The sequence below is a fragment of the Sphingomonas sp. IBVSS2 genome (assembly GCF_002127225.1).
In the GTDB taxonomy this organism is placed as follows: Bacteria; Pseudomonadota; Alphaproteobacteria; order Sphingomonadales; family Sphingomonadaceae; genus Sphingomonas.
Window position 1 is genome coordinate 948,315 of sequence record NZ_NFUR01000001.1, and the last position, 54,950, is coordinate 1,003,264.

General features: G+C 68.5%; 55 protein-coding genes (2 of these 55 cut by a window edge). 18 read left to right on the plus strand and 37 right to left on the minus strand.

Annotated features, from left to right (window positions below; translation table 11 throughout):
- Window positions 1–66 carry the 3' portion of a P-loop NTPase gene (locus tag CAP40_RS04620; RefSeq protein ID WP_086128131.1) on the plus strand. 891 nt of this gene lie to the left of the window's left edge, so 66 of the gene's 957 nt are visible here — the last part of the coding sequence; the start codon falls outside the window, past its left edge; its stop codon occupies window positions 64–66.
- Window positions 67–70: 4 nt separating this feature from the next.
- Complete coding sequence (locus CAP40_RS04625) at window positions 71–499, plus strand: CoA-binding protein (RefSeq protein ID WP_086128132.1); 429 nt, start codon at window positions 71–73, stop codon at window positions 497–499.
- Here CAP40_RS04625 and CAP40_RS04630 read toward each other — a convergent pair.
- Window positions 484–2,070, minus strand: coding sequence for a winged helix-turn-helix domain-containing protein (locus tag CAP40_RS04630; protein ID WP_086128133.1), 1,587 nt, complete (start codon window positions 2,068–2,070; stop codon window positions 484–486). The two genes, CAP40_RS04625 and CAP40_RS04630, sit on opposite strands and share 16 nt — an antisense overlap.
- Window positions 2,071–2,235: 165 nt before the next feature.
- On the opposite strand from CAP40_RS04630, the gene CAP40_RS04635 reads away from it, so the two are divergent.
- Entirely contained in the window at window positions 2,236–2,535 is a 300-nt protein-coding gene (locus tag CAP40_RS04635) for a UrcA family protein (protein WP_086128134.1), read from the plus strand.
- A 50-nt stretch (window positions 2,536–2,585) separates the two neighbouring features.
- Here CAP40_RS04635 and CAP40_RS04640 read toward each other — a convergent pair whose 3' ends face one another.
- Together CAP40_RS04640 and CAP40_RS04645 are read right to left on the minus strand one after the other, a co-directional pair.
- Entirely contained in the window at window positions 2,586–3,698 is a 1,113-nt protein-coding gene (locus tag CAP40_RS04640; protein WP_086128135.1) for a class V aminotransferase, read from the minus strand.
- On the minus strand, window positions 3,695–4,459 hold the full coding sequence (locus CAP40_RS04645; protein WP_086128464.1) for a tryptophan 2,3-dioxygenase: 765 nt from the start codon (window positions 4,457–4,459) through the stop codon (window positions 3,695–3,697). The genes CAP40_RS04640 and CAP40_RS04645 overlap by 4 nt, the downstream gene beginning before the upstream one ends.
- A gap of 125 nt (window positions 4,460–4,584) precedes the next feature.
- Here CAP40_RS04645 and CAP40_RS04650 point away from each other — a divergent pair, with 125 nt between their 5' ends.
- The gene (locus tag CAP40_RS04650) at window positions 4,585–5,547 is read left to right on the plus strand and encodes a hypothetical protein (protein ID WP_086128136.1); all 963 of its coding nucleotides are present in this window, start codon (window positions 4,585–4,587) and stop codon (window positions 5,545–5,547) included.
- Between the two features lie 3 nt (window positions 5,548–5,550).
- Here the strand turns inward: CAP40_RS04650 and dapD are convergent, their stop codons facing one another.
- Window positions 5,551–6,369 (minus strand): 2,3,4,5-tetrahydropyridine-2,6-dicarboxylate N-succinyltransferase, encoded by an 819-nt coding sequence (gene dapD, locus CAP40_RS04655; RefSeq protein WP_086128137.1) that lies wholly within the window; start codon window positions 6,367–6,369, stop codon window positions 5,551–5,553.
- The gene (locus CAP40_RS04660) at window positions 6,366–7,034 is read right to left on the minus strand and encodes a pyrimidine 5'-nucleotidase (protein ID WP_086128138.1); all 669 of its coding nucleotides are present in this window, start codon (window positions 7,032–7,034) and stop codon (window positions 6,366–6,368) included. The genes dapD and CAP40_RS04660 overlap by 4 nt, the downstream gene beginning before the upstream one ends.
- Window positions 7,035–7,182: 148 nt before the next feature.
- Between CAP40_RS04660 and CAP40_RS04665 the strand changes: the two genes are divergently transcribed.
- Window positions 7,183–8,172 carry an LLM class flavin-dependent oxidoreductase gene (locus tag CAP40_RS04665; RefSeq protein WP_086128139.1) on the plus strand — a complete coding sequence of 330 codons (990 nt, stop codon included), beginning with the start codon at window positions 7,183–7,185 and terminating at the stop codon, window positions 8,170–8,172.
- Between the two features lie 78 nt (window positions 8,173–8,250).
- On the opposite strand, the gene CAP40_RS04670 is transcribed toward CAP40_RS04665, so the two are convergent.
- The 4 genes from CAP40_RS04670 to CAP40_RS04685 form a co-directional block, all read right to left on the minus strand.
- The gene (locus CAP40_RS04670) at window positions 8,251–8,739 is read right to left on the minus strand and encodes a hypothetical protein (protein WP_144034222.1); all 489 of its coding nucleotides are present in this window, start codon (window positions 8,737–8,739) and stop codon (window positions 8,251–8,253) included.
- 221 nt (window positions 8,740–8,960) lie between these two features.
- Entirely contained in the window at window positions 8,961–10,298 is a 1,338-nt protein-coding gene (locus tag CAP40_RS04675) for a HAMP domain-containing sensor histidine kinase (RefSeq protein ID WP_256924041.1), read from the minus strand.
- 112 nt (window positions 10,299–10,410) lie between these two features.
- The gene (locus CAP40_RS04680) at window positions 10,411–11,079 is read right to left on the minus strand and encodes a response regulator transcription factor (protein WP_086128141.1); all 669 of its coding nucleotides are present in this window, start codon (window positions 11,077–11,079) and stop codon (window positions 10,411–10,413) included.
- 20 nt (window positions 11,080–11,099) lie between these two features.
- Complete coding sequence (locus tag CAP40_RS04685; protein WP_086128142.1) at window positions 11,100–11,411, minus strand: hypothetical protein; 312 nt, start codon at window positions 11,409–11,411, stop codon at window positions 11,100–11,102.
- A gap of 200 nt (window positions 11,412–11,611) precedes the next feature.
- Here CAP40_RS04685 and CAP40_RS04690 point away from each other — a divergent pair, with 200 nt between their 5' ends.
- Complete coding sequence (locus tag CAP40_RS04690) at window positions 11,612–13,402, plus strand: ABC-F family ATP-binding cassette domain-containing protein (protein ID WP_086128466.1); 1,791 nt, start codon at window positions 11,612–11,614, stop codon at window positions 13,400–13,402.
- Between the two features lie 26 nt (window positions 13,403–13,428).
- Here the strand turns inward: CAP40_RS04690 and CAP40_RS04695 are convergent, their stop codons facing one another.
- The 6 genes from CAP40_RS04695 to CAP40_RS04720 form a co-directional block, all read right to left on the minus strand.
- A complete protein-coding gene (locus CAP40_RS04695) occupies window positions 13,429–14,445 on the minus strand; it encodes a sensor histidine kinase (RefSeq protein ID WP_086128143.1) in 1,017 nt (338 codons plus the stop codon).
- 72 nt (window positions 14,446–14,517) lie between these two features.
- On the minus strand, window positions 14,518–15,330 hold the full coding sequence (locus CAP40_RS04700; protein WP_086128144.1) for a DUF815 domain-containing protein: 813 nt from the start codon (window positions 15,328–15,330) through the stop codon (window positions 14,518–14,520).
- A 73-nt stretch (window positions 15,331–15,403) separates the two neighbouring features.
- The gene (locus tag CAP40_RS04705) at window positions 15,404–17,485 is read right to left on the minus strand and encodes a tetratricopeptide repeat protein (RefSeq protein ID WP_086128145.1); all 2,082 of its coding nucleotides are present in this window, start codon (window positions 17,483–17,485) and stop codon (window positions 15,404–15,406) included.
- Complete coding sequence (prsR, locus tag CAP40_RS04710) at window positions 17,469–18,821, minus strand: PEP-CTERM-box response regulator transcription factor (RefSeq protein WP_086128467.1); 1,353 nt, start codon at window positions 18,819–18,821, stop codon at window positions 17,469–17,471. The genes CAP40_RS04705 and prsR overlap by 17 nt, the downstream gene beginning before the upstream one ends.
- 14 nt (window positions 18,822–18,835) lie before the next feature.
- Window positions 18,836–20,893 (minus strand): XrtA/PEP-CTERM system histidine kinase PrsK, encoded by a 2,058-nt coding sequence (gene prsK, locus CAP40_RS04715; protein ID WP_086128146.1) that lies wholly within the window; start codon window positions 20,891–20,893, stop codon window positions 18,836–18,838.
- Window positions 20,894–22,282, minus strand: a complete 1,389-nt coding sequence (locus tag CAP40_RS04720) for a TIGR03013 family XrtA/PEP-CTERM system glycosyltransferase (RefSeq protein ID WP_086128147.1) — start codon at window positions 22,280–22,282, stop codon at window positions 20,894–20,896.
- Between the two features lie 161 nt (window positions 22,283–22,443).
- Here CAP40_RS04720 and CAP40_RS04725 point away from each other — a divergent pair, with 161 nt between their 5' ends.
- Window positions 22,444–23,505 (plus strand): mannose-1-phosphate guanylyltransferase/mannose-6-phosphate isomerase, encoded by a 1,062-nt coding sequence (locus CAP40_RS04725; protein WP_086128148.1) that lies wholly within the window; start codon window positions 22,444–22,446, stop codon window positions 23,503–23,505.
- Here CAP40_RS04725 and CAP40_RS04730 read toward each other — a convergent pair.
- A complete protein-coding gene (locus tag CAP40_RS04730; RefSeq protein ID WP_086128149.1) occupies window positions 23,502–24,641 on the minus strand; it encodes a sulfotransferase in 1,140 nt (379 codons plus the stop codon). The two genes, CAP40_RS04725 and CAP40_RS04730, sit on opposite strands and share 4 nt — an antisense overlap.
- A 68-nt stretch (window positions 24,642–24,709) precedes the next feature.
- On the opposite strand from CAP40_RS04730, the gene CAP40_RS04735 reads away from it, so the two are divergent.
- Together CAP40_RS04735 and CAP40_RS04740 are read left to right on the plus strand one after the other, a co-directional pair.
- Entirely contained in the window at window positions 24,710–25,297 is a 588-nt protein-coding gene (locus CAP40_RS04735) for an aspartyl/asparaginyl beta-hydroxylase domain-containing protein (RefSeq protein WP_086128150.1), read from the plus strand.
- A gap of 35 nt (window positions 25,298–25,332) precedes the next feature.
- Window positions 25,333–25,626 carry an HNH endonuclease gene (locus tag CAP40_RS04740; RefSeq protein WP_086128468.1) on the plus strand — a complete coding sequence of 98 codons (294 nt, stop codon included), beginning with the start codon at window positions 25,333–25,335 and terminating at the stop codon, window positions 25,624–25,626.
- A gap of 89 nt (window positions 25,627–25,715) precedes the next feature.
- Here CAP40_RS04740 and pepF read toward each other — a convergent pair whose 3' ends face one another.
- The 3 genes from pepF to groES form a co-directional block, all read right to left on the minus strand.
- Window positions 25,716–27,578 (minus strand): oligoendopeptidase F, encoded by a 1,863-nt coding sequence (pepF, locus tag CAP40_RS04745; protein WP_086128151.1) that lies wholly within the window; start codon window positions 27,576–27,578, stop codon window positions 25,716–25,718.
- Window positions 27,579–28,018: 440 nt separating this feature from the next.
- The gene (groL, locus tag CAP40_RS04750) at window positions 28,019–29,662 is read right to left on the minus strand and encodes a chaperonin GroEL (RefSeq protein ID WP_086128152.1); all 1,644 of its coding nucleotides are present in this window, start codon (window positions 29,660–29,662) and stop codon (window positions 28,019–28,021) included.
- 79 nt (window positions 29,663–29,741) lie between these two features.
- Window positions 29,742–30,029, minus strand: coding sequence for a co-chaperone GroES (gene groES, locus CAP40_RS04755; protein WP_086128153.1), 288 nt, complete (start codon window positions 30,027–30,029; stop codon window positions 29,742–29,744).
- Between the two features lie 276 nt (window positions 30,030–30,305).
- Here groES and sppA point away from each other — a divergent pair, with 276 nt between their 5' ends.
- The 3 genes from sppA (at window position 30,306) to CAP40_RS04770 (ending at window position 33,218) form a co-directional block, all read left to right on the plus strand.
- Window positions 30,306–32,198: a signal peptide peptidase SppA gene (gene sppA, locus CAP40_RS04760; RefSeq protein ID WP_086128154.1), complete on the plus strand. Its 1,893-nt coding sequence runs from the start codon at window positions 30,306–30,308 to the stop codon at window positions 32,196–32,198.
- Window positions 32,195–32,770, plus strand: coding sequence for a GNAT family N-acetyltransferase (locus tag CAP40_RS04765; protein WP_086128155.1), 576 nt, complete (start codon window positions 32,195–32,197; stop codon window positions 32,768–32,770). Before sppA ends, CAP40_RS04765 begins: the two co-directional genes overlap by 4 nt.
- A gap of 61 nt (window positions 32,771–32,831) precedes the next feature.
- The gene (locus tag CAP40_RS04770) at window positions 32,832–33,218 is read left to right on the plus strand and encodes an STAS/SEC14 domain-containing protein (protein WP_086128156.1); all 387 of its coding nucleotides are present in this window, start codon (window positions 32,832–32,834) and stop codon (window positions 33,216–33,218) included.
- A gap of 233 nt (window positions 33,219–33,451) precedes the next feature.
- Here CAP40_RS04770 and CAP40_RS04775 read toward each other — a convergent pair whose 3' ends face one another.
- Together CAP40_RS04775 and CAP40_RS04780 are read right to left on the minus strand one after the other, a co-directional pair.
- Entirely contained in the window at window positions 33,452–33,802 is a 351-nt protein-coding gene (locus tag CAP40_RS04775) for a hypothetical protein (protein ID WP_086128157.1), read from the minus strand.
- Window positions 33,803–33,841: 39 nt separating this feature from the next.
- A complete protein-coding gene (locus CAP40_RS04780) occupies window positions 33,842–34,477 on the minus strand; it encodes a trimeric intracellular cation channel family protein (RefSeq protein WP_086128158.1) in 636 nt (211 codons plus the stop codon).
- A 63-nt stretch (window positions 34,478–34,540) separates the two neighbouring features.
- On the opposite strand from CAP40_RS04780, the gene CAP40_RS04785 reads away from it, so the two are divergent.
- The gene (locus CAP40_RS04785; protein ID WP_086128159.1) at window positions 34,541–35,206 is read left to right on the plus strand and encodes a YoaK family protein; all 666 of its coding nucleotides are present in this window, start codon (window positions 34,541–34,543) and stop codon (window positions 35,204–35,206) included.
- Complete coding sequence (locus CAP40_RS04790; RefSeq protein ID WP_086128160.1) at window positions 35,206–35,664, plus strand: GFA family protein; 459 nt, start codon at window positions 35,206–35,208, stop codon at window positions 35,662–35,664. Before CAP40_RS04785 ends, CAP40_RS04790 begins: the two co-directional genes overlap by 1 nt.
- A 4-nt stretch (window positions 35,665–35,668) precedes the next feature.
- Here the strand turns inward: CAP40_RS04790 and CAP40_RS04795 are convergent, their stop codons facing one another.
- From CAP40_RS04795 to CAP40_RS04840, 10 genes are all read right to left on the minus strand, one after another.
- Window positions 35,669–37,003 carry a serine hydrolase gene (locus CAP40_RS04795; RefSeq protein ID WP_086128161.1) on the minus strand — a complete coding sequence of 445 codons (1,335 nt, stop codon included), beginning with the start codon at window positions 37,001–37,003 and terminating at the stop codon, window positions 35,669–35,671.
- 107 nt (window positions 37,004–37,110) lie between these two features.
- A complete protein-coding gene (gene lpdA, locus CAP40_RS04800; RefSeq protein ID WP_086128162.1) occupies window positions 37,111–38,505 on the minus strand; it encodes a dihydrolipoyl dehydrogenase in 1,395 nt (464 codons plus the stop codon).
- Window positions 38,506–38,706: 201 nt separating this feature from the next.
- On the minus strand, window positions 38,707–39,909 hold the full coding sequence (gene odhB / locus CAP40_RS04805) for a 2-oxoglutarate dehydrogenase complex dihydrolipoyllysine-residue succinyltransferase (RefSeq protein WP_086128163.1): 1,203 nt from the start codon (window positions 39,907–39,909) through the stop codon (window positions 38,707–38,709).
- Between the two features lie 28 nt (window positions 39,910–39,937).
- Entirely contained in the window at window positions 39,938–42,874 is a 2,937-nt protein-coding gene (locus CAP40_RS04810) for a 2-oxoglutarate dehydrogenase E1 component (protein ID WP_086128164.1), read from the minus strand.
- Window positions 42,875–42,990: 116 nt separating this feature from the next.
- Window positions 42,991–43,875 carry a succinate--CoA ligase subunit alpha gene (gene sucD, locus CAP40_RS04815; protein ID WP_086128165.1) on the minus strand — a complete coding sequence of 295 codons (885 nt, stop codon included), beginning with the start codon at window positions 43,873–43,875 and terminating at the stop codon, window positions 42,991–42,993.
- Window positions 43,872–44,567 (minus strand): hypothetical protein, encoded by a 696-nt coding sequence (locus CAP40_RS04820; protein ID WP_086128166.1) that lies wholly within the window; start codon window positions 44,565–44,567, stop codon window positions 43,872–43,874. Before CAP40_RS04820 ends, sucD begins: the two co-directional genes overlap by 4 nt.
- Window positions 44,568–44,577: 10 nt before the next feature.
- On the minus strand, window positions 44,578–45,153 hold the full coding sequence (locus CAP40_RS04825) for a hypothetical protein (RefSeq protein ID WP_144034224.1): 576 nt from the start codon (window positions 45,151–45,153) through the stop codon (window positions 44,578–44,580).
- A gap of 110 nt (window positions 45,154–45,263) precedes the next feature.
- Window positions 45,264–46,226 carry a malate dehydrogenase gene (mdh, locus tag CAP40_RS04830; RefSeq protein WP_086128168.1) on the minus strand — a complete coding sequence of 321 codons (963 nt, stop codon included), beginning with the start codon at window positions 46,224–46,226 and terminating at the stop codon, window positions 45,264–45,266.
- A 160-nt stretch (window positions 46,227–46,386) separates the two neighbouring features.
- The gene (locus CAP40_RS04835; RefSeq protein ID WP_086128169.1) at window positions 46,387–46,677 is read right to left on the minus strand and encodes a hypothetical protein; all 291 of its coding nucleotides are present in this window, start codon (window positions 46,675–46,677) and stop codon (window positions 46,387–46,389) included.
- A gap of 5 nt (window positions 46,678–46,682) precedes the next feature.
- Window positions 46,683–47,012: a YbjQ family protein gene (locus CAP40_RS04840; protein WP_086128170.1), complete on the minus strand. Its 330-nt coding sequence runs from the start codon at window positions 47,010–47,012 to the stop codon at window positions 46,683–46,685.
- Between the two features lie 102 nt (window positions 47,013–47,114).
- On the opposite strand from CAP40_RS04840, the gene CAP40_RS04845 reads away from it, so the two are divergent.
- Together CAP40_RS04845 and CAP40_RS04850 are read left to right on the plus strand one after the other, a co-directional pair.
- Window positions 47,115–47,477, plus strand: a complete 363-nt coding sequence (locus CAP40_RS04845; RefSeq protein WP_086128171.1) for a hypothetical protein — start codon at window positions 47,115–47,117, stop codon at window positions 47,475–47,477.
- Window positions 47,477–48,619: a glutathionylspermidine synthase family protein gene (locus CAP40_RS04850; RefSeq protein WP_086128172.1), complete on the plus strand. Its 1,143-nt coding sequence runs from the start codon at window positions 47,477–47,479 to the stop codon at window positions 48,617–48,619. The genes CAP40_RS04845 and CAP40_RS04850 overlap by 1 nt, the downstream gene beginning before the upstream one ends.
- A gap of 4 nt (window positions 48,620–48,623) precedes the next feature.
- Here the strand turns inward: CAP40_RS04850 and CAP40_RS04855 are convergent, their stop codons facing one another.
- Entirely contained in the window at window positions 48,624–49,031 is a 408-nt protein-coding gene (locus tag CAP40_RS04855; protein ID WP_179187907.1) for a VOC family protein, read from the minus strand.
- Between the two features lie 61 nt (window positions 49,032–49,092).
- On the opposite strand from CAP40_RS04855, the gene CAP40_RS04860 reads away from it, so the two are divergent.
- Window positions 49,093–49,632, plus strand: a complete 540-nt coding sequence (locus tag CAP40_RS04860; RefSeq protein WP_179187909.1) for a winged helix-turn-helix transcriptional regulator — start codon at window positions 49,093–49,095, stop codon at window positions 49,630–49,632.
- 16 nt (window positions 49,633–49,648) lie between these two features.
- On the opposite strand, the gene CAP40_RS04865 is transcribed toward CAP40_RS04860, so the two are convergent.
- The 4 genes from CAP40_RS04865 to CAP40_RS04880 form a co-directional block, all read right to left on the minus strand.
- Window positions 49,649–51,490, minus strand: a complete 1,842-nt coding sequence (locus CAP40_RS04865; RefSeq protein WP_256924017.1) for a glycoside hydrolase family 2 protein — start codon at window positions 51,488–51,490, stop codon at window positions 49,649–49,651.
- A gap of 1 nt (window position 51,491) precedes the next feature.
- Entirely contained in the window at window positions 51,492–52,268 is a 777-nt protein-coding gene (locus CAP40_RS04870; protein ID WP_086128176.1) for a hypothetical protein, read from the minus strand.
- Window positions 52,269–52,298: 30 nt separating this feature from the next.
- Window positions 52,299–53,411, minus strand: a complete 1,113-nt coding sequence (gene zapE / locus CAP40_RS04875; RefSeq protein ID WP_086128177.1) for a cell division protein ZapE — start codon at window positions 53,409–53,411, stop codon at window positions 52,299–52,301.
- A gap of 103 nt (window positions 53,412–53,514) precedes the next feature.
- Window positions 53,515–53,973: a PaaI family thioesterase gene (locus CAP40_RS04880; protein WP_086128178.1), complete on the minus strand. Its 459-nt coding sequence runs from the start codon at window positions 53,971–53,973 to the stop codon at window positions 53,515–53,517.
- Window positions 53,974–54,103: 130 nt separating this feature from the next.
- On the opposite strand from CAP40_RS04880, the gene CAP40_RS04885 reads away from it, so the two are divergent.
- Window positions 54,104–54,295, plus strand: coding sequence for a hypothetical protein (locus tag CAP40_RS04885; RefSeq protein ID WP_086128179.1), 192 nt, complete (start codon window positions 54,104–54,106; stop codon window positions 54,293–54,295).
- A 69-nt stretch (window positions 54,296–54,364) separates the two neighbouring features.
- Here the strand turns inward: CAP40_RS04885 and CAP40_RS04890 are convergent, their stop codons facing one another.
- Window positions 54,365–54,950, minus strand: the 3' portion of a protein-coding gene (locus CAP40_RS04890) for a succinate dehydrogenase iron-sulfur subunit (protein WP_086128180.1). It continues 200 nt past the right edge of the window; the window shows 586 of its 786 coding nt (coding positions 201–786); its start codon lies off the right edge, out of view — the gene reads right to left on this strand; it ends in the stop codon at window positions 54,365–54,367.

Here is a 54,950-nt window from a genome sequence, read left to right on the forward strand (position 1 = left end):
AACGGACCCGCGGCCCAGCTGTTTGCCGGATTGGCGGGGCGGGTGGACGACTGGCTGAAAGGATGAGGCGATGCCGCTGACGCGGGACGAGGACATCAGGGCGATGCTGGAAGGCGTGCGCACCATCGCGATGATCGGCGCATCCGACCGACCCGATCGGCCGAGCTATGGCGTGATGGCCTTCCTCCAGCGCCAGGGCTATCGCGTGATCCCGGTCAATCCGCAGATCACCGGCGAGCATGTGCACGGCGAGTTCGTGTTCCGCGCGCTCTCCCAGATCGGCGAGCCGATCGACCTGGTCGACATCTTCCGTCGGCCCCAGGCCGCCGGCGAGGCGGTGGACGAGGCGATCGCTGCCGGCGCCAAGGCGGTGTGGATGCAATTGGGCGTGATCAATGCCGAAGCCGCCGCCCGCGCCGAGGCGGCGGGGCTCAAGGTGGTGATGGATCGCTGCCCGGCGATCGAGATCCCCCGGCTGGGGATTCAGCCCGTCGCCTGATAGTCGGGCCGCACGCCCGCGTCCTTCCAGTAGCGGACCAGCCCGATCTCCCCGGCAAGGCGCAGGAAGCGCGGATCGGCGCGCATCGCCGCTGTCGAGGGCAGGAACAGCATGTGGGTGCGCCGGGCGCTGCGCCGCGTATAGGTGCCCTGCTCGGTGGAGAAGCGCAGCTCGCCCGGATCGAAGCCGCGGGCGAAGAAATAGGCGTCGGCGACGGCAAAGGCCTCGTCCGGCCGGCCGAGCGCGGACAGGAACTGCATGCCGTTTTCGGCAAAGCCCGCGCCGCGATGCGCGCCTTCGAGCGCCACGGCGACGGCGGCGTCGATATCGCGGGGTGCCCGGCTGAGCATCGCACGCGCCACCGTCAGCACCTGCTCGAAATTCCAGTCGGGGATCCCGGTCGGGCGCGTCTCGCGATTCTCGCCCAGCGCGATCGCCTCGCGCGCGCGACCGGTGTACATCAACACGTAGAAGCGCGTGAACCACACCGCGAAATGGGTGGGGAACAGCGCGACCGCGTCGTCCATCGCCTTGTCGGCCTCGTCGAGCCGGCCCGTGGCCCACAGGGTCTGGACATGCGTATAGGCCAGGCCCGGATTGGGCGGCATGCGCTTCCAGATCCCGTCGAGCAGGTTGGCGGCCTCCGCGCAGCGGCCCACGCCCAGCATCATGCCGGCCAGCGCGCTGGTCAGCATCTCGTTGCCGGGATGCTGGGCGAGGCTGGTGCGCAGCCCGCGCTCGGCGGCGAGCCAGTTGCCGAGCACCGGCTTGCCCAGCCCTTCCGCGGCCAGGGCATAGGCATTGCGGGGATCGAGCGCCAGCGCGCGGCGGCGCGCCTCGGCGGCACGGGTGCGCATGTCCGCTTCGAACCGTTGCGGCCAGCCGACCGCCGCCGCCGAATAGGACAGGGCGAGCAGGCCCCAGCCATCGGCATAGTCGGGCCGCAGCAGCACCACGCGGCGCAGCAGGCCGATCGCCTGGTTGCTGCCCTCCACCGTGCCCTGGGTCATCGCCATCTGCGCCTGGATCATCAGCGGCGCAATGTCCTCGGGGGGCTTTTGCTGCCCGGGCACGGAGGGCGTCGTGCCGAAGCGGCGCCAGGCGAGGAACCCGCCGCTCCCGGCCAGAGCCAGGCCCACGCCGGTGAACATCGCGCGCCGATCGAGCTTCAGGCGGCGCAGCTCGATGCGCATCCCCTCCAGCGCGGCGTCGCGCGACAGGGGCGGATCGGCGGCGTCGCCGGCGCGGACCAGCCGGTAGCCCACCTTGGTGACCGTTTCGATCCGGAAGCTGCGCTGGCCGATCCCCTCGGCGGCGCGGCGCAGGCGCGAGATCACGCGGTTGATCGCATCCTCGCCGACGACGCGCCCCTCCCAGCACGAGCGAGTCAGGTCGTCGCGGCTCAGGATCGCGCCATCCGCCCTGGCGAGCGCGACGAGCACCTGCATCACCCGCGGCTCGAGCACTTCCTCGGCGCCGTCGTCACGCGCGAGCTGGCGCAACGCCGGGCGCACTTCGAGCCTGCCCAGCCGGAACCCTGTTTCATGTGCCAGATCGATGCGGCCCTCCACGGCCCTCCCATCTCCGTAATTCGCTTCGCGCGCCACCCTATCGGCGAATCATCGGCATTTCATCAGCTCTTCATCGGCTCGTCATCCTCTCCGCCGGGCGGTTTCCGGGCGATCAGATCGAGGTGCCGGCACGATGCCGGAAATTCCCATGGAAGGGAGCCAGACATGTCCAGCTTCATCGCCGCCCTCGCCGCCGCCACGCTGATCGCGGTTCCCGCCCTGGCCGAGGGCCGGCCGGACCGGAGCGCCACCGTTCGCCATGCCGATCTCGACCTGAACAGCGCCGCCGGGCGCGCCGCGCTCAACCGCCGCCTCGCCGCCGCGACCGAGCAGGTCTGCGGTTCCTATGCGGGCGCCGACCAGGACGAGGTGGGCCGGATCCGGCGCTGCCGCGCCACGGTCGAGCGCGATGTCGGCCGCCAGCTGGCCGCCCGCTGGGGCGCCGCGCGGATCGCGCGCCGCTGATTTCCCTCACGGCCGGGCAGGGCCGCGCATTGCCCGCCCGGCCGCTTTTTCTAGCGGAGTTCGGAAAGCGCCTCGATCAGCCGCGCCACGTCGCGTGCGTCCTGATAGAGGCCGAAGCCGATGCGCAGCACGTCGCCGCGCACATCGGTGATCACCTCCTCGGCTTCCAGCTCGGCCTTCCAGCGCTGGGCGTTCGGCGAGCGGAGCGCCAGGAAGCGCGCGGGGCTGCCCGGATTGAGCAGCTCCGCCGCGATCGGCAGGCCGGGGAGCAGTTGTGCGCGCAGGCCGTCGACATGCGCCGCGATCGCCGCCGTGGTCAGCCCTTCCTGGCGCAGCATGTCGCGCACCGCGACGAAGCGGTAGATGCCCGAGGGATCGAAGGTCGCGCCCAGGAAGCGGCGGCCGTCGGGCGCGTAGCCGATGCTGCCCGGCGGCAGCGACAGGTCCTCGAACTCGGCATACCAGCCGGTGACTTCCGGCCGCGGGCCGAAGCCGGGCGGGGCGTGGAGGAACGCGCAGCCTTCCCCCGCCATCGCATATTTATAGCCGCCGGCCAGGTAGAAGGCCTTGTCGGCCACCGCCGACAGGTCGGTCTCCAGCGCCATGAAGCCGTGATAGCCGTCGATCACCACCCAGGGTCCGTCGGGCCGGGCGAGCGCGGCGAGCGCGGCGATGTCCTCCAGCACATGGCCGGTGCCGAACTGGACCTGGCTGACGAAGATCAGGTCGTGCCCGCCCGCCTTCGCCCGCTCGACGATCCGGTCCAGCGGCGCACGCTCGACGATCGCCGTGCCTGCTTCCTCCCAGCGCGCGGCCTGGCGGCGGAAACTGTGGAATTCGCCGTCGCTGGCGAGGATGCGCAGCGGCCGGTGCGGCAGCGCCGAGGCGATGGCGAGCAGCAGCGTGTGGGTGTTCGGGGCGAACACCAGGGTGCCCGGATCGGGCAGCCCGAGTTCGGCCGCGACATGCGCCTGGGCCGCGGGCCAGATCTCGCCCATCACCCGCTCCCATTTGCGGTCGGCGAGGCGCACGCCGTCCTCCCAGGCGGCGAGCTGGCCGACATAGGAGGCATCGGGCCACAGATGGTGCGAATGCGCCGCGAAGTGCAGCCGCTCGGGCGCCGCCGCCAGCGCGCGCTGGAACAGGTGCTTGTAGCCGGTCACAGCTGGGTCCGCAGCGTCCAGAGTTCGGGGAAGGCGCGCTTGGCCAGCGTCGATTCGAGATAGGGCACGCCGGGCGTGCCGCCGGTGCCGGGCTTCATGCCGATCACCCGGCTCACGGTGATGACGTGCTTGTGCCGCCAGGTGGCGAGCGCATCGTCGATATCGACCAGCTTCTCGGCGAGCTGGTACAGCTCCCACCAGCGCGTGGTGTCGCGATAGACCTCGGCCCAGGCATCCTCGACCGCCTTGCTCGGCGCATAGGGTTTGCGCCAGTCGCGCGCCAGCACCTCGGCCGGCACGGCGAAGCCCGCGCGGGCGAGGGCGGCATTCGCTTCGTCCCACAGGCTGGGCAGCGCCGCGACTTGCGTGGTGAGCGGCCCCGGCACGCCGCCGCCGCGCAGGCCCAGCATCGTCTCGACCGCGCGGAACTGGTCCGACTGGAAGCCGGAACTGGTGCCCAGCACTTCGCGGAAGCGCGTATAGTCGGTGGGCGTCATCGTCGCGAGCACGTCCCAGCTGAGCGTCATCACCGCCTGGATGCGGCTGACCCGGGCGAGCGACTTATAGGCTTCCACCGGCTTGTCGGCGCGGACCAGGTCGAGCGCCGCGCGCAGTTCGGCGATCATCTGCTTGAGCCAGAGTTCCTTCGTCTGGTGGATGATGATGAAGAGCAGCTCGTCATGCCGGTCCGACAGCGGATGCTGGGCCGCGAGCAGCTGGTCGAGGGCGAGATAGCGCCCATAGGTCATGCTTTCGGTCATGCCCTCCGGCATATCGCCTGGCGGTGGCCCCTGCATCCGTTTTCGTGGCATTTGCGATTGAGCGGGGCGGGAGCGCTCCATAGCCCTGCGCCTGCAGCCGATCCGCGGCGCGAAAGGGGACTTTCATGATTCGCTTCGGAGCCGCGCTGGCCGGCGCATTGCTGCTTTCCGCCTGCTGGGCGGACGATCGTGATGGCACGGTAATGGTGCGTCCCTCGGCCGCGGCGCCGGGCGGGTTCCGGCTCGTGTCCACCCTGGCCACGCCGACCTATCCCAAATTCGCCGACCTGACCGGGGATCGCAGCTTCGCCTCGAGCTGCGCGAAGCAGATCAACAACACCATGCCGCCCGGCTATGGCGCGGCGACGTTGCCCGACCAGGGCCTCGCCTTCGCCTATACCGACGCGACCCAGGTCTGGGCGGTGACCGGCGACGGGCTGGGCCTCTCCTTCGGCCCGGCGAACGTCGACACCAGCCTGCCGCCCGGCTTCCAGGCCTGGGCCAAGCCCGGCATGGGCAGCTTCGTCGACCGGCTGCGCTATCAGACGGTCGGCATCGTCGGCATCGGGCCGTTCGAATATATGCGGACGGCGCAGGTGATCACCAATGCGAGCGGCGCGTCGACCACCTATAACTGCATCATCGGCGTGCCGACCGAAGTGAGCGATGTGCCGGCGACGTCGCTCGTGACCTATCAGGCGGTCTATGGCGGCAGCGGCTATCGGACGATCGCGGGCGGCGCGACCAGCCCCTTTCCGCTCGGCAGGAGCATCGTGGCGCTCCAGGCCGACCTGCTGGCCGGCACGGTGACCGCGACGATCCATTTCATCGGCACGCCCGCCTCTGGCCCCGATGTCGATCTCGGCACGGTGACCGGCACGGCCGCGATCGATCCGCTGACCGGCGCCTATTACGGCACCAGCTGGTCGAGCGCGGACATGACCGGCGTCACCGGCCAGTTCAGCGGACGCTTCTACGGCCCCCAGGGCAAGGAGACGGCGTTCGTGCTCACGCTCGCCGCCAATTCGGCTGCCGCCAGCCCTGCCTATACGCTGCGCACGGCGGCGACCGTGATCGGCACCCAGTGAGGATCAGTCGCGCAGCAGCTCGTTGATCCCGGTCTTCGAGCGGGTCTGCGCGTCCACCGTCTTGACGATCACCGCGCAATAGAGGCCGGGCTTGCCCGCCTCGCCCGGGACCGTGCCCGGCACCACCACCGAATAGGGCGGCACATGGCCGCGATGGACCTCGCCGGTGGCGCGGTCGATGATCTTGGTCGAGGCGCCGAGATAGACGCCCATGGAGAGCACCGCGCCCTCGCCCACGCGCACGCCCTCGGCCACTTCGGCGCGCGCGCCGATAAAGGCGCCGTCGCCGATGATCACCGGATCGGCCTGGAGCGGCTCGAGCACGCCGCCGATGCCGACGCCGCCCGACAGATGGACGTTCCGGCCGATCTGCGCGCAGCTGCCCACGGTCGCCCAGGTGTCGACCATCGTGCCCTCGCCGACATGGGCGCCGATATTGACGAAGCTCGGCATCAGCACCGCGCCCTTGGCGATATGCGCGCCGTGGCGGACGACGGAGCCCGGCACGGCGCGGAAACCGGCCTGGCGGAACGCGTCCTCGCCCCAATTGGCGAACTTCGACGGCACCTTGTCGAACCAGTTGGCGCCGCCCAGGCCCTGGATCACCTGGTTGTCGTTGAGGCGGAAGCTGAGCAGCACCGCCTTTTTCAGCCATTGGTTGACCTGCCAGCCGCCCGGGACCGGCTCGGCGACGCGCGCCTCGCCGCGGTCGAGCAGGCTCAGCGCCTCGGCCACCGCCTCGCGCACCGCGCCCTCGGTGCCGAAGCCCAGATTGGCGCGGTCTTCCCAGGCGGCGTCGATGGTCGTCTGCAGGTCGGTCATTCGGAAGTCTCCAGGATGCTGTGGAGCCAGGCTCCGAGATCATTGACGGTATAGTCGATGAAGCCGCGCTCCGTGTCGGGCGCCTGTTCGGAGCCGTTGTCGATCCACACCGTGGTCATGCCGATCGCCTTGGCGGGCTTCAGGTTGCGCGCCATGTCCTCGACGAACAGGCTGTGCGCCGGGTCCAGGCCATAGGCATCGCACAGGCCCCGATAGGCCAGCGGGTCCGGCTTAGGGCGATAGCCGGTCGCATGGACGTCGTGGATCGCCTCGAAGGTGGCGCCGAGGCCGAGCCGGTCGAGCACCCGCGTCGCATAGGGCGCGTCGCCATTGGTGAAGACCAGCTTGCGGCCGGGCAGGCGGGCGAGCGCGGCGACCAGCACCTCGTTCACTTCGAGCACGCTCATGTCGACGTCGTGCACGTCCGCCAGATAATGGTGCGGGTCGGTGCCGTGCTCGGCCATCAGCCCGGCCAGCGTGGTGCCGTGCGCGTGGAAATAGCCCTTCTGCACCTTGTGCGCCTCGGCCGCGTCGAGCCCGAGGAGGTTCTGGACATATTGGCCGATCCGCGCGTCGATCATCGCGAACAGGTTGGCGCTCACCGGGTAGAGCGTATTGTCCAGATCGAAGATCCAGTTGCGGATGTGCGACAGGGCGGGGTCCATGTCCGGGGCGGTTAGGCCGAGCGGGCCGGGCTATCAAGGCTTCTCTCGCGGGGGCGGCGGATATGGGCCGGGGCGACGGATGATTGCTTCGGCCCCGACGACGAAAACTTTATGGCGGACGCGGAGAGGCCTCCCCATCTGCCCTTCCATGACCGCCTATTCCCTGCTCGACCTCGTTCCCATCGTCCAGGGCGGGAACGCCGCCCAGGCTCTTGCCAATGCCGCCGATCTCGCCGCCCATGTCGAAGGGCTCGGCTTCACCCGCTACTGGGTGGCCGAGCATCACGGGATGGACGGCATCGCCAGCGCCGCCACCGCAGTGGTGATCGCGCATGTCGGCCAGGCGACGTCGACGATTCGGATCGGCGCGGGCGGGATCATGCTGCCCAATCATGCGCCGCTGCAGGTGGCGGAGCAGTTCGGCACGCTGGATGCGCTCTTCCCCGGCCGAGTCGATCTCGGCCTCGGCCGCGCGCCGGGATCGGACCAGCGCGTCTCCGCCGCGATCCGCCGGGGCCTGGGCAGCGACGGCAACGAGTTCCCGCGCGACGTAGCCGAGCTGCAGAGCTATTTCGCCGATGACGGCCGCACCGGCATCCGCGCCACGCCCGGCGCGGGAGCGAAGGTCGATATCTGGATCCTCGGCTCCAGCCTGTTCGGAGCGCAGCTCGCGGCGATGCTGGGGCTGCCCTATGCCTTTGCCTCGCATTTCGCGCCCGGGCTGCTCGACGAGGCGATCGATGCGTATCGCCGCAACTTTCGCCCCTCCGCCGCGCTGGAGAAACCGCATCTGATGCTGGGCTTCAACGTGTTCGCCGCCGATACCGATGCGGAGGCGGAATATCTGGCCAGTTCGCAGCAACAGGCCTTTGTCGCGATCCGCACCACCGGCAAGGGCATCCAGCTGCCGCCGCCGGTGCAGGGCTATCGCGAGAGCCTGGGCGGGCATGGCAACGCGATGCTCGACCAGGTGCTGTCGGCCAGCGCGATCGGCGGGCCGGACAGGGTGCGGATGCAGCTCGCCGACTTCATTGCCCGCACCGGCGCCGACGAGCTGATGCTCACCAGCGCGATGTTCGATCATCAGGCCCGCAGGAAGAGCCTGTCGCTCGCTGCCGAGGCGATGCGGGGGCTGTGATCCCGATATGCGTCACCCCCCGCTTTCGCACGGGGGTGACGCCTGGAAGTGAGGGGCTCTGGTCGCGGGGTGCCAACCTCATGCCCGCCGGTCGATCACCCAGCCGGTTGGCGAATCGCCATTGCCTCGCGTCCCGGCATTGCCGCCATAGGTGGTGGCGCCCGAAGCGGCGGCGTCGCGCAATTTCTGGAGGAAGGCGGACATCGCATCGAGCCGGCGCGCGGCAGCTTCGCTGATCGGGGTGCCGTCCGCGCCGTCCGCGATATCGTCGCGCGATGGCGGCGGATCGCCGGGGCCGCCATCCGGGCCCTGGGCGAAGAAGCGCCTGAGCTCGGCCGCCTGGTCGTCGGTCAGCGCGCCGCTCTTCGTCTGCGCGTCGATCAGTCCGTCGATCCGGCCCTTCATGCCGCCCGCCCCGCCTTCGGGATGATCCGAAGCGAGGCTGGTATCGATCGCGCCGAGCGCGCCGCGCAGCGCATCCCGATCATCGGCGCTGATCGTGCCGGCCGAGGCCGCCGCCGCTATCCGCGCGTCCATCCGCTGCGACATCGAGGAAATGGAAGTCATCGCTGGTCCTTCGCGTCTACAATCCCCGGAGGGAGCTTAGCATATGAGAGCTAATATATTGTAAACAAAGGATTATGTGGCAGCGGGTCGCGATTGGGCGGCGCCGGCCCCAGAAACCGGCGCCGCCACGTGACCCGACGGACAAAAGAGGGCAATCCGCGAGTTCGCGAACGCTTTGCGTCCGGTTCGTCGCAGCCGAATTTCAGTTTGTTGCAATCGCCTCAGCTGGCGGCGGGCAGGCGCAGGCGCACGAGCAGGCCGCCCAGATCCTCGCTTTCCTCGAGGCTGACGGTGCCGTCATAGATCTCCGCGACGTCGCGCACGATGGCGAGGCCCAGGCCGGTGCCGGGCTTGCCGCTGTCCAGCCGCACGCCGCGATCGAAGATGCGGATGCGATCGGCCTCGGGGATGCCGCGGCCGTCGTCCTCGACGAGGATCTCGACGAACCCGGCCTGCACCCCGGCGGTGATGAACACGCTGCCGCCGCCATATTTGGCGGCATTCTCGACCAGGTTGCCGAGCAGGTCGTCCAGGTCCTGCCGCTCGATATGGGCGACCAGGTCTTTCTGCCCGTCGATGTCGATACGGACATTGGGATAGAGCCGGGCGACGGCGCGCTCGACCGCCTCGATCGACGGCCAGACCTGGGCGCGGCTGTGCGCCGAGCCTCGGCGGCCGACGGCACGGGCGCGGGCGAGATGGTGGTCGATCTGGCGGCGCATCGTGCGCGCCTCGCGGATCACTGCCTGGGCGAGATCGGGCTGGCCGGCAGCCGCCGCGTTCATGATCACGCTCAGCGGCGTCTTCAGCGCATGGGCAAGGTTGCCGGCATGGCGCCGGGCTTCCTCGGCCTGGCGGTCGTTATGCTCGACCAGCGCGTTGAGCTCCTCGACCATCGGCGCGACTTCGGCGGGCATCGCCCCCTCGACGCGCGTCGATTCGCCGGCGCGCAGCCGCGCGATCTCCTGGCGCACCCGGCGTAGCGGCAGCAGCCCGTACCAGGTCTGCAGCGCCACCATGATGATCAGGCCGAGCCCGAGCAGCACGAAGCTGCGCACCAGGGTGCGGCGCAGCTGGGCGATCTGCCCGTCCAGCGTCTCGCGGCTCTGCGCCACCTGGAAGCGCCAGCGCACGTTCGATCCCGGCAGCACCGCGTCGCGTTCGGCGACACGCAGCAACTGGCCGGGAAGCTGGCGGCTGTCATAGACATGGACGTTGGTATCGCTGTGCTGCTGGTCGACCTTGAGCTTCTGGTCCCAGAGCGAGCGCGACGGAAAGGCTTCGTGGCCCTTGCCGCTGATCTGCCAATAGGCGCCGGAATTATATTCGAGGAAGCGCTGGTCGGCGAGCTCGCGGTTGAGCATCACGTCGCCATTCTGGTCGAGCTCGGCGGAGAAGATCATCGCCTTGAGCAGATAGTCGAGCTGGTCGTCGAAATTCTTGGTGACGGTGGTCACCAGCACCCGGTCGAGCGCGATGCCGCCGCCGACGAGCAGCAGCATGATCCAGGCAGTCGCGACCAGCAGCATGCGCCGGCTGACCGAGCCGGTGGTGCGCATATAGTGGCGCGGCGGCACCTCGCCCGGCGCGACGGGCTCCGGCTCGGTGAGGGGCCGACCGAACAGGCGCCGGCGCAGCCCGCCTAGAGTCTGGGCGAGCCGTGCCATCCGCTCAGGCGTCGGCCGGCTCTTCCAGGCTGTAGCCCAGGCCGCGGATGGTGGTGATCACATCGGCACCCAGCTTCTTGCGGATGCGCGTGACGAAGACTTCGATCGTGTTCGAATCGCGATCGAAATCCTGGTCGTAGATATGCTCGATCAGCTCGGTGCGGCTCACCACCTTGCCCTTGTGGTGGAGCAGGTAGCTGAGCAGCTTGTATTCCTGGGCGGTCAGCTTCACCGGCTCGCCGCCGCGCGTGACCTTGCCCGAGCGCGTGTCGAGCCGGATGTCGCCCGCGGTCAGCTCGGCCGAGGCATTGCCCGAGGCGCGGCGGATCAGGGCGCGCAGCCGGGCGATCAGCTCCTCGGTCTGGAAGGGCTTGGCGACATAGTCGTCGGCGCCGGCATCGAGGCCCGCCACCTTGTCCGACCAGCTGTCGCGCGCGGTGAGCACCAGGACCGGCGTGGTCTTGCCTTCCTTGCGCCAGCGGTCGAGCACCGTCAGCCCGTCGATCTCCGGCAGGCCGAGATCGAGGATGATCGCGTCATATTGCTCGTTGGAGCCGAGATAGAGGCCTTCCTCGCCATCGGTGGCGAGATCCACCGCATAGCCCGCGCCTTCCAGCGCGTTGCGGAGCTGCTGCCCCAGGTTCGGCTCATCCTCGACGATCAGCAGTCGCATGTCATTCCCCTCGCCGGGCCCTAATCGCCCGTTTTGCGGACGATCGCGCCGGTCCGGCCGTCGACGTCCACCCAGATCACCGATCCATTGCGCAGGAACTTCAGCGTGTAAACTTCCGTTGCGGGATCATAGTCGAAACCGAGATATTGGGCCCCGGGCAGCCGCGGCACCACGCGGCGCTCGATCTCGCGCACCGAGAGCGGCGGCCCGGCCTGGCGGCGGGGCGAGCGGCCGTCCGAATCCTGGTGCCCATCCGGCTGCGCAGCCGCAGTCCCGGCGGGCGCGAACGCCGCCAGACAGGCGCAAAGGATGGGCGTCACCAACATCTTCATGGCAGATGGCATAGGGTCCGGGCATTGAATAGCCCCTGAACGCACCCTTCAGCCGGCGGTAACTTGCCGGACACAGGATCGCCCCCTAGTTGGAGCCCATTGCGACGGCACCGGCCCACGCTCCACCCGGCCACCCTTGGATACTGACATTGGGTGGCCGGGTGGGGAGCGGGCCGGTGCCGCAACTGATCAAAGGCACCATGGCTGCTCCCGTCCTCGCTTATGAAAATCTCGGCCTCGTCCAGGGCCATGGCTGGCTGTTCCGCGGCCTGAACCTCTATATCGGCGAGCGCGACCGGCTGGCGCTGATCGGCCGCAACGGCGCGGGCAAGACCACATTGCTCAAGCTGATCGCCGGCAGCATCGACGGCGACGAGGGCCGCCGCACCATCGTGCCGGGCACCCACGTCGTGCTGCTCGAGCAGGAGCCGCGGATGGAGGGCTGCGCGACCTTGCTCGACTATGTGCTCTCCGGCAGCGACGCCCCGCACCGGCACGAGGCGGAGGCGATCGCCGACCAGCTCGGCATCGACCTGGGCCGCGACGCGAAGACGGCGTCGGGCGGCGAGCGCCGCCGCGCCGCGATCGCGCGGGCATTGGCGCAGAACCCGGACGTGCTGCTGCTCGACGAGCCGACCAACCATCTCGACCTTGCCGCCATCGAGTGGCTCGAGGACTGGCTGAGCCGCTTCACCGGCGCGTTCATCGTGATCAGCCACGACCGCACCTTCCTCACCCGCCTCACCCGCTCGACCCTGTGGCTAGACCGCGGCGCGATCCGGCGGGCGGAAGTGGGGTTCGGCGGGTTCGAGGCGTGGACCGACCAGGTCTATGCCGAGGAGGAGCGCAACGCGCAGCGGCTCGACGCCAAGCTCAAGATCGAGGAGCATTGGCTCCAGCGCGGCGTCACCGGCCGGCGCCGGCGCAACCAGGGTCGGCTCGAGAAGCTGAAGGAGATGCGCGCCACCCGCGCCGCGATGCTGGGGCCCCAGGGTGCCGCCAAGCTGGCCACCGCCGCCGACGACAGCAACACCAAGGTGGTGATCGACGCCAAGCACGTCACCAAGCGCTTCGGCGTCGGGGAGGATCAGCGCACGATCATCAAGGACCTGACCTTCCGCGTCACCAGGGGTGACCGGATCGGCATCGTCGGCGCGAACGGCGCGGGCAAGTCGACCCTGCTCAAGCTCCTGACCGGAGAGATCCAGCCCGACGAAGGCAGCGTGAAGCTCTCCAACACGCTGAACGGGGTGATTATCGACCAGCAGCGGAGCCTCATGGACCCCGCCAAGTCCGTCCGCGACGTGCTGGCGGACGGCGGCGACTGGGTCGAGGTGCTGGGCGTGCGGAAGCACGTCCATGGCTATCTCAAGGAGTTTCTGTTCGACCCCTCGATCGCCGAGGCGAAGATCGCCACGCTTTCGGGCGGCGAGCGCTCGCGGCTGCTGCTGGCGCGCGAGTTCGCCCGTCATTCGAACCTGCTCGTGCTCGACGAGCCGACCAACGATCTCGATCTCGAGACGCTCGACCTGCTCCAGGAAGTGATCGCCGATTACGAAGGCACCGTGCTGATCGTCAGCCACGACCGCGATTTCCTCGATCGCACGGTGACGGTGACGCTCGGGCTCGACGGATCGGGGACGGTGGACGTGGTGGCCGGCGGCTATGCCGATTGGGAAGCCAAGCGCCGGCCGAAGATCGAGGCGAGGAGGGCCGCGCCCAAGCCGGCCCCGGCAGCCGAAGCGCCGAAAAAGGCGACCAAGCTCAGCTACAAGGACCAGCGCGACTATGATCTGCTGCCCAAGCGGATCGAGGAGATCGAGGCGCAGATCGCCAAGGATGAGACGGCGCTGGCCGATCCGGACCTCTATGTGAAGAATCCGGGCAAGTTCGCGTCGCTGAGCGACGGCATCTCGAAGCTGCGCGACGAGAAGGACGCGGCGGAGATGCGCTGGCTGGAGCTGGCGGAGATGGTGGAAGCGCTGGGCTGAGGCGCGATGGCGATGCGGGACAGGCCTCAAGCCTCCAGCACCACCGTGACCACCGTCCCGCCGGGCCCGGTCTCCGTCATCGCCGTGCCGCGCGCCTGCCGGACGAAGCCGTCGATCAGCTTCTGGCCCAGCCCGCCATCCTTGCGGGGCCTGGCATCGGCGGGCATGCCCACGCCATCGTCGCGCACCACCAGCTTCCAGCCCTGCGGCGTCGCTTCGAACCGCACTTCGATCCGCCCGCTTTCGCGCCCGGCAAAGGCGTGCTTGGCGGCGTTGGTCACGAGTTCGTTGACGATCAGCCCGATCGAGACGGCGCGGTCGCGCGGGATCGCGCCATGGTCGCACGCGCAATCGAGCGTGATCGCGCCGCGCAGGAACAGCGCATCGGCCAGCGCCGCGCTCAGCTCCTCGAGATAGACCGCCATGTCGACCGCGCCGTGCGACGCCGCCGCACCGCGATAGAGGTGCCGGTGTGCCCGGGCGATGCTGTCCACCCGGGCGAGCGCGGAAGAGAGGGCCGCCTGAGTCTCCGCGTCCCGTGCGCGGCGGCGCTGCATGTCGAGCAGGGCGGCGACCAGCGTGAAATTGTTCTTCACGCGGTGATCGAACTCCTCGAGGAACAGGTCGCGCTCGGCTATCTCGCGGTCGCGCTCGTCGGAGGCGCGGCGCACGGCGCGGCGGAACAGTTCGGCGATCACGATCACCGCCAGATAGTTGATCGCGGCGAGCGCCAGCCGCGCGGTTTCGTCGGGCGACTTGAGCGTCAGGGAGTGCCGCACCGGCAGCACGAAATACCAGCTGTAGAGCAGCGTGAGCACCCCGGTGAGCAGCCCCGCCTGCCATCGGCCGAACAGCGTCGCGATCAGGATGGCGGGGAAGCCCAGCACGAACGGGCCCGCGGCGGGCGCGATGCTGTCGATCGCGGTGCGCAGCCCGATGGCCAGGGAAGTGGCGAGCAACCCCAGGCCCAGCTGCACGATCCATGTGCCGCGCCCGTTCGGCGCCAGCCGGTCGAGAAGATCGGTTTCGCCTATTCGCCCCATGGCGCGAGCAGGGACCGGCCGCCGATGAGAGTCAAGCGTCCCCGCCGGTCTTTTTGATCTGGATCAGTGCAATTACAGATTGCGTCCCGATCTTCCCGCAAGATCAATCACATATTGCCATGCGACGCGCCCCGAGCGGCTGCCGCGCCGGGTTGCCCAGCCGATCGCGTCGACCGGATCGAAGCTGAGGCCATGCGCATCGGCATAGGCGCGGACGATATCGACATAGGTCTCCTGGTCGACGACATGGAAGCCGAGGCTGAGCCCGAACCGATCCGCCAGCGCCAGGCCGTCGTCCGCCGAATCGCGCGGATTGATCGCGCTCGATTGTTCGGCGATGTCGCGGACGACGAGGTGGCGGCGGTTCGAAGTGACGAGCAGCCGCGCATTGTTCGGCCGGGCCTCGGCGCCGCCCTGGAGCAGCGAGCGCAATGCCCGCGCATCGCCCGCTCCGTCGAAGCCGAGATCGTCGAGGAACACGGCGAAGGGCCGGCCGGTCGTGCCGAGCAGTCCGAACAGTTCGGGCAGGGTGGCGAGTTCGGTGGTCACCGCCTCGACCAGGGCGAGGCGCCCGCCCCGCGCCTGGACCGCGGCGACCGCGCTCTTCACCAGCGCCGACTTGCCGGTGCCGCGCGCGCCCCAGAGCAGCACGTCCTGGGCGGCATGGCCTTCGGAAAGCCGGGTGAGATTCGCCACCAGCGCCTCGCGCTGCGAATCCACGCCGCGCAGGATTTCGATCGGAAGCGGATCGAACACGCGCGCCGGGGCAAGGCCGTGCCCGCGCCATACATAGGCGGGATGCGCCTCGAGGTCGGCGGGCGGCGGCGGCGGCGGGGCGAGCCGGTCGAGCGCATCGGCGATGCGGGCGAGGATCTCTTGGTTCATGGGGGTGGCTATAGCGAGGTGCCATTGCCGGCTCACCCCCAACTTCGCTTTCAGCATCTGTGGGTGCGGCTTGTCAGCCGTTGGCCATCGCCTGGGCCGCCGCCCGCTCGGTGAAGCCCGGATCGGCCAGCGCGGCCTGGGCGTGCTGCTTCGCCTCGGCCTTGCGGCCCAGTGCCGCATAGACCTGGGCCAGGTGCCAGCGCAGGCCCGGATGCCGGGGGGCGAGGATCACCGCTTTCTGGAGCAGCTCGAGCGCGCCGTCCTTGTCGCCGCCCAGGAACAGCGCCCAGCCATAGGCGTCGACCACGGCGGGGTTGGCGGGGGAGAGGCCATAGGCCGCCTCGCCGAAATCGACAGCGGTGCCGGTTTCGCCGGCCCCCGCATAAGCGGCGGCCAGCTCGGCGTTGAGCACCGCGTCGCCGTCGCCGATGCGCGCGCGGATGTCCTCCAGCGAATCGATCGCCGCGTCATAGTCGCCGCCCGCGAGCTGCCAATGGGCCGAGAGGCGCAGCGCCGCGATGCTCGCCGGGTTCTGCGACAGGAACAGGGCGAGTGCGTTCGCCGCGTCCTCGCGCCGGCCCGCGCGATCGAACGCGTCGACCAGGCGGAGCAGCGTCGGCTCGTCGAAGCGCAGGTCGGCGGCGCGGCGATAGGCCGCGGCGGCATCGGCCGAGCGGTTCAGCAGCATCAGCATGTCGCCGAGCACCACCTGCGCGGCGGCGGCGCCGGGATTCCTGGCAGCGATTTCCTGGGCGCGGGCAAGGGCGCCGGCCTTGTCGCCGCCAGCGATCAGCGCACGGATCAGCGGCAGCGTCGCTTCCGGGTTGCTCGGCTGCCGGGCCGCATCGGCGGCAAGCGTGGCGGTGCTGTCGTCGGCGCTGAACGCCGCCGATTCGCCGGTTGCGGGGAAGGCGGCGCGGTCGAGGAAGTGCGATGCGCTGTCGCGGTCGCCGATCCGCTCGAAGCCGCGGGCGGCCAGGGTCAGCGCATAGCTGTCGGCATCGGCGCGGGCGACCACGGGGCGCAGCATGTCGATCGCGTTGCGGGCACGATCGGTGCGCAGCAGGGCGATGGCGAGCAGCTTGCGCGCGGTGATGTTCATCGGCTGCGCGCCGACCAGGTCGGTCAGCTTCTCGATCGCCTGCTCGTAGTCGCCCTTCTCCAGGTCGAGCGTGCCGCCGAGCAACATCGTGCCGGGAAGCTCGTCGATCGCGCCGCCGGTCTTTTCGAGGATCGAGCGGGCGAGGTCGAAATTGCCGGCCCGGGCGGCGATCACCGCCTGGAGGTAGAGCGCCTGCGGGCTGCCCGGCCGGGCGGCGAGCGCGCGGCGCGTGGCGGCGAGCGCGTCGACGGTGCGGCCGGCATCGCCCAGCGTCGCGGCATATTCGATCAGCGCGGCGTGGCGGGCGGGATCGCGCTTGAGCGCCTGTTCGAACCAGGGCAGGGCGGCGACCAGCCCATATTGGCTGCGGACCACCTCGCCGCGCACGACCAGCGCGTCGACCGAGCCGGGCGCGAGCTTGACCGCGCGGTCCGAAGCCTCGGCGGCACCGAGGAGGTCGCCGGCGGCGAAGCGGAAGCGGGCGATGTCGGTCCATGTGCCGGCATCGTCGGGCGCAAGATGCAGGGCCTGGTCGAGGGCGCTCTGCGCGCCGGCATAATCGCCGGTCGCGGTCAGCGCGCGCGCGCGGATGCGCAGCCCATAGGGGCGCAGCTTCTGCGGCGCCTTGTCGGCTTCGGCGGGCGCCTTGTCGGTCTTGCCCTGGAGCACCCATGCCTCGGCGCGCCATTGCGGCACCGCCGCGGCGTCGTAGCCGGCATCGACCGCGCGCTGGATCTCGCCCTCGGCGCCGATGCCGTCCTGCAGCGCGAGCAGTGCGCGGGCGAGGACGATATGGGCATTCTCGTTGTCGGGGTCGCCGCGCACCGCCTCCGCCGCCAGATCGCGCGCGCCGGTGGCGTCGTCGGCCTTGAGCAGCGCCTCGGCGCGCTCGGTGGCCTGGGCGGCTTCGGCTTTGCCCATCCGGCCGGGGGTCAGCGTGAACCAGCCGATCAGCACGGCGAACAGCACCGCCAGGGCGACGCCGATCACCAGCACGCCGCGCACGCCGAAGCCCGAGGATCTGGCGCGGGCGCGCCTATGGCTGGAGGTCATAGGCCTTCATCAGGTCATAGAGGGTGGGGCGGCTGATGCCGAGCAGCCGGGCGGTGCCGGAGATATTGCCCTCGGCGCGGGCCAGCGCATGACGGATCGCCTTGCGATCGGCGAGCTCGCGCGCGGCCTTCAGGTTGACGGGCTCGATGCCCGCCTGCGCGTCGAGATCGAGATCCCCGGCGGTGACGTGCTTGCCCTCGGCCATGATCGCCGCGCGCTTCACGCGGTTCTCGAGCTCGCGGACATTGCCGGGCCAGCCCCAGGCGTCGATCGCGGCAAGCGCGTCGGGCGCGAAGCTGCGGGCGGCGGTGTTCATCTGCCCGGCATATTTCCGGAGGAAGTGCCGCGCGAGCAGCCCGGCATCGCCCGGCCGCTCGGCCAGGCTGGGAATGCGCACGACGATCTCGGCCAGGCGATAATAGAGGTCCTCACGGAAGCGATTGTCGGCGACCATCGCATCGATGTTCTGGTGCGTCGCGCAGACGATGCGGGTGTCCACCGCGATCGCCTGGCGCCCGCCGACGCGCTCGATCACGCGCTCCTGGAGGAAGCGCAGCAGCTTGACCTGGAGCGGCAGCGGCACGTCGCCGATCTCGTCGAGGAACAGGGTGCCGCCCTGGGCCAGCTCGATCTTGCCTTCGGTCGTCTTCACCGCGCCGGTGAAGGCGCCCTTTTCGTGCCCGAACAGCTCGCTTTCGAGCAGGGTCTCGGGAATCGCCGCGCAGTTGATCGCGACGAAGCGTCCCTTGCGCCCGCTCCTGTCGTGCAGCCCGCGGGCGAGCAGTTCCTTGCCGGTGCCGCTGGCGCCGAGCAGCATCACCGACACGTCGGCGCTGGCGACGCGCTCGATCGTGCGGGTGACCTTGAGCATCTCGGGCGCGCCGGTGAGCATGCCGCCCAGCACCGCGCCGGCCTCGACCCGTTCGGCCAGGCGCCGATTCTCCGCTTCCAGCGCATGGACGTGGAAGGCGCGGGCGACGATCAGGCCGAGCGCGTCGATGTCGATCGGCTTCTGGTAGAAGTCCCAGGCGCCGAGCGAGATCGCGCGCAGCATCGATTCGTGCGCGCCGTGTCCGGAGGCGACGATCACCTTGGTGTCGGGGCGGAGCGACAGGATCGTCTCGAGCGTCGCGAAGCCCTCGGTGGTGCCGTCGGGATCGGGCGGCAGGCCGAGATCGAGCGTTACCACCGGCGGTTCCTCGGCGCGCAGCACCGCGATCGCCTCCTCGCGGGTTGAGGCAGTGAAGATCTCATAGCCGTCATAGGCCCAGCGCAGCTGGCGCTGGAGCCCGGCATCGTCCTCGACGACGAGGAGCTTCGGCAGCGACCTGGACAGGGCGGGGGCATCGCTCATGCGGCCCTCCCCATTCCCAGATCCGCGGGGTGCGCTGCCTTCAGGATCACGCGGAAGCGCGTGCCCTTGCCTTCGCGCGACGTCACTTCGATGCGGCCCTCCATGGCATGCGCGAGCTGGCGCGCCTCGAAGGCGCCGATGCCGAACCCGCCTTCCTTCGACGACACGAAGGGCTTGAACAATTTGTCGCGGATGAAGGCGGGCGACATGCCGGCCCCGAGATCGATCACGTCGATCGCCACCCGCTCGCCATCGGCCGAGACCGCGAGGGTCACCGGCTCGTTCGCCGGGCTCGCCTCGATCGCGTTCTGGACGAGATGGCCGAGCAGCTGCTCGAGGCTTGCCGGATCCGCATGGGCGATGGCGCTGCGCACGCCCGAAGTGACCACCGGGTGCTGGCCCCTGCGCTGCGTGGCGACCCGCTCGACCAGCGCCACGATCTCGATGGCATGTGGCGCCTCGGAGCGGCCGCGATGATGCTGGGAGAGGCGCGCGAGCAGCCCGTTCATCCGCTCGGCCGAGCTCTGCAGCGTCGCCACCATGTCGGCGCGGAACTCGGGCTTGTCGGCATGGCGTTCGGCGTTGCGCGCCGTGAGGCTGAGCTGGCTCACCAGGTTCTTGATGTCGTGCAGGATGAAGGCGAAGCGGCGGTTGAATTCGTCGAAGCGCTGCGCCTCGGCGAGCGCGTCCTGCGCGCGCGCCTCGGCGAGATAGGAGGCGACCTGGCGGCCGGCCACTTTCAGCAGGTCGAAATCCTCCCAGTCGAGCGCGCGGTCGAGTGGCGGGCGGGCGAGCAGGATCGCGCCTGCGAGCTCGGCCAGGTGCGGCAGGGGCACGATCACCCAGGCCTCGGCCAGGTCGAGCATCCATTGCGGCACGACGGAGGCGTCGAGATGGTCTTCGCTGCGGCGGACCGCGTCGAGCTCGATGATCCGGCCGCTTGCCTGGAGGTGGCCGCCCAGCGCCGTGTCGCTGGCGACCGGCAGCGTCGCGCGGTCCCAGTTCCAGCTCGCACCGACGCCGAGCCCCCCCGCATCGGGGACGAGCAGCACCCCCGCGGGGCTCTCGGTCAGGTCGGCGATCGCCTTCACGATGCGTTCGTCGAGCGCGGCACCGCCCTGGGGATTGCCGAGCGTTTCGGTGAAGCGCATCCATTCGGTGCGATAATCATAGCGGTGCCGGAAGAGGTGCTTGGCGAGCTTCACCTTCAGCCAGGCGCGCAGCCAGCTATTGGCGACCAGGGTGAGGATCGCCGCGGTCGAGCCCAGCACGAAGGCGGTCTGCAGGATGCGGGCATTGGGGCCGCCGACGGTGGCGATCGCGGACGTGGCGAGCGCGAGCAGCGCGAAATAGACGCCCACCGCGACGAGCGAGAGCGACTGATAGGTGACGGCGCGCGACACCTCGATCTTCCATTCGCCCTTGCGCTGGAGCACGGCGCCGATCGCGAGTGCGACGGCGAGATAGGCGAGCCCGCGCAGCACCAGCGGCTCGATCCGCCACTCGGCAGCGAGATAGGCGATCGTGTAGAGCCCGAGCTCGGCGCACCAGATGCCGGCAAGCGCGAGCACCAGGGTGCGCAGCGGCCCACCCGCGGCCGGGCTCAGCGCCGACCAGAGCGCCTGCACCAGCACCAGGGCCGCGACGGCGACGAGCATGCGCAGCAGCACCGCGGCATTGGCGGTTTGCGCCGCCACGATCGGTGCGGGATCGGCATAGGCGATGAGCGTGAGCGCCAATGCGCCGATCTGCACGAGCGCGACGACGCCATAGACCGTGCCCAGCGCGATCGGCGGGCGGGTCTGCGCGTCGCGGCGGTGGAGCACCAGCATGAAGCCGAGCCAGGCGAGGTTGCGCAGCGTCTCGGCGAACCAGCTGGCGAAATCGGTCGATCCGATGCCGGCGATGGCGAGTGCCCAGAGCGCGGTGGCGGCCAGCGCGAAGGCGAGCGGGCGGCGCGGCAGTCCGGCGAGATCGGTGCGCCACGCCCAGAGCGCGAGCGCGCCGAACAGCAGCGCCGCGAGCGCGTGCAGCCAGAGCAGCAGCGCCCCCATCTAGCGTGCGCCTTCGGGGAACAGCACGACGCGGATGGTCTGGAGCAGGATCAGCACGTCGAGGAACGGCGAATAGTTCTTCGCGTAATAGAGGTCGTATTCCAGCTTCTGGCGCGAATCCTCGATCGACGCGCCATAGGGATAATTGATCTGCGCCCAGCCGGTGATGCCCGGCTTCACCATGTGGCGCTCGGCATAATAAGGCAGCTTGGTCTCGAGATCCTCGACGAACTGGGGGCGCTCCGGGCGCGGGCCGACAAAGCTCATCTCGCCCTTGAGCACGCTCCAGCATTGCGGCAGCTCGTCGATCCGCGTCTTGCGGATGATGCGGCCGACGCGGGTGATGCGGGGGTCGTCCTTCTCCGCCCACACGGCCTTGCCGCCCGCCTCGGCGTCCTGGCGCATCGAGCGCAGCTTGATCACGTCGAAGCCCGTGCCGTACAGGCCGACGCGGCGCTGGCGATAAAAGGCCGGGCCCCGGCTCTCCAGCTTCACCAGGATGGCGGTGAGCAGGATGATCGGCAGCATCAGCGTGAGCAGCACCAGGCTCGCGCCGATGTCGAACAGCCGCTTGAACAGGCTCGACAGCATGCGGCCCGAGGAGAAGCCGTCGGAGAAGATCAACCAGCTGGGATTGACGCTGTCCAGGTCGACGCGGCCGGTCTCGCGCTCGAGGAAGGTCGAGATCTCGTTGACGTGCACGCCGGTGGTCTTGATCCGCAACAGGTCCTTGAGGGGCAGCGCGTTGCGGCGCTCCTCGAGCGCGAGGACGACTTCGCTGGCGTTGAGCACCACGACATGGTCGGCGAGATTGTAGATCGCGTCGCGGGCGATCGCCTCCGGGATCACGCGATTGGCTTCGCTCATCGCGACATAGCCGACCACGACGAAGCCTGCGCCGGGGGTCTTGGAGAGGTCCTTGAGGCGTTGCGCCCGCGCGCCGGCGCCGAGCACGACGATGCGGCGCTTGAACGCCTGGCTGCCCAGCGCCTTGCCGAGCAGGATGCGCAGCGCGATCAGCGACGCGATCGAGCAGCCCATCGCGTAGAGCAGGTTCGAGCGCCAGAAGCCGATCTCGGGGATCAGGAAATAGAGCACGCTCAGGCCGATCACGCCGAGCGAGATCGCCACGATCAGCCGTGCCATCGCATAGCGCAGCGACTGGAGCGAATCGGCGCCATAGACGCCGACCGCGACCATCGCGACTTCGAGGAACAGCGCATAGCTGACCAGCTGCGGCCAGCGTTCCCGCATCAGCGGCAGGCCGATGCCGAGCTGGTGTGCGCGCAGCATCCAGCCGAGCTCGCCCGACATCGCCAGCAGCAGGATGTCGAGAAAGCCGAGCAGCAGCACCGCGTTGGGCACGTAATGCTTGAACAGCCGGATCATGGGAACCTGCTCTAATGCAGAAGTGTAAACAAATCCGACATGCCGATGCCGGCCGGGTCCGCGGAAAAATCCGTCGCGCGCCGGCACCAATGCCGCGGCCCATGTGTTTGACCCCGGGGGCGAATCGCAGCATTGCGAAATCTTCAGGAGGTTCGAAACACATGCCGGATTCGAAGCCGATCGTTCCTGTCATCCTTTCGGGAGGATCGGGCACCCGACTCTGGCCGATGTCGCGGGCCGAGAAACCCAAGCAGCTCCTGTCGCTGACCGCCGAGGAAACGATGCTCCAGCTCACGGCGCGCCGCGCCGCCGGCGAGCGGTTCGGCCGGCCGATCGTCGTCGCCAACGCGCATCATGCCGATATGGTGGAGGAACAGCTCGCCGCCGCGGACAGCGCCGCGCGCGCCCTGGTGCTCGAGCCGATGGGGCGCAACACCGCGCCGGCCATCGCCCTCGCCGCGATCGCGGCGGGCGGCGGGGCCGAGCCGTTGCTGGTGATGCCGTCCGATCACGTGATCGCCGATGTCGACGCCTTCCACCTGGCGATCGAAGCCGCGCTGCCGATGGTGGAGGAGGGGTGGCTGGTCACCTTCGGCATCACGCCCGATGCGGCCGAGACCGGCTATGGCTGGATCAAGGTGGGGGAAGCGCTGGCCGAGGGCGTGCACCGGGTCGAGCGCTTCGTCGAGAAGCCGGCGCGCGACAAGGCCGAGGCCATGCTCGCGGAGGGCGGCCATACCTGGAACGGCGGCATCTTCCTGTTCCGCGCCGATGCCTATCTGGGGGCGCTGGCGAGCTATGCGCCCGAGATGCTGCACGCGGCGCAGCAGGCGATGGAGAAGGGCCGGCGCCATGGCGCCCGGATCTGGCCCGATGCCGAGAGCTTCGCCGCCAGCCCGGCGGACTCGATCGACTATGCGGTGATGGAGAAGGCGCCGCGCGTGGCGGTGGTGCCGGTGACGATGGGCTGGAGCGACGTCGGCAGCTGGGATGCGCTCCATGCCATCAGCCATGCCGATGCCGGCGGCAACGTGGTGCGCGGCGACGCGGTGGTGATCGAATCGAGCAATTGCCTCGTCCGTGCCGAGTCCGGCAAGCGCGTGGCGCTGGTCGGCGTCGAGGACCTGATCGTGGTCGCGTCGGGCGACGACGTGCTCGTCCTCCCCCGCGGCCGCAGCCAGGAAGTGAAGAAGATCATCGAGGCGATGCAGAAGGGCGGCTAGGTCGCGATCCGCCGGGCCTCGAGCGCCACAAAGGCCGGGGCGAGATACTGGTCGGCGATCGCGCGCAACTCGGCATCGGCTTCGCGCTGCTTCGCTTCGCCATCGGCATGGAAGCGTGCCGCCGGGGCCTTGGAATGGCGATTTGCCATCGCGGCCATGGCGTCTCGTGCCGCCGCGTCGGGCGCGATGCCGAAATGGGGGAGGATCTGGTCGAAAAGCGCCTCGGGCAACTGGGCGTAGTTGATCAGCAGCCCCTTGTCCGTGCCGTGCTCGATCACCGCGCTGCAAGTCCGCTCGAGTATCCGGGCAATGAAGGCGCGCTCGGGGAGGTGCGCATCCTCGCGCGCCAGGCCGAACCATTCGAGCGGCACGATGTCGGGCACGGTCTGCACGCCACGCAGGCGCAGTTGCGAAACCAGCACCTCCACGGGATCGCGGTAGAGGAAGATCCACGGCGTCTCGGGAAAGGCGCGGCGGAGCAGCGGCAGCGCGCGGGTGTGCCAGCTGTCGAGTTTGACGAAGAGATGCCCGGCGCCGCGGCCATAGGCATGGACCAGCGCGCGCAATGCGCCTGCATGCATCTCCGGATCGGGGAAGCGATGCCGGATCATTGCATCGAGCGGCGGCGCTTCGGAGATCGAGACGTGCCCCGGAGCGGCGCCGAGCATCTGCGATACGAGCGTCGAGCCGCAGCGGGACATGTGGAAGATGAAGCCCGAAGGCGGCCGCAGATCCGTGCGGCCCAGGCAGCTGGCGAGCGGCGTGGCGGTGCGTAACAGGCGGTTGAACGGCCGGCCCGCCGCTTCGCGCACCGCATCCTCGAAAAAGGGCGTGTTCGGGGAGATGCCGGCGAAGTTGAACCAATGGATCGCGGGCTCGGGCGCGGCCGCGAAGCCGATGGGCAGCCAGCCCCGGGGCGGCCAATCGTGCCGGGTGACCGGCGCCTGGAGGAAACGATGCATCCCGACGGGATCGGGGCGGCCGGCCTCGATCAGATCGGCCGTGGTGAGCGCGATGCCGCGCGCGGCGGCCCAGGCGAGCGCGCGGGCTTCGAATATCGCCGGCTCGCGGGGTTCGGCGAGGTGTGCCTGCGCCTGCGCATCGGCCATCACGGCGGCGCGGAACCGGTCGAGCATGGTTGTTGGTGGCATTGCAATCATCGGGGGCCGGGATAGGCTCATGCGGAAGGAGAGGGCAGGCTAATATGGCGACCATATCCGCACAATCCGCCTGGCCCGACCGGATGCGGCTGCCATTCGGCTTCGATCCCGCGCCGCTCGCCGCCGATATCGCCGCGCTCGAGCGTGGCGACTGGACCGCGCATTTCGTGCAGCGGAACTATGAGGGTGACTGGAGCGCCTTGCCGCTACGCGCGCCGGCCGGCGCCGTCCATCCGGTCCAGCAGATCTACTCGGCGCCGGACGCCACCGCGTTCGTCGATACGCCGTGGCGCGCGCGGATGCCGGCGGTGTCGGCGGCGATCGACGCGTTCGCCTGTCCGGTCCGCTCGGTGCGGCTGATGCGCCTCGCGGCGGGATCGGTGATCAAGGAGCATACGGATTTCGATCTCGACGCCGCCCAGGGCTTTGCCCGGATCCATGTGCCGATACGCACCAACGCGGATGTCGATTTCCGATTGAACGGCACGCGCGTGACGATGGCGCCGGGCGAGGCCTGGTATCTGCGCCTCGCCGATCCTCACAGCGTGGCGAACCGGGGTCGGGCCGCGCGCATCCATCTGGTGCTCGATCTGATGGTGAACGACTGGCTGCTGCGCCAGTTCGAAGGATGAGCGGGCGCGTTCGGCGCAAGCAGGTCGCCGCGGCGATGGAAGCCGCGAAGGTTGCGGCGCCGCCGGAGACCTGCGCGCTCTGCGCCCGCCCGCTCGGCCGGCGGATCGAGCGGCATCATGTGCTGCCCAGGAGCGAGGGCGGCCGGGAGACCGTGCCGCTCCATCCGATCTGCCACCGGGCGATCCATGCCAGCGCGAGCAATGCCGAACTGGCGCGGCTCCATCCCACGCTCGAGGCGCTGCTCGAGCGCGAGGACATCCGCCGCTTCGTCGCATGGATCGCGGACAAGCCGCCCGATTTCCATGCGCCGACGCGGAAGCCTCGTTAGGCGGCACCAGCCCGCTCCCCCACCCGGCCACCCAACGGCAATATTCTATGGGTGGCCGGGTGGGGGAGCGGGCTGGTGCCGCCGACAAGCTAGCCGACCAGCGCCTCGGCCTGGTCGAGCACGTTCTTGAAGTCGGCGACCAGCGCCTGATACGGGGCCGGGCTGGCCATATCGAGCCCGGCGCGCTTCAGTATCTCGGTCGGATAGTCGGATCCGCCCGCCTTCAGCACCGACAGATAGTTGTCGCGCTCCTTCGGGCCGCCCTTCAGGATCGACTGGGCGAAGAAGGTCGCCGCCGAGATGCAGGTGGCATATTGGTAGACGTAGAAGCTGTTGTAGAAATGGGGGATGTACGCCCATTCGTTGGAATATTCGGGCGCGAGGATCATGTTCGGCCCGTGATAGGTGCGCAGCAGCTCGCCATAGACCTTGGTGAACTTGGCGCCCGACAGGCCTTCGCCCGCCTCGGCCATGTCATGGGCCTTCAGCTCGAATTCGGCGAACATGGTCTGGCGGAAGAATGTCCCGCGATAATTCTCCATCTGCTGGCCGAGATAGAAGAGCTTCTCCTCCCTGGTCTTCGCGTTCTTCATCAGGTGCGCGAACAGCAGCTGCTCGTTCAGGGTCGAGGCGATCTCGGCGAGGAAGATCGGATAGTCGGCCTTGTCATAGGGCTGGGTCGAATTGGCGAGCAGCGAGTGGAGCGCATGGCCCCATTCATGGGCATAGGTGCTCATCCCGTCATATTTGTCGCTCAGGTTGAGCAGCAGATAGGGGTGCACGTCGAACGCGCCGGGGTTCATATAGGCACCCGGCCGCTTGCCCTCGCGGGGCCAGGGATCCATCCATTTGGCCGCGGTCGCCTTGGCGATGCGCGCCTGATAGTCGGGGCCGAGCGGCTTCACGGCTTCCAGCGTCGTCGCGCGCATCTGGTCGAGCGTATAGCTGCGGTCCATCGACACGAGCGGCGGGTAGATGTCGTAATAGCCGATGTCGGGCAGCTTGAGCATCTTGCGACGCAGCTCGAAATAGCGATGGAGCTGGGGGAGCCCCTTGTTCGCCTCGGCCACCAGCGTGCGGTACACCGTCTCGGGCACGTTGTTGCCGGAAAGCGCGCGGGCGAGCGAGGTCGGGTATTTCCGTGCCTTGGCATAGAAGATGTCGCCGCGCACCTTGGCACCATAGGTCGCGCCGAACGAGTTCTGGAACTTGCCGTGCGCGGTCCAGAAGGCGTTGAACACGGCCTTGCGGTCCTCGCGGTTGGGCGCGTCGCGGTTGAGCGAATAGCCCTGCGAATCGAGGCGCACCTGCTTGCCGGTCGACAGCGTGATCGTCGGCCAGGGAATGTCGGAGGAGCGCAGCTGCCCCGAGATCTCGCCCGGCGCGGCCAGCGGCGATCCGGCGCTGGCAAGGATCGCCTCGCCCTCGGGCGAGAGCGTGTGCTCGGCCTGGCGCAGCGTGTCGGCCAGTGCGAAGTCGAACCGGGTGCGCAGCGTCGCGCTGGCGGCGAGGAAAGCATCGATCTTCGCCTTGCCCAGCGTCAGCAGCTCGGGCGAGGTCCAGGAACTGGCCTCGCCGAACGCGGTGTAGAGGTCGCGCGCCTGCGCCAGCTTCTCCTGGTTGGCCGAGAGGCGGACGTCCTCGTCGCCCTTCAGGCTGGCATAGGTGTAGATGCGGCTGATCGTGCGGCCGAGGTCGGACTGGAGCACCAGCGCCTCGGCGAGCACGTCGGCGCTTTCGCCAAGGCGGCCCTTGAACCTGGCGACGGCGGGGATCGCGGCGAGTGCCTGCTTGCGGGCATCTTCCCAGGCGGCCTCGCTGGGATAGAGTTCGCTCAGGTCCCACTGCGCCCCGGCGGGCGCGGCGGCCTGGCGGGCCCATGCGGGCAGGGCAGCGACGGCGCCGACGAACGCGGCGGCGGCCAGCGCCTCGCGGCGAGAAAGTTCGGTCATGTTCCAGTTCCCCGAGAACGCGCCTGTAGGCCGGCGCCGTGGTGAGGCGGCCAATCTGTCGCGGTTTCGAGGGGAAAGGAAGTGCTTTGTCGCCCTATGACGCCAGCACGCTCCGGCTCAGCGGGCGCCCTTGGGCGTCACGATCCAGTCGCGCTTGGCACGCCGAGTCATGTGCACGCCGCAATATCGGCATTTCCTGACAAATTTCTCGCCCTCGCCGATGCGCTGGGCATGTTCCTCGGAACGCTCGTGCCGGCCCCCAAGGCAACGCACACGACCGGCAACCCAACTGAACACTTGCAGACCCCCAAAACAAGTTTTCCGTTCATTTCCCCACTGTTTCCGGTGGGTCAAGCGTTTAACCATTCCAGTTCGGCATAAAGCAAGCGGGCCGGGGATCGCTCCCCGGCCCGCCTGTCTTCTTGCCTGAGTGGCGGGACTTAGAAGTCCATGCCGCCCATGCCGCCCATGCCGCCGCCCATCGGGGGCATGGCGGGCTTGTCTTCCGGCAGCTCGCTCACCGCCGCTTCGGTGGTGATGAGCAGGCCGGCGACCGAGGCCGCATCCTGGAGCGCGGTGCGGACGACCTTGGTCGGGTCGATCACGCCGGCGGTGACCAGGTTCTCGTACACGTCGGTCGCGGCGTTGAAGCCGAGCGAGGTGTCGGTGCCTTCGAGCAGCTTGCCCGCGACGACGGCGCCGTCATGGCCGGCATTCTGCGCGATCTGCTTGAGCGGCGCGGTGATCGCCTTGCGGATGATGTCGACGCCGCGGGTCTGGTCGTCGTTCGCGCCCTTCAGGCCCTCGAGCGCCTTGGTGGCATAGAGCAGAGCGGTGCCGCCGCCGGGAACGATGCCTTCTTCCACGGCCGCGCGGGTTGCGTGCAGCGCGTCGTCGACACGGTCCTTGCGCTCCTTCACCTCGACCTCGGTGGCGCCGCCGACCTTGATCACGGCCACGCCGCCGGCGAGCTTGGCGAGACGCTCCTGGAGCTTCTCGCGGTCGTAATCGCTGGTGGTGACTTCGATCTGCTGGCGGATCGCGTCGGTGCGGCCCTTGATCGCATCGGCTTCACCGGCGCCATCGACGATGGTGGTGTTGTCCTTGTCGATCGTGACGCGCTTGGCGGTGCCGAGCATGCCCAGCGTAACCGACTCGAGCTTGATGCCCAGGTCTTCCGAGATCACTTCGCCCTTGGTGAGGATCGCGATATCCTCGAGCATCGCCTTGCGGCGATCGCCGAAGCCCGGCGCCTTGACGGCCGCGACCTTCAGGCCGCCGCGCAGCTTGTTGACCACCAGCGTGGCCAGCGCCTCGCCCTCGATGTCCTCGGCGATGATCAGCAGCGGACGGCCCGACTGCACCACTGCCTCGAGGATCGGCAGCATCGACTGGAGGTTCGACAGCTTCTTCTCGTGGATCAGGATGTACGGATCGGCGAGCTCGACCGACATCTTCTCCGGGTTGGTGATGAAATAGGGCGACAGATAGCCGCGGTCGAACTGCATGCCCTCGACGACGTCGAGCTCGAATTCGAGACCCTTCGCCTCTTCGACGGTGATCACGCCTTCCTTGCCGACCTTCTCCATCGCCTCGGCGATCTTCTGGCCGACTTCGACGTCGCCATTGGCCGAGATGATGCCGACCTGGGCGACTTCATTGGTGCCGGCGACCGGCTTCGAGCGCGACTTCACGTCCTCGACCACCTTGGTCACGGCGAGATCGATGCCGCGCTTCAGGTCCATCGGGTTCATGCCGGCCGCGACCGACTTCATGCCCTCGCGCACGATCGCCTGGGCGAGCACGGTGGCGGTGGTGGTGCCGTCGCCCGCGGTGTCGTTCGCCTTCGAGGCGACTTCGCGGATCATCTGGGCGCCCATGTTCTCGAACTTGTCCTTGAGTTCGATTTCCTTGGCGACGGTGACGCCGTCCTTGGTGATGCGCGGCGCGCCGAAGCTCTTCTCGATCACGACGTTGCGGCCCTTCGGGCCCAGGGTCACCTTCACCGCATCGGCGAGGATGTCGACGCCGCGCAGGATGCGCTCACGGGCGTCACGCGAAAACTTGACGTCTTTCGCAGCCATTGTTCCTACCTCTCAAAATTCGTTCAGAAAGTCATAAAAGCCACGACCCCGTCGCACGCGGCGGGGCCGGGAACCGGGTTCAGCCGATGATGCCGAGGATGTCCGATTCCTTCATGATCAGCAGGTCTTCGCCATTGACCTTGACCTCGGTGCCCGACCATTTGCCGAACAGGATGCGGTCGCCGGCCTTGACGTCGAGCGGGGTGATCTCGCCCTTCTCGTTCTTCGCGCCCGAACCGGCGGCGACGACTTCGCCTTCCTGCGGCTTTTCCTGGGCGGTGTCGGGGATGATGATGCCGCCGGCGGTCTTGGCTTCGGCCTCGACGCGGCGGACGAGCACGCGGTCGTGCAACGGACGGAAGTTCATTGCCTGATCCTTACTTCAGGGTTGATCTCGGATTTGGCACTCACGCGGGGCGAGTGCCAGCCGGCGCGATATGCGAAGCCGATCCGCCCGCGTCAACCAGGGCGCGGCACGCCGTTGCAAATTTAGGCGGCACCGACCGCGGCCCGGCGCCGGCGAAGCGGCGCGAAGGCTCTCGCTGCGAGACAAATGGTCGTTCCTCCGCAATGGCACGGGCATTTACGCGTCCCCCGCGATCCTCTAGCACCACGGGCATATTCCTTCGCATGGGAGCGGCACGTGAAGCTTGTTCGGGGCGCCTGGAAGATCCTGGTGGGGATCAAGGACTTTCTGGTCCTGGTCTTCATGCTGCTGTTCTTCACGATGCTGTTCGCGGCATTGTCCGCCAAGCCCAATCCCGGATCGATCCGCGACGGCGCGCTGCTGGTGGCGCTCGACGGCGCGCTGGTGGAGCAGCCCGAGGAAGTCGATCCCTTCGCCCGGCTCAGTGGCGCGGGCTCGGTGAAGCAGCAGCGGCTGCGCGACGTGGTGCGCGCGCTCGATGCCGCGAAGGGCGACAGCCATGTGAAGGCGGTGGTGCTCGATCTGGATCGCTTCGCCGGCGGCTATCCCGCCGCGATCAGCGAAGTTGCCGCGGCGGTCGGCAAGGTGCGCGCGGCGGGCAAGCCCGTGCTCGCCTATGCCACCGCCTATACCGACGACAGCTATGCGCTCGCCGCCAATGCCAGCGAGATCTGGGTGAATCCGCTGGGCGGCGCGATGTTCGCGGGCCCGGGCGGCACGCGGCTCTACTACAAGGGGCTGATCGACAAGCTGGGCGTGAATGCGCACATCTACCGCGTCGGCAAGTTCAAGTCGGCGGTCGAGCCCTATATGCGCAGCGACATGTCGCCCGAGGCCAAGGAAGCCGATCTGGCGATGTACCAGCAGATCCTCGACCAGTGGCGGCAGGAGATCGCCAAGGCGCGGCCCAAGGCGCGCATCGCCGACTATCTGGCGAAGCCCGCGGAAACGGTGACGGCCGCCAAGGGCGACATCGCCAAGGCGAACCTGACGATGGGCATCGTCGACAAGCTTGGCGACCGGCTCGCCTTCGGCAAGCGCGTCGCCGAGATCGCCGGCGCGCCGAGCGGCAAGCCGGCGGGCAATTTCAACCGGATCAAGCTGGCCGATTTCGTTGCCGCGCATCCGCTGCCCACCGGCGGCGACGCGATCGGCGTGATCACCGTCGCCGGCGAGATCGTCGACGGCAAGGGCGGCCCCGGCAGGGCGGCGGGCGACACGGTGAGCGCGGCGTTGCTCAAGGGCCTGGCGAACAAGAAGCTGAAGGCATTGGTGGTCCGCGTCGATTCGCCGGGCGGCTCGGCGCTCGCCTCGGAGCAGATCCGCCAGGCCGTCCTCCAGGCCAAGGCGCAGGGGCTACCCGTGGTGGTCTCGATGGGCAGCCTCGCGGCGAGCGGCGGCTATTGGGTGTCGACCGCGGGCGACACGATCTTCGCCGAGCCCAACACGATCACCGGCTCGATCGGCATCTTCGGCGTGATCCCCACGTTCGAGAAGACGCTCGCCAAGATCGGCGTCGGCACGGACGGGGTGAAGACCACGCCGCTCAGCGGCCAGCCCGACATCTATGGCGGCACCAATGCGGAGACCGACACGCTGCTCCAGTCGGCGATCGAGGCGGGCTATGCGCGCTTCGTCGGGCTGGTCGCCGGCGCCCGCAAGCTGACGCCGGAGCGCGTCAACGAGATCGCGCAGGGCCGGGTGTGGATCGGCGGCACCGCGCACCAGATCGGGCTGGTCGATCGGTTCGGCGGGATCGACGATGCGATCGCCGAAGCGGCGCGGCGTGCCAAGCTCGATCCGGCCAAGGTCCATGCCGTCTATCTCGAGAAGGAGCCTTCGAGCTGGGCCAAGCTGATCGCGAGCTTCGCCGACGACAAGGACGAGGACGGCGACTGGGCCGATCAGCCGGCCGGGGCGGACCTGTTCGCCCGCGCCGCCATCGGCCAGCGCGCGCTGCTCGCCCAGGCGCTGGGCGATGCCCGGCGGCTCGCCACCGGCGGCTCGGTCCAGGCGCGCTGCCTCGAATGCGGCGGCTTCGGCCCGGCGACCGGCAGCCTCGAGGATGCCCGCCTGTTCGATGCGATCGCGGCGCGGCTCGGCCTGTGATCGGCATCCGCGCAGCCACGCCGGACGATGCCGGCGCCATCGCCGCGATCTATGCGCCGCATGTGCTCACCGGCACTGCCTCGTTCGAGATCGAGCCGCCCGAAAAGGCGGAGATGCGCAAGCGGATGCACGCGAGCGAGGGGCTCTATCCCTGGATCGTCGCGACGACGGGCGGCTCCAGCGCCGATGATCCGGATGCCGGCGTGATCGGCTATGCCTATGCGGGCAAGTTCCGCGATCGCCCGGCCTATCGCTATGTCTGCGAGACGTCGATCTACCTGACCGACGCGTCGAGCGGATCGGGCGTCGGCCGGCTGCTCTACGAGGCGCTGGTCGGCACGCTCCGGGCCCAGGGCTTCATCCATGCGATCGGTACGATCACGCTGCCGAACGACCGCTCGATCCGCCTGCACGAGGCAGTCGGTTTTCGCCGCCAGGGCGTCTATCGCGAAGTGGGCTTCAAGCATGGCCAGTGGATCGATGTCGGCTTCTGGCAGTGCGAGCTGAACGAACCGCGCGTACCTCCCGTGGAACCTCGAAAGTTCGCCGATATGGGGATTGTGCGGGATTGAGGGTATCGGAGGCCGGCGCGTATCGGCGCGGCCTCCCAGTGAACGAGTGTTCCGGTCGTCTATGCCTCATTCCGTTTCCCACAGCATCCAGTTCGATGCGGAGCGCAAGCTCCTCGATCTCCGGATCGGCGGACTGGTCTCGCCCGAGGATGCGGCCTGGATCGGCGAGGAATTGCGCGCCGCGATCCGTGCGCTGGGTCCCGATGTCGGCAAGCATGTGACGCTGTATGATGCGAGCGGCGTGCATGTGGTGCCGCAGGAAACCGTCGAGCTGATCAAGAGCACGCTCGACAATCCCGCGGTTCGCGCGCTCTGGGCGCGCAAGGTCGCCTTCGTGGTGAGCACCGCGCTCGCCCGGCTGCAGGCGCAGCGCCTGCGCGAGGTGCGGCCGGACATCGGCATCTTCGACGATCGCGCGGAAGCGATCGCCTGGCTGATGGAGGAATAGGGCTAGGACGGATCGACATTTAGGCGAAGGGCGTGGCGGGCCGGAGCGCTTCGAACCAACCTCCATCGTCGCCCTGAACTTGTTTCAGGGTCCAACGTGCCACCGGCGATATAGCCGGTGGAGAATTGGATGCTGAACAGGTTCAGCATGACGGAAGAGGGAGGGGCTCCGACATTCGACCTCCGTCCCTCGCCACCGGGAACGGAAGGGACAGAGTTGAACGTCGATCCGTCCTAGCCGTCGAGCGCCTCGTGCAGGCATGCCGTGGCATTGGCCAGCCGGTCCTGTTCGAGGAACATCTCGCCGGCGTGGCGCAAGGCATGCGTGAGGCCGGGCCCGTCGCCCGCGCGCCGGTACAGCGCTATCGTCTCGACCTGGTCGTGCAGTGCCCAATCGAGATCGCCGGAATCCCACGCAACCTGCGCCTGGCGGCCGAGCGCCTGCGCCTCTCCCGAAAGATCGCCCTCCCGACGGAACAGCGCCAGCGCCTCGCCAAAGGCAGCGCGTGCCTGTTCGGGCTGCCCGCCGCGACGGGCAGCTTCGCCGCGCTCCAGCGCATCCCGGCCACGACTCGGTTGCTCCATCCCGCCATATCATGCCCGCGGATGGCGGCGGGCAAAGGCTCAGCGCCGGCGCCGATAGGCGGGCAGGCCGAGTTTCCACACGATCGCAGCGGCGCGCAGGCCGAAGCCCGCGCCGGCGGCGAGCAGCCCGGCGGCGAAGACCGGCAGCCCGGCGACCGTCAGCGCCACCTGCAGCATCGCGGTGAGCGCGGCGGCGGTTACGTAGAGCTCGGGCCGCATCAGGATCGAGGGCTCGCCTGCCAGCACGTCGCGGATGATGCCGCCCGCGCAGGCGGTGACCACGCCCATCACCGCGGCCGGCACCGGCGGAATCCCATAGCCCAGCGCCTTGGCCGCGCCGAACGCGGCATAGGCGGCCAGGCCCAGCGCATCGAGCCAGGCGAAGGTCGCGTCGTTCCACCAGCGCTGCGGCGTGCTCCACACCAGCACCGCGACGGCGAGGATCAGCGCGGCGACGGTCGCGTCGTGCACCCAGAATACCGGCGCTCCGATCAGCAGGTCGCGGATCGTGCCGCCGCCCACGCCGGTGACGAGTGCGAAGAAGGCGGCGGTGACGAAGGTCTGCGCCCGGTGCGCGGCGGCGAGCGCGCCGGTTGCCGCGAACAGCGCGATGCCGAACATGTCGAGCCAGGGCAGGATCGGCCCGATGCGGGCGGCGGCGAGGGCGGCGTCCATCCGCCTTGTTTCTCTCCGGCAACGGCTTGCTGTCAAACGCGCATCCGGGGCATGAGTGCGGCCATGCAGCGTACCGAGTCTCCGCTTGTCGTCATCGCCATCTGCCTCGCCGCGCTTGCCGGCTTCGTCGATGCCCTGGCCTTCACCAGCCTGGGCGGCTTCTTCGCCTCGTTCATGAGCGGCAACAGCACGCGGCTGGGCGTGGGGCTGGGAGGCGGCCTGCCCGGCGACGCGGCGGTGGCCGGGGGCCTGGTGATGAGCTTCGTCAGCGGCGTGATCATCGCCAGCGTGGTGACGCGCTGGCGCCAGGCGCGATTCCGCGAAAGCCTGATGCTGGTCGTGACGGCGCTGCTCGCCGCCGCGGCGACGCTCGCCAGCCTGGCGCCCGGGCCGATCGTGCTGATCTTCCTCGCCATGGCGATGGGCTGCGAGAACGGCATCCTTCACCGCGAGGGCGAAGTGACGGTGGGCGTCACCTATATGACCGGATCGCTGGTCAAGCTGGGGCAGAAGCTGGCGGATGCGCTGATGGGCGATCCCGATCGCTGGGCCTGGACGCGCTATCTGTTCCTCTGGCTCGGTTTCATCGCCGGCGCGGTGATGGGGGCGGCGAGCCATATGCGCTGGGGCTGGACGGCGTTGTGGCTGGCGCCGATCGCCAGCGCGGTGCTTGCCTTCGCGCTGGTGCGGATCCGGCCGAAGCTGGCCGGCCCCTGGGCGGTCCGCTGATGGACGGGCGCTGCACCTGCGGGCGGCTTTCCTATCGGCTGACGGCCGCGCCGATGATCGTGCATTGCTGCCATTGCAGCTGGTGCCAGCGCGAGAGTGGCAGCGCCTTCGTGATCAACGCAGTGGTGGAGACCGCCGCGCTCGAGGTGACCGGGGAGCCCGAGCTGGTGGACACCCCCTCGGCGAGCGGCGCGGGCCAGGCGATCGCGCGCTGCCCGGCCTGCCATGTCGCCTTGTGGAGCCACTATCCCAGTGCCGGGCCCAGGGCGGCGTTCGTGCGGGTGGGGACGCTGGCCGCGCCCGATGCCTGCCCGCCCGACGTGCACATCTTCACCTCGACCAGGCAGGGCTGGGTGGTGCTGCCTGAAGGTGCCCCGGCCTTTGCCGGCTTCTACGATCCGGGCGCAGTCTGGTCGCCGGCGACGCGTGCGCGCTGGGCGGCGATGATGGCGGCCTGAGGCCCTATTTCCGTACCGCCTTCTGGTCTCGCCCGTTCTGGCGCAGCACCGCGCCGGTGACCTTGCCCGACGTATCGCGGGTGAAGTCGATCTGCGCATCGACCGCGCGGAAGAAGAAGCGGTCCTTCGCCTCGGGGAACAGGTCCAGCGGCCCCTGGCCCGTCGCCTGGGCGACCAGGCGCTCACCCTCGGCGCGGATGGTGATGCCGAAGCTCGGGTTTATTTCATAGGTGCCTTCATAGGATTTGAGGATCGCGGGCGCGAGCTTCACCGCCTGGCGTTCGCTGGGCAACGTGACCGTGCCGCCGCGTGCCAGCGTCATCATCGCGCGGCCCAGCGTGCTCGCGCCATTGCCGTTGATATTGGCGAGCGCCACCACGGTGATCTTGCGATCCGGATCATAGCCGAGCCAGGTGTTGAAACCGTCGATCCCGCCGCTGTGCGAGATCGTGGTCGCGCCATCCCGCGTCACCACGCCGATGCCGAATGCGTAATTGTTCTTGTACGGCGTGCGCATGGCCGCGAGCGATTCGGGCTTGAGCAGCTTGCCGCCGAACAGCCCGGCCTCCCATTTCAGCAGGTCGTGGGTGGTCGAATAGAGCGCTCCCGCGCCTTGGGGGATCGACATGTCGATATAGTCGGCATTGACCACCACGCCCTGGCGCGGGCTGTAGCCCGAGGCGCGATGCGGAATCACCCGCGCATGATCGTCATAGCCGCTGTCCGCCATGCCGAGCGGCTTGAAGAGGTTCTCCGCGACGAAGCTCGCATAGGACTGGCCGCCTGCCTTCTCGATGATCGCGGTGAGCAGGACATAGCCCGAATTCGAATATTTGAACTGCGTGCCCGGCTCGAAATCGAGCGGCTTGTCGCTGAACCGCGCGATCAGTTCGGGCAGCGTCACCGGCAGCGGCTTGGTCTTCTCGTAGTTCTCGAACCCGGTGAAGTTGGGCACGCCAGCGCTGTGGGTGAGCAGGTGGAACACGGTCACCTTGTCCCAGGCCGCCGGCGCATCCGGCAGATAGGTCTTTATCGGGGTATCGAGGCGCAGCTTGCCGCGTTCCTGAAGCAGCAGGATCGAAGCGGCGGTGAATTGCTTGGTCAGGGAACCGAGCCGAAACCGGGTTTCGCCGTCGTTCGGGATCTTCCATTCGAGATTGGCCGAGCCATAGCCCTTGTCGAACAGGATCTTTCCGTCCTGGGCGACGAGGATAGCTCCCATGAAGCCGCTCCTGTCGGCTTCGGCGCTGGCGGCCTTGTCCATGCGCGCCGCATCCTGGGAGAAGGCGGGCGCGGCGAAGGCGGTCGCCGCCAGCAGGCCGAACAGGATGTGACGCATGAAGAGCTCCCCCCTATGTGTGTTGCTTGAGTAACACACATAGGGGGGAGCTGCAAGGGGTCGGATACCGGATGGTTGGCCGCAGCCTGTGCCGCCGCCGTCTCGGCTCAGATGTGGATCGGCTTGCCCTGCACCGCCATCGCGGCTTCCTTGAACGCTTCCGAATGGGTCGGATGGGCGTGGCAGGTATAGGCGATGTCCTCGCTGGTCGCGCCGAACTCCATCGCCTGGGCGGCCTGGGCGATCATGGTGCCGGCGACCGAGGCGATCATCCACACGCCGAGCACGCGGTCCGACTTGGCATCCGCGATCACCTTCACCCAGCCGTCCGGCTCATGGTTGGTCTTGGCGCGGCTGTTGGCGATCATCGGGAACTTGCCGACCTTCACCTCGGTGCGCTCCTTGGCCTGTTCCTCGGTCAGGCCGACGCCGGCGATCTCGGGCCAGGTGTAGACCACGCTCGGGATCACATCATGGTTCACGATGCCCGTCAGGCCGGCGATGTTCTCGGCGACCGCAATGCCTTCGTCCTCGGCCTTGTGCGCGAGCATCGGGCCGGGGACGACGTCGCCGATCGCCCAGATGCCGGGGACCGAAGTGCGGAAGTCATGGTCGATCTCGATCTGGCCGCGCTGGTTGGTCGAGAGACCGGCGGCTTCGAGGCCGAGGCCCGAAGTGTTGGGACGGCGGCCGATCGAGACCAGCACCGCGTCCGCCTCGAGCGTCTCGGCGGCGCCGCCGGCCGAGGGCTCCAGGGTGAGCACGGCCTTGCCGCCATTGACCTGTACGCCGGTGACCTTGGTGGAGAGCTTCAGCTCCATGCCCTGCTTCTTGAACAGCTTGCCCGCTTCCTTGCGGACTTCGCCGTCCATGCCCGGCAGCAGCTGGTCGAGGAACTCGACCACCGTGACCTTGGCGCCGACGCGGCGCCACACCGAGCCGAGCTCGAGGCCGATCACGCCGCCGCCGATGACGACGAGATGCTCGGGAACCTTGGGCAGCTCGAGCGCGCCGGTGCTGTCGACCACGACCTTCTGGTCGATCTCGACGCCGGGCAGCGGGGTGACCGACGAGCCGGTGGCGATGACGATGTTCTTGGCGCGCACCTCGCGGTCGCCGACCTTGACGCTGTCCTTGCCGGTGAAGCTGGCATGGCCCTTCAGCCATTCGACCTTGTTCTTCTTGAACAGGAACTCGATGCCGCCGGTCAGGCCCTTCACCGCGTCGACGCGCTGGGCGTGCATCGCATCGAGGTCGAGCTCGACCGTCGGGGTCTTGATGCCGAGCTTGGCGAGCTTGCCGCTGGCGGCTTCTTCATAGAGCTCGGAGGCGTGGAGCAGCGCCTTGGAGGGGATGCAGCCGACATTGAGGCAGGTGCCGCCCAGCGTCGCGCGGCTCTCGGCGCACGCGGTCTTGAGGCCCAGCTGCGCCGCGCGGATCGCCGCGACATAGCCGCCCGGGCCCGAACCGATCACCAGCACGTCGAAATCATAGTCGGCCATTTGCTTCTCTTTCGTCTCTGCGACGGGAACTGGCGGCGGCGCGGGCGGAGGCGTTTCCTCCGCGGGCGCCGGGGCCGGCTCGGTCATCGGGGAGGCTGTTTCTTCCTGCCTCCGCTTGCGCTTCCACAACCACATAGGATGACCCGCCCCGCCTGCAACCCATGAGGGTTAGTGGCGGAGCAAGTCAGTTTTACGACCGCCTTACAGGTCGATCAGCAGCCGGGTGGGATCCTCGATCGCGTTCTTCAGCGTGACGAGGAAGGTCACTGCCTCGCGACCGTCGACCAGGCGATGGTCGTACGACAGGGCAAGGTACATCATCGGGCGGATCACGATCTGGCCGTCGCGGACCACCGGGCGGTCCTCGATACGGTGCAGGCCGAGCACGGCCGACTGGGGCGGATTGATGATCGGCGTCGACATCAGCGAGCCGAACACGCCGCCGTTCGAGATGGTGAAGGTGCCGCCCTTCATTTCTTCCATCTTCAGCGTGCCGTCCTTGGCGCGCTTGCCGAAGTCGCCGATCGTCCGCTCGATGCCGGCGACCGACAGCGTCTCCGCGTCGCGGATCACCGGGACGACCAGGCCTTGCGGGGCCGAGACGGCGACCGAGATGTCGCAATAATCGTGATAGACGATCTCATCGCCCTCGATCGAGCCGTTGACGCCCGGGATGTCCTTGAGCGCCATGCAGGCGGCCTTCACGAAGAAGCCCATGAAGCCCAGGCGGACACCGTGCTTCTTCTCGAACAGATCCTTGTACTTGGCGCGCGCCTCGATCACCGCGGTCATGTCCACGTCGTTGAACGTGGTGAGCATGGCGGCGGTGTTCTGCGCCTCCTTCAGGCGCTTGGCGACGGTCTGGCGCAGGCGCGTCATCTTGACGCGCTCTTCCTTGCGGCCATTGGCCGGGGAAGCAGCCGGCGCGGCGGCGGGCGCCGGAGTCGCGGCCGGGGCCGGCTTGGCGCTGGCCGCGGCGATCACATCGTCCTTGGTCAGGCGGCCGTCCTTGCCGGTGCCCTGCACGGTCGACGGATCGACGCCGGTCTCGAGCACCGCGCGGCGCACCGACGGCGAGAGCGCGGCGGCCTCGGTTGCGGGCGCGGCGGCCGGAGCGGGCGTCGGGGCCGGCGCCGCGGCGGGAGCCGGGCTCGGCGCGGCGGCGGCACCGCCTTCGCTCACCAGGGCGATCACCGCGCCGACCTCGACCGTGTCGCCCACCTTGACGAGCTGCTCGCCCATCACGCCGGCGACCGGGCTGCCCACTTCCACCGAGACCTTGTCGGTCTCCAGGCTCGCGATCGGCTCGTCGAGCTGCACGGGATCACCCGGATTCTTCAGCCATTCGCCGAGCGTGGCTTCGGTGATCGATTCACCCAGTGTCGGGACTTTAACGTCTGCCATTGTCTTTCCTCGTTCCCTGGGGACGGTCTCAGTTGTTGCGGGTGCGACGGATCTCGTCGCGGACATTGTGGCCAAGGGCATCGGCGATCAGCGCGCCCTGCTCGGCCTGGTGGCGCTTCATCAGGCCGGTGGCGACCGCGGCGGCCGGCGCGCGGCCGGCATAGCGCGGCCGGCGTACCTTGCTCTTCGCCTCGGCCAGGCTGGCCTCGATGAAGGGCTCGACAAAGGTCCAATAGCCGTTGTTCTTCGGCTCTTCCTGCGCCCAGATCACTTCCTCGACATTGGCCATGCGCGCGATGCGCTTGGCCAGCGCCTCGCCCGGGAAGGGATAGAGCTGCTCGATGCGGACGATCGCGGTATTCTGGTCGCCGGCCGCGTCGCGCGCCTCGATCAGGTCATAGGCGACCTTGCCGGTGCACAGCACCAGCCGCTTCACATCGGCGTCGGCCGGCGCGCGCGGATCCGACAGGATGCGCATGAAGTGACTGTCGCCCAGGAAATCCTCGGCCTTGGACACCGCCATCTTGTGGCGCAGCAGCGACTTGGGCGTCATCTGCACCAGCGGCTTGCGGAAGTTGCGGTGCATCTGGCGGCGCAGCAGGTGGAAGTAATTGGCCGGCGTCGTGATGTTGACGACCTGCATGTTATCTTCCGCGCAGAGCTGGAGATAGCGCTCCGGACGCGCCGAGCTGTGCTCGGGGCCCTGGCCTTCGTACCCGTGCGGCAGCAGCATCACCAGGCCGTTGGCGCGGAGCCACTTGGCCTCGCCCGCGGCGATGAACTGGTCGATCATGATCTGCGCGCCGTTGGCGAAGTCGCCGAACTGCGCTTCCCACAGCACCAGCGTCTTCGGATCGGCGAGCGCATAGCCATATTCGAAGCCGAGCACGCCATATTCGCTGAGCGGGCTGTCGAGCACTTCGAACGTGCCGTGCGGGATGGTGCTGAGCGGGATGTAGCGATGCTCGTCGCGTTGGTCGACCCAGACGGCATGGCGCTGCGAGAAGGTGCCGCGGCCCGAATCCTGGCCCGACAGGCGCACGCCATAGCCTTCCGACAGCAGCGCGCCAAAGGCCAGCGCCTCGCCCGTCGCCCAGTCGAAATTCTCGCCGGTCTGGAACATCGCGCGCTTGGCGTCGAGCACGCGGCCCAGCGTCTTGTGGATCTCGAGATCGGCGGGAACTTCGGTCAGCGTGCGGCCGAGGCTGTCGAACAGCTTCTTCTCGATGCCGGTGTCGACCGAACGCCGCGCATTCTCGGTATCGACCGGCGCCGACAGGCCCGACCAGCGGCCGCCGAACCAGTCCGCCTTGTTGGGAAGATACGACTTGCCCGCTTCGAACTCGCCTTCGAGCAGCAGGTTGAACTGGCGGGTACGCTCGTCGACGAAACCCTGGTCGATCACGCCCTCGCCGATCAGCTTGCGCGCATAGACCACGCTCACCGACGGATGCTGGCGGATCGCCTTGTACATCAGCGGCTGGGTGAACGAGGGCTCGTCGCCTTCATTGTGGCCAAAGCGGCGATAGCACCACATGTCGATCACGACGTCGCGCTTGAAGGTCTGGCGGAACTCGATCGCCATCTTGCAGGCGAAGGTGACCGCTTCGGGATCGTCGCCGTTGACGTGGAAGATCGGCGCCTGGACGCCCTTGGCGACGTCCGACGGATAGGGCGAGGAGCGCGCGAACTGCGGGCTCGTCGTGAAGCCGATCTGGTTGTTGATGACGAAGTGCAGGCAGCCGCCGGTATTGTAGCCGCGAATGCCCGAGAAGCCGAGGCACTCCCACACGATGCCCTGGCCGGCAAAGGCCGCGTCGCCGTGCAGCAGGACGGGCAGCGAGCCGGTATGCTCCTGCAGGTCGCCGGCGATCGTCTGGATCGCGCGGGTCTTGCCGAGCACCACCGGATCGGCGGCCTCGAGGTGCGAGGGATTGGCGACCAGCGACATGTGGACGCTGATCCCGTCGAACTCGCGGTCGGTGCTGGTGCCGAGATGGTATTTCACGTCGCCCGAGCCGCCGACGTCATCCGGGTTGGACGAGCCGCCCGAGAATTCGTGGAAGATCGCGCGGTACGGCTTCGACATCACATTGGCGAGCATGTTCAGCCGGCCGCGATGCGCCATGCCGTAGACGATCTCGCGCACGCCGAGCTGGCCGCCATATTTGATGATGGCTTCCATCGCCGGGATCATCGCTTCGCCGCCGTCGAGGCCGAAGCGCTTGGTGCCGACATATTTCTTGCCGCAGAACTTCTCCCACTCCTCGGCCTCGATGACCTTGGAGAGGATCGCCTTCTTGCCGTCCGGGGTGAACTGGATGGCCTTGTCCTTGCCCTCCATCCGGTCCTGGAGGAAGCGGCGCTCCTCCACGTCGGCGATGTGCATGTATTCGAGGCCGACATTGCCGCAATAATTGGCGCGCAGGATGTCGACGATCTCGCGCACCGTGGCCTTTTCCAGGCCCAGCGCGCCGCCGAGATAGATCGGGCGATCGAGATCGGCGCCGGTGAAGCCGTGATATTCGGGCGTCAGGTCGGCCGGCACGTCCTGGCGGGCAAGGCCGAGCGGATCGAGCGTGGCGGCGAGGTGGCCGCGCACCCGATAGGTGCGGATCAGCAGCATCGCGCGGATCGAATCGCCGGCGGCGCGGGCGATGTCGGCTTCCGACGCGGCCGGCCCGGCGGGCTTGGCGGCAGGCGCGGCCCCGCCCTTGGCGGGCTTGGGCGCCGGCTCCATCTGGGTCGGGTCGAGCCCGGCGGTGAGGGCATCCGTCTCATCGAGCGGCCAGCGCGGATTGGCCCAGCTCGGGCCGGAGGCGGTGTTTTCGAGGCCTTCGAAGAACTGCTGCCACTGCGGCTCGATGCCGGTGGGATCCGCCTTGTAGCGGCGATACAGCGTCTCAACGAAGGCGGGGCTCACCCGACCGGCAACTTGCTCGAAATCCAGGCCCTCATAGCCCATCGTCAATTCCTCAATCGTCACCCCGGCGAAAGCCGGGGTCCCAGGCCGATACGCACGGCCTCACCGCACGAGATCCCGCCCCGGACCGGGTCCGGGGCCGGATGACGGCCTAGTTGTTAGCCCTTGAGCACTTCCACAAGGGTCGAGCCCAGCTCGGACGGGCTGGCCGCGACGCGGATGCCCGCTTCTTCCATCTTCGCGATCTTTTCCTCGGCACCGCCCTGGCCGCCCGAGACGATGGCGCCGGCATGGCCCATGCGGCGGCCCGGAGGCGCCGTACGGCCCGCGATGAAGCCGGCCATCGGCTTCTTGCGGCCGCGCTTGGCCTCATCGATCAGGAACTGGGCGGCTTCCTCTTCGGCCGAGCCGCCGATCTCGCCGATCATGATCATCGACTGGGTCGCTTCGTCCGCCAGGAACAGCTCGAGCACGTCGATGAAGTTGGTGCCGTTGACGGGATCGCCGCCGATGCCCACCGCGGTGGTCTGGCCCAGGCCGGCATTGGTGGTCTGGAACACCGCCTCATAGGTGAGGGTGCCCGAGCGCGAGACGACGCCGACCGAGCCCTTCGAGAAGATCGAGCCCGGCATGATGCCGATCTTGCACTCGCCCGGGGTGAGCAGGCCGGGGCAGTTCGGGCCGATCAGGCGCGACTTGGAGCCGGACAGGGCGCGCTTCACCTTGACCATGTCGAGCACCGGAATGCCCTCGGTGATGCAGACGATCAGCGGAACCTCGGCATCGATCGCTTCCAGGATCGAGTCGGCGGCGAAGGGCGGCGGCACATAGATGACCGAGGCGTCGGCGCCGGTCTTGGTGACGGCTTCGGCGACGGTGTCGAACACGGGCAGGCCGATATGCTCGGTGCCGCCCTTGCCGGGCGTCACGCCGCCGACCATCTGCGTCCCATAGGCGAGCGCCTGCTGGGTATGGAAGGTGCCGGTCTCACCCGTCATCCCCTGGGTGATGACCTTGGTATTCTTGTTGATGAGGATGCTCACCGATTACTGTCCTTCTCTAGAATCTGTGCCGACAGGTGGACCGGCTGCGGTCCGCCGCTTGTAGTGGGGGCAGTGAAATTGATGCGGGTGCCGGCGGCGGCACTCCAATAGCCGTCGGCGAAGGTCTTCTTGACGACGAGCTTGCCCGGGGTGCCGAATGCGGCGCTCAGCGCGCCCGGCACGTCCGTCGCCGCAGCGAAATCGGGCAGCGAGACGACGAGGTTGCACTGGGTGCCCGCCGCCTTGAACGGGCCATAGGGACCGGTGGTGACATAGGCACGGCTGGTGATCGCGATCGCGCGCTTCTTCAGGCCGGCATCGTCGCCGGTGAAGACCGAGAGCGACGCCGAACGGCCCCGCCACTGCGCGACCCGCGCTTCCGGCTGCTTGCCCTCGGCCGGGAAGACCGCGTCGGCGGGGGCGAGCGCCAGCGAAGAGGCAGCGGCGCGCGCACCGGCCCCGGCGGGATCCGGCAGGCAGAGGCGCTGGAACTCGGCGACGATCTCCGCCGCGTTCGTCGTTGCGGGCCCGGCGAGTCCGCTGCCGAGCGCGCTCGCGCCGCCGACGACCAGGGGCCGGCCGCTATCGTCTGTCAGCGTGACCGACTGGGCGCGGGCCGGCATCGTCAACCCCGAAGCGCCGAGCGCGGCGAGGCCGGCGATCCGCGGCAGGTGGTGCAAGGCGACGCTCAAGCGCATGCGCTCACTGCCCCGCCTTGGCGTCGAGCGGGGAGGAGCGCAGCACGACCCAGCCGCCAAAGGCGGCGGCGGTCAGGCGAACGCTGTCATGCGGGGCGGTGGCGACCGAGGCGCCGAGCGCGCTCGCGGTCGGGCGCGCGGTCAACGGCACGGTCTCCTCGTTCGGCAGGACGAGCTTGCGTGCCGCGAAATAATCTTCGTCGGACAGCGCGTGCCACAGCACGATGCAGCTGTCGCCGATCGGCGTGCCGCTGGGCTGGGCGGTGGGCGGCATGAGATAGAGCTGGCCGCCGGCGATGCGATAGATGGGGTTGCCGACCTGGCCGGCGAGGGGGGCGGGCAGCTTCTCGGCCTCGCCGCGTGTCGCGACGGTGCTCGCGCCGAGCGCGCGCTGGGCGGCGGCGGGGAGCGCCGCAAAAGTCATCGACTCGGCGACGCTCTTGTTGAGCCGCACCGCGCCGCTGACGCAGGCGGCCTGGAACAGCGGCACCGGCTCGGCCGGCGCGGTGGGCGTTGCCTCCTGCGCGGCGGCGGGTAGGGCGGCGCCAAGGCCAAGAACGAACAGCGCGATCCGCTTCATCTCATTCTCCCAGCCATCGTCGTTCGAGCGCACCTCGCGACGCGGTTTCGGCCGCGATCCCCTTGCGGGTCACGGCCGACAACGGCAGCGCGAGCGAGCGCTTCAGCATATCAGGCGAGCGAGCCGTCGATCGCCTTGCAGGCGACCAGCAGTTCCTTCACCGCGTCGACCGAGACCGTCAGATTGGCCTTGGCCTCGTCGGTCAGGCTGATCTCGATGATCTTCTCGACGCCGTCCTTGCCGATGATGATCGGCACGCCGACATACAGGTCGTCGACGCCGTACTGGCCGGTCAGGTGCGCGGCGGCCGGAAGGACGCGCTTCTTGTCGTAGAGATAGCTCTCGGCCATCGCGATCGCCGAGGTGGCCGGGGCGTAGAAGGCCGAGCCGGTCTTGAGCAGGCCGACGATCTCGCCGCCGCCCGAACGGGTGCGCTGCACGATCGCGTCGATGCGCTCCTTGGTCGAGAAGCCCATCGCGATCAGGTCGCTGACCGGGATGCCCGACACGGTCGAATATTCGAGGACCGGGACCATGGTGTCGCCGTGCCCGCCGAGCACGAAGCTGTTCACGTCCTTGACCGAGACCTGGAATTCCTCGGCGAGGAAGTGGCTGAAGCGGGCCGAGTCGAGTACGCCGGCCATGCCGACCACCTTGGTGTGCGGCAGCCCCGAGAATTCGCGCAGCGCCCAGACCATCGCGTCGAGCGGGTTGGTGATGCAGATCACGAACGCGTCGGGCGCGTTGGCGGCGATGCCCTCGCCCACGGCCTTCATGACCTTGAGGTTGATGCCGAGCAGGTCGTCGCGGCTCATGCCCGGCTTGCGGGCGACGCCGGCGGTCACGATGATCACATCGGCGCCCGCAATGTCCGCATAGTCGTTCGAGCCGGTGATCCTGGCATCGAAGCCTTCGACCGGGCCGCACTGGCTCAGGTCGAGCGCCTTGCCCTGGGGCACGCCCTCGACCACGTCGAACAGGACGATGTCGCCCAGGCCCTTGAGTGCGGCGAGGTGGGCGAGCGTACCGCCGATGTTGCCGGCGCCGATCAGCGCGATCTTCTTGCGGGCCATGGAAACTCCCTATGGGTCTGGTTCAACCGGACACAGACGCGCGTACCGGCGCGCCGGTGAAAGCGACGGCGGCTTAGGCCTATAATAGGAGAGTCGCAACCCATGAAAACCGTGGGTGCGGGATTATCTTTGCAACTAATTCGCAAGTGCAATAAAGGGTTTACGCTTCGTCGCCGGCATCGACATAGCGCCGTTCGCCGGTGGCGGGATTGAACCAGATGGTCACGAGCCGCCCGGTCTCTTCATCGCGGAAGCGCTCGGTGGTGGGGTGCCAGCCGGCCGGGTCGACCGGGCCGTCGGCGCCGCGATAATGGAAGCGTTCGAACAGGGTGCCGAGCAGCAGCACGCCGGCCATGGCCAGCATCGGCCAGGCGGCGGCGTCCAGCAAGGTCATCGCGGCCGCCGCGACGAACCACAGGACCGCCACGATCGTCACGACCAGGCGGAGCATCGGGATCAGTCCAGCGGAGCCGGATCGAGCACCACCGCGGTGCCATAGGCGACGACTTCGTTCATCGCCTGTGCGATCTCGCCCGAATCGAAGCGCATCATCACGATCGCATTGGCGCCCATCGCGTGCGCGTTGGCCACCATCCGGTCGATCGCGTGGCGGCGGGCATCCTCCACCAGCCGGGTATATTCGGGGATCTCGCCGCCGACGATCGAGCGCAGCGAGGCGCTGATATTGCCGCCGATGCCGCGGCTGCGGACGACGACGCCGAACACCTGGCCCAGGGTGCGGACCACGCTATGGCCCGGGATATTCTCGGTGGTGGTGACGATCATGGTTCCATCCCTTGAGTCGTTGCCCGCATCCTGCCGGTGTGCGGATGGATTGCCAAGCGCCGCGCCGTGCTGATAGCTCTCTGCCCCGAGCTAGGGGGTGGGATGCACGGAAAGATCGATTTCTCGGTGCTCAAGGTGACGGTGGCGACGTCCGCCGCGCTGCTCGCGAGCGGCTGCGGCGGCGGGTCGCTGGTCGCGAACCAGCCCACCCGGATGTGTGTCGACGCTGCCGGCCGCCGCATCGCCGATGCGAATTGCGGCGGCGCCCGTGGCGGCGGCCTGGGCGGTGGCCATGCCTATTATGTCGGCCGCGGCCAGCGGGTGCCCGAAATGGGAGAGGTCGCCAGGGGCGGCTCCACCCGGCCCAGCGCCGGCGTCTCCTATTCGAACGTGAGCAGGGGCTCGGTCTCGCGCGGAGGCTTCGGGCGCTCGGCCGGTTTCCATGGCGGCTTCGGAGGCGGCTGATGCGACGCACCCCGGTCGCCCCGCGGCCGGACTGGCAGGCGCGGGTCGAGGCGCTGGGCCTCGTCTGGCACAGCCTGGACGGACGCCCCTATTGGGACGAAAGCGCTTGCTATCGCTTCGAACGCCGGGAAATCGACGAGATCGAGGCGGCGACCGCCGAGCTCTATCGGTTGTTCCTGGCGGCGGGCGAGCATGTCCTCGCCAACGACCTGCTCGGCAGCTTCGGCATCCCCGAGCCGGCCTGGGCCGCGATCCGGCGGGCCTGGGACGAAGAGCCGCCCGCGCTCAACTTCGGCCGTTTCGATCTCGGCTATGCCGGCGACGGCCCGCCCAGGCTGTTCGAGTTCAATTGCGACACGCCGACCAGCCTGATCGAGGCCGCAGTGATCCAATGGGACTGGAAGGAAGCCGTTTTCCCCGCGCTGGACCAGTATAATAGTCTGCACGAGCGGCTGGTCGACCAATGGCGGGACATCGCGCCGCTGCTGCCGGGCGGGCACGTGCATTTCGCCCATGTCGCGGACGATGCGGGCGAAGACACGGTCACCATCGCCTATCTGCGCGACACGGCACAGGCGGCCGGGCTCGCCACCACGGCGATCCGCATGGAGGATATCGGGTGGAGCCATGACGCGCGGCGCTTCGTCGACCTCCGGGACCAGGTGATCGAGAACTGCCTCCATCTCTATCCCTGGGAATGGCTGCTCGCCGAGGAGTTCGCGCCCGCATTGCTCGAGAGCCTGGGCGGCACGCGCTGGATCGAGCCGATCTGGAAGATGATCTGGAGCAACAAGGCGATCCTGCCGGTGCTCTGGGAGCTGTTTCCCGGCCATCCCAACCTGCTCCCCGCCAGCCGCCGCCGGCTGCCCGGCGGCGACCAGGTCGCCAAGCCGCCGCTCGGGCGCGAGGGCGCGAACGTCTCGATCCTGCGCGGCGGCGAAGTCGTCGCCGAAACCGGCGGGCGCTATGACGAGAGCGGCTGGATCTATCAGGCGCTCTATCCCCTGCGCGACTTTGGCAGCGGCTATCCGGTGATCGGCGCGTGGATCGTCGACGGCGCGCCGGCCGGCATGGGCATCCGCGAGGATGGCCTCATCACCGGCAACACCGCACGCTTCGTGCCGCACGTGATCGAGGGCTGAGCGCTCAACCCTGTTCCGAAAGGTCCTGATAGAGCATCAGGGCATTGCCGTCGGGATCGTAGAAGGTGAGCAGCCGGACCATGCCGGGGATCTCCTGCGCCGGCCCGTCCTGGCGCACGCCGGCGGCATCGAGCGCCGCCTTGGCCGCGTCGAGATCGACCACGCCGAAAGTGAGCGTGGCGCCGCCGCCCTGGATCACCTTCTCGACCTGGGCGAGGCCGACGGTAACGCGCGCCACCGGGCTCTCGAACTCGCACCAGGCGATCTCGTCCATCCGGTAGAGAAGGTTCATGCCCAGCACGTCGCGATACCAGGCGATGCCGGCATCGAGATCGCTGACATTGATCGCGCAGGTCAGGCCGCCGTCAAAGCCGATGGCGGCGCGGGCAGGGGCTTCGAGCGTGGTTGCCATATCGATTCTCCGACTCTTGAGTTCCATTTATATAGTCGATATGAATTTGATCATGGAGTCAATGCCCCCCGGACCCGTGCCGCTGCTGCGCATGCTCGAGGCCAATCGCTGGGCGATCCCGGTGCTGGCGCTGCTGCATCGCGAGCAGGGTTCGCGCTTCGCGGTGATCGCGCGGGCGTTCGACTTGCCGCACAACAGCCTGGCGCGGTGCCTCGCCCATCTGAAGGCGTGCGGCTGGGTGGTGCCCAATCCCGGCCATGGCCACCCGCTGCGCCCCGAATATGTGCTGACCGAGGCCGGGCTGGCGGTGGGGGCGTTGTGCGCGCGGATCGCGGCGGCGCAATCGCGGCTGAAGCTGGGGGCGGGCGACCTGCCGCGCTGGTCGCTGCCGCTGGTCGTCGGACTGGGTCCGGACTGGGCCCGCTTCGGCGAGATCCAGGCGCGCCTCGCCCCGGTGACGCCGCGTGCGCTGTCGACCACGCTCAAGGCCGTGATCGACGAGGCATTGGTGCAGCGGAAGCTCGAGGATCGCTATCCGCCGCTGCCGCTCTACGCACTCACGGGCAAGGGCGCGGATTTCGCGGCGGCAATGGCCGGATAGGGTTCAGGGAGGAGGATCAGCGTTCCGCCTTCTCCCGTTTCGCATAATCCTCGGCCAGCACCGCGAAGGCCAGTTTGCGCTGGCCGGTCTCGGAGATCAGGCCCTTGCGGTTCCAGCCTTGCTGATAGACCGGGTGCTGTCGGCGCGGCGAGCGGAAGTCCTTGAGGATCCAGGGGCTCAGCCCTTGCAGGAACGGCACCTTGGCCGCCATTTCGAGCGTGCGGCGATAATATTCGGCCTGATATTCCTCGCTGAACTTGTGCGGGGCGGCGGCGGCGTCGTGATAGCCATACAGCGCATCGGCGCCGAATTCGGAGAAGATCAGCGGCTTGGCGACCGGGCTTTGCCATTCGAAGCTCGGGAGCGCGGCGAGCGGGTCGTCCGAATACCAGCCATTATAGGTGTTGATCGCCATCACATCGAGATCGCCCACCAGCGGATCGTCGATCCGCATCACCTTGCCCTGGCGCGCGCTGAGCAGGGCGGCAGTGACCAGCCGGCTGTCGTCCAATGCGCGGACGTCGCCGATCAGCGTGCGCAGAAAGGCGTTGCGGGCGTCGCTCACCGGCGTCTCGTTGGCGACGCTCCACAGCACGATCGCCGCGCGGTTGCGGTCGCGGCGGATATTCTCGGCGATCATCCGGCGCGCGGTCGCCAGCGTATCGGCATCACTCCAGGCGACGCGCCAATAGACGGGCACTTCGCTCCACACCAGCAGCCCCATCGCGTCGGCGAGGCGCGTGGTACCCTCATCGTGCGGATAATGCGCCAGGCGCACGAAATTGCCATGGAGCCCCTGCTTGATCTCGGCGAACAGCGCGCGGGCGGCGGCGGGGCTCATCGCGCGCACCGGAGCCTTGCCCAGTTCCTCCTCGTGCATGGAGATGCCGCGCAGGAAGATCGGCTTGCCGTTGAGCAGGATCCTGTCGCCCCGCACTTCGATCGTGCGGAAGCCGATCCGGTCGGTGAAGCGGTCCGCGCCGGCGGTGATCTCGACGTCGTAAAGCGTCGGGCTGTCGGGCGACCAGCGCTGGAGGGTGCGCGGGGCAGCGAGGCTGGCAGTCCAATTGCCGTCGCCATCGGTGCGTCCCTCGAGCGCGGCGCCGAGCGCGGGGATGGCCAGGCGGATCGGCGCGTCCGCGGCCCGGGGGCCGAGCAGGCGGGCGGAAACCGCGATGCGGCCGTCCTTGCCCAGCCGCACGAACGCGTCGTCGACGAACGTCTCGGGCACGGTGACCAGGCGAATCGAGCGGGTGATGCCGCCATAGGTCTCCCAGTCGGTGACGGGCGGGGGCACGTCCTTGTCGGTCCGCGCGGAATCGACGCCCAGCGTGATCTGGTTGCTGCCGGGGCGCAGCAGCGCGGTCACGTCGAAGGCGAACGGCGTGAAGGCGCCGACATGCTTGCCCACCGGCTTGCCGTTGAGGAAGACGCTGGCGGCATAGTCGGCGCTGCCGAAGCGGAGATATACGCGCTTGCCCGGGCCGGCCGGCTGCCAGTCGAAGGTCCGCTGATACCAGACCAGTCCCTGATAATAGCGCATCTCGGGCGCATGGCCGATCCAGCTGCCGGGCAGGTGCGTGACCGGCGAGCGCTGCATGTCGAACTCGAACAATGCTGTGGGGCGTTTCTCGGCTTCGTCGGCCTGGATCCTGTCCTGGAAGCGCGCGGTGCTCTCGCCCGGCGGGCCGCCATGGAAGCCGGCGACGCCGTCGCGATAGGGGTCGACCGACCAGTGCCAGGCGCCGTCGAGGCTCTGGCCCGGGCGCATATCGGCGGCGGCCAGGGTCTGGGCGGAAGCGGTAAACGGTGTCAGCGCCAGTGCGAGCGCGCACCATGATGTGAGGGTCGGCTTCAACTTACTCTCCCTGGGGTGCGCCGCCCGGATGCGTGCCCGGGCGCTGCGGAATGACGAGGATCAGCACGAGGATCGCCGCGGCGAGCACCGCCGATGCAAGCGGGCGGCTGAAGTCGAGCCCGCCCTTGGCGAGTGGCTTGTCGAGGAAGTCGCCCACCGTCGCGCCGAGCGGCCGGGTGAGGATGAAGGCGGCCCAGAACAGCGCGACGCGGCTCGTCCGGGTGCGGTAATAGAGCAATGCCAGCCCCGCGAGTGCGCCGCCGAACAGCATCGCGCCGCCGGCATAGCCGAGCCCGCCATCATCCGCCGCCCAGTCGCCAAGGGCGGTGCCGAGCGTCTGCGAGAAAGTGATGGTCAGCCAGTAGAAGCCCTCGGCCCGGGGCGAGCGCACCGTGTCCACCGAGACCGATCCCAGCACCGCGTGCCACAGGCCCAGCGCGCCGAGCACGCAGGCGAGCAGCAGGGCCGAGCCGCCGGTATAGCCGATGCCCAGCGAGCGCGTGGCGAAATCGGCCATGGTGGTGCCCGCCGTCGTCGAGGCGATGATCGTAGCCCAGTAGAGGAAAGGGTGGAAGCGCCTGGCCGCGATCTGCCAGGCGACGAGCAGGACCAGCGGAACGACGAAGATCGCGGTGCTGGCGAGATAGCCCATCTGCCAGGTCATCGAGACGGTGTCGCCGCCCGTCTCGCCAAGCGTGGTGGCGAGGATCTTGATGATCCAGAAGCCCAGGGTGACCGCGGGCACCTTGGTGACGAAGTCGCGCTGATCCCGAGTCATGTGCCGTCTCCGCTGGCCGGAGTCGGCAGCCTATCGTTCGCCGTGGCCCTCCGCCAGATAGGCATCCGAACGCATTTCCATCAGGCGGGAGACGGTGCGGTCGAACTCGAAGCGGCCGTCGCCCGCCTCGTAGAGATGCTGCGGCTCGGCATCGGCGGCGGCGAGCAGCTTGACCTTGTGCTCGTAGAGCGCGTCGATCAGCGTGACGAAGCGCGCCGCCTCGTTGCGGTTCTCGGGCCCCAGCCTGGGGATGCCGACCAGGATCACGGTGTGGAAGCGCCGGGCGATGGCGAGATAGTCGGCCGCGCCGCGCGCCTCGCCGCACAGCCGCTTGAACGAGAAGACCGCGACGCCCTTCAGGCATTTCGGCACGTGCAGCTCGCGCCCGCCCTGCACCGGCAGCTCGCAGGCCGGCACGTGCGCGGCATCCTCGACCGGATAGTCGGTCAGGCGGAAAAAGGCCGCGGAGAGCTGCTTCGTCGCGTCCGGGCCATTGGGCACCAGCCAAGTGTCCATCCGCCCGAGCCGGTCGAGCCGGTAATCCGTGGGCCCGTTGAGCGCGAGCACGTCCATCCGCGTCTCGATCAGCTCGATGAAGGGGATGAACAACTCGCGGTTCAATCCGTCCTTGTAGAGGTCGCGCGGCGGGCGGTTCGACGTCGCGACCATGGTGAGGCCGTGCCCCATCATCTCGGTGAACAGGCGCGAGAGGATCATCGCGTCGGCGGGATTGTTCACCACCATCTCGTCAAAGGCGAGCAGGCGCACGTCCTCGGCCATCGCATCGGCGACCTTCACCACCGGATCGCGCGTGTCCTTCTTGCGCTCCTCGTTCAGCCGCTCATGCACTTCGAGCATGAACTCGTGGAAATGGACGCGGCGCTTCCGGCGGATGTTCACGCTCTCGTAGAACAGGTCCATCAGCATCGACTTGCCGCGGCCGACGCTGCCCCAGATATAGAGCCCGCGCGGCGGCTCGGGCAGGCGGCCGAGCGCGCGCCACAGGATACTGCCCTTCTTCGGTACCGCCTCCAGCTCGCCGGCGAGCCGGTGCAGCCGCTCGGCGGCGATCGCCTGTTCGGGATCGGGGCGAAGCTCGCCAGCCTTCACCAGCGCGCGATAGCGTTCGATCACGCCGGTCATTTTTCCTCCCCGCCGCTCCCGTACGGGCAGGGGGCCGGGAATCGCGGGCGATTTCCGGCGTGGCTCTGGGTCCTCGTTCCTGCGGGGATGGGGGAGGAAAGCGTCATGCGGGGGGCGAACTCTTGCGGATGGTGCCGAGGAAGCTGGCGATGGTCGCCTCGCCTTGCCGTATCACGCCGCGCATGAAAAGCATGCGCCCGGTTTCGCGCAGCAATTCGATCTCGGCAACGATCGGCCGGCCGATCGTGCTGGTGCCGATGAACTGGGCAGAGAGATCGAGCGTCACCGCGCCGCCCGCGGAGATCATGCCGAAGCTGCGCGCCGCCGCGAACAATGCCACGTCCATGAAGGCGAGCAGCGCGCCGCCATGGGTGGAATCGCGCAGATTGGAATGCTCGCGCCCCGGCACCATCCGGACCAGCGCCTTGCCATCCTCGATCCGCGTCAGGATCGGGCCGAGAAATGCATTGAAGCGCGTCGGATCGGGTAGTTCCCAGCGCTTCCAGCCGGGATGATCGGCAGCATCTTCATGGATGAAATCGGATTCCGGATCAGAAATCATGTCGATGTTTATCCATTATGGACTGATCCGAGGTGCATTTCTTCAGGATGTCATCATTCACTACAAGAATAGATGCCGAGATTCGAAGATATGAATCTCATTCAGCACTTCCGCTGAAAAGGAGAAAGCAATGAAGAAAGTCATCCTGGCGATCTCGCTTCTCGTTGCAGGTTCTGCCGTCGCTGCGCCTCCCGCGCCATTTTATCGTTGGGCGAGCAAGTTGAACGGGTTCATCACTTGCGCGCAAACTTCGCCCGGAAGCGGGTGGGTGCTGGCAAGCCCGACGCCGTATCGCGATGCGGGTTGCCGGACCCCTTACTGACGCTGCAGCCACAATCCCCGACGGCGGGGTTCGGCCGCGTGCCGGACCCCGTTGGGGCGTTCCCATCCCTTACAGCGTGCGCTCGGCTTCCATCTTCTTGATCTCGGCGATCGCCTTGCCCGGGTTCAGGCCCTTGGGGCAGACGTTCGCGCAGTTCATGATCGTGTGGCAGCGATAGAGGCGGAAGGGATCCTCGAGCTCGTCGAGGCGCTCGCCGGTCATCTCGTCGCGCGAATCGGCCAGCCAGCGATAGGCCTGGAGCAGGATCGCCGGGCCCAGGAACTTGTCGCTGTTCCACCAGTAGCTCGGGCACGAAGTCGAGCAGCAGGCGCACAGGATGCACTCGTACAGGCCGTCGAGCTTCTCGCGCTGCTCGGGGCTCTGGAGCCGTTCCTTGCCCGAGGGCGTGGTCGACACGGTCTGCAGCCACGGCTTGATCGAGGCATATTGCGCGTAGAAGTGCGTGAAGTCGGGCACCAGGTCCTTGATCACGTCCATGTGCGGCAGCGGCGTGATGCGGATCTCGCCCTTGATATCCTCGATCGCGGTGGTGCAGGCGAGGCCGTTGCGCCCATCCATGTTCATCGCGCACGAGCCGCAAATGCCCTCGCGACAGGAGCGGCGGAACGTGAGCGTCGAGTCCTGCTCGGACTTG

Bases quoted from the DNA above. Each gene is read 5' to 3' on its own strand.
- CAP40_RS04850 (WP_086128172.1), top strand. From the start codon at position 47,477: ATGCGACGCACCCCGGTCGCCCCGCGGCCGGACTGGCAGGCGCGGGTC.
- prsK (WP_086128146.1), bottom strand. From the start codon at position 20,893: ATGGGGGCGCTGCTGCTCTGGCTGCACGCGCTCGCGGCGCTGCTGTTC.
- CAP40_RS04650 (WP_086128136.1), top strand. From the start codon at position 4,585: ATGATTCGCTTCGGAGCCGCGCTGGCCGGCGCATTGCTGCTTTCCGCC.
- groES (WP_086128153.1), bottom strand. From the start codon at position 30,029: ATGAACTTCCGTCCGTTGCACGACCGCGTGCTCGTCCGCCGCGTCGAG.
- CAP40_RS04675 (WP_256924041.1), bottom strand. From the start codon at position 10,298: ATGCGCACCACCGGCTCGGTCAGCCGGCGCATGCTGCTGGTCGCGACT.
- lpdA (WP_086128162.1), bottom strand. From the start codon at position 38,505: ATGGCCGACTATGATTTCGACGTGCTGGTGATCGGTTCGGGCCCGGGC.
- CAP40_RS04770 (WP_086128156.1), top strand. From the start codon at position 32,832: ATGCCTCATTCCGTTTCCCACAGCATCCAGTTCGATGCGGAGCGCAAG.
- CAP40_RS04870 (WP_086128176.1), bottom strand. From the start codon at position 52,268: ATGACTCGGGATCAGCGCGACTTCGTCACCAAGGTGCCCGCGGTCACC.
- CAP40_RS04795 (WP_086128161.1), bottom strand. From the start codon at position 37,003: ATGCGTCACATCCTGTTCGGCCTGCTGGCGGCGACCGCCTTCGCCGCG.
- odhB (WP_086128163.1), bottom strand. From the start codon at position 39,909: ATGGCAGACGTTAAAGTCCCGACACTGGGTGAATCGATCACCGAAGCC.
- CAP40_RS04780 (WP_086128158.1), bottom strand. From the start codon at position 34,477: ATGGACGCCGCCCTCGCCGCCGCCCGCATCGGGCCGATCCTGCCCTGG.
- dapD (WP_086128137.1), bottom strand. From the start codon at position 6,369: ATGACCGACCTGCAGACGACCATCGACGCCGCCTGGGAAGACCGCGCC.
- CAP40_RS04810 (WP_086128164.1), bottom strand. From the start codon at position 42,874: ATGGGCTATGAGGGCCTGGATTTCGAGCAAGTTGCCGGTCGGGTGAGC.
- CAP40_RS04660 (WP_086128138.1), bottom strand. From the start codon at position 7,034: ATGGACCCCGCCCTGTCGCACATCCGCAACTGGATCTTCGATCTGGAC.
- CAP40_RS04625 (WP_086128132.1), top strand. From the start codon at position 71: ATGCCGCTGACGCGGGACGAGGACATCAGGGCGATGCTGGAAGGCGTG.
- CAP40_RS04785 (WP_086128159.1), top strand. From the start codon at position 34,541: ATGCAGCGTACCGAGTCTCCGCTTGTCGTCATCGCCATCTGCCTCGCC.
- CAP40_RS04665 (WP_086128139.1), top strand. From the start codon at position 7,183: ATGACCGCCTATTCCCTGCTCGACCTCGTTCCCATCGTCCAGGGCGGG.
- zapE (WP_086128177.1), bottom strand. From the start codon at position 53,411: ATGACCGGCGTGATCGAACGCTATCGCGCGCTGGTGAAGGCTGGCGAG.
- CAP40_RS04790 (WP_086128160.1), top strand. From the start codon at position 35,206: ATGGACGGGCGCTGCACCTGCGGGCGGCTTTCCTATCGGCTGACGGCC.
- CAP40_RS04685 (WP_086128142.1), bottom strand. From the start codon at position 11,411: ATGAAGATGTTGGTGACGCCCATCCTTTGCGCCTGTCTGGCGGCGTTC.
- CAP40_RS04860 (WP_179187909.1), top strand. From the start codon at position 49,093: ATGCCCCCCGGACCCGTGCCGCTGCTGCGCATGCTCGAGGCCAATCGC.
- CAP40_RS04845 (WP_086128171.1), top strand. From the start codon at position 47,115: ATGCACGGAAAGATCGATTTCTCGGTGCTCAAGGTGACGGTGGCGACG.
- CAP40_RS04690 (WP_086128466.1), top strand. From the start codon at position 11,612: ATGGCTGCTCCCGTCCTCGCTTATGAAAATCTCGGCCTCGTCCAGGGC.
- CAP40_RS04725 (WP_086128148.1), top strand. From the start codon at position 22,444: ATGCCGGATTCGAAGCCGATCGTTCCTGTCATCCTTTCGGGAGGATCG.
- pepF (WP_086128151.1), bottom strand. From the start codon at position 27,578: ATGACCGAACTTTCTCGCCGCGAGGCGCTGGCCGCCGCCGCGTTCGTC.
- CAP40_RS04645 (WP_086128464.1), bottom strand. From the start codon at position 4,459: ATGACCGAAAGCATGACCTATGGGCGCTATCTCGCCCTCGACCAGCTG.
- CAP40_RS04635 (WP_086128134.1), top strand. From the start codon at position 2,236: ATGTCCAGCTTCATCGCCGCCCTCGCCGCCGCCACGCTGATCGCGGTT.
- CAP40_RS04855 (WP_179187907.1), bottom strand. From the start codon at position 49,031: ATGGCAACCACGCTCGAAGCCCCTGCCCGCGCCGCCATCGGCTTTGAC.
- CAP40_RS04885 (WP_086128179.1), top strand. From the start codon at position 54,104: ATGAAGAAAGTCATCCTGGCGATCTCGCTTCTCGTTGCAGGTTCTGCC.
- CAP40_RS04670 (WP_144034222.1), bottom strand. From the start codon at position 8,739: ATGACTTCCATTTCCTCGATGTCGCAGCGGATGGACGCGCGGATAGCG.
- groL (WP_086128152.1), bottom strand. From the start codon at position 29,662: ATGGCTGCGAAAGACGTCAAGTTTTCGCGTGACGCCCGTGAGCGCATC.
- CAP40_RS04880 (WP_086128178.1), bottom strand. From the start codon at position 53,973: ATGATTTCTGATCCGGAATCCGATTTCATCCATGAAGATGCTGCCGAT.
- CAP40_RS04730 (WP_086128149.1), bottom strand. From the start codon at position 24,641: ATGCTCGACCGGTTCCGCGCCGCCGTGATGGCCGATGCGCAGGCGCAG.
- CAP40_RS04775 (WP_086128157.1), bottom strand. From the start codon at position 33,802: ATGGAGCAACCGAGTCGTGGCCGGGATGCGCTGGAGCGCGGCGAAGCT.
- CAP40_RS04680 (WP_086128141.1), bottom strand. From the start codon at position 11,079: ATGCGACTGCTGATCGTCGAGGATGAGCCGAACCTGGGGCAGCAGCTC.
- mdh (WP_086128168.1), bottom strand. From the start codon at position 46,226: ATGGCCCGCAAGAAGATCGCGCTGATCGGCGCCGGCAACATCGGCGGT.
- CAP40_RS04720 (WP_086128147.1), bottom strand. From the start codon at position 22,282: ATGATCCGGCTGTTCAAGCATTACGTGCCCAACGCGGTGCTGCTGCTC.
- CAP40_RS04735 (WP_086128150.1), top strand. From the start codon at position 24,710: ATGGCGACCATATCCGCACAATCCGCCTGGCCCGACCGGATGCGGCTG.
- CAP40_RS04695 (WP_086128143.1), bottom strand. From the start codon at position 14,445: ATGGGGCGAATAGGCGAAACCGATCTTCTCGACCGGCTGGCGCCGAAC.
- CAP40_RS04825 (WP_144034224.1), bottom strand. From the start codon at position 45,153: ATGAAGCGGATCGCGCTGTTCGTTCTTGGCCTTGGCGCCGCCCTACCC.
- CAP40_RS04700 (WP_086128144.1), bottom strand. From the start codon at position 15,330: ATGAACCAAGAGATCCTCGCCCGCATCGCCGATGCGCTCGACCGGCTC.
- CAP40_RS04835 (WP_086128169.1), bottom strand. From the start codon at position 46,677: ATGCTCCGCCTGGTCGTGACGATCGTGGCGGTCCTGTGGTTCGTCGCG.
- CAP40_RS04740 (WP_086128468.1), top strand. From the start codon at position 25,333: ATGGAAGCCGCGAAGGTTGCGGCGCCGCCGGAGACCTGCGCGCTCTGC.
- CAP40_RS04705 (WP_086128145.1), bottom strand. From the start codon at position 17,485: ATGACCTCCAGCCATAGGCGCGCCCGCGCCAGATCCTCGGGCTTCGGC.
- CAP40_RS04840 (WP_086128170.1), bottom strand. From the start codon at position 47,012: ATGATCGTCACCACCACCGAGAATATCCCGGGCCATAGCGTGGTCCGC.